The following is a 57578-nucleotide window of genomic DNA, read 5'->3' as shown; positions in this document are numbered from 1 at the left end:
GGTGGAGGTCCTGAGCGGGGTCAGGGGAGGGCGGACACTGGGAAGCCCGGTGGCGATGCTGGTCCGGAACGCGGAAAGCCGGAAATGGCTCAAGGGGATGTCCCCCTTCGGCGATGTCGAGGTCGAACCGCTCACCAGGCCCCGCCCGGGCCATGCCGATTTGGCGGGAGCGTTGAAGTACGATACCAGGGACATACGCGACATCTTAGAGCGCTCCTCGGCCAGGGAGACGGTGGGCAGGGTGTGCGCCGGCGCGCTGGCCAAGTCCCTTCTCTTCTGTCTTGACGTACACGTGCATTCCCACGTCCTCCAGGTGGGGGAGGTCAGGGTCCAGGAGAGGCGGGCCCTCCCGAGCAGGGAGGAGATGGCCGCCGCCGATGGAGATCCCCTGCGCTGCCTGGAGCCCGAGACGTCGCGGCGCATGCGTGAGGAGGTTGACCGCGCCCGCCGTGAGGGCGACAGCCTGGGGGGCGTATTCGAGGTGGTTGCCTATGGGGTCCCCGCCGGACTGGGGAGCCACGTGCACTGGGACCGCAGGCTCGATTCACGGCTGGCGGCGGCGGTGATGTCCATACAGGGCATCAAAGGGGTGGAGATCGGGGACGGTTTCCGGCTGGCGGGCCTGCGGGGCTCGCAAGCGGCCGACCCCATCCGCCACTCTCGAAGGAGGGGATTCTTCAGGCCTACGAATCGCGCCGGGGGTCTCGAGGGCGGGATGACCAATGGGGAACCTGTGGTGGTCAGAGCGGCCATGAAGCCTATCCCCACCCTGGCCTCACCCCTGGAGAGCGTGGACCTCATGACCAAGGAGAAGGTAAACGCCGCGGTTGAGAGGTCCGACGTTTGCGCCGTCCCCGCGGCGGCGGTCATCGCCGAGGCGATGGTGGCTTTCGTCATCGCGGATGCCATGCTGGAGAAGCTCGGCGGCGACAGCCTGGGGGAGATAAGCGAACGCCATAGGGATCTCGTGAGGCGCCAGAGGTCCTTTTAAGGTGCACGTCGGCAAGATTATGGATAGAAGGTGGCGACTGCGGAGTTTCCGATTCGGAGATGCCGGGAGGGTTCCCGGACGCACAGCGTTCGCAGGTTCGTCTCCCTGGATGAGGGATCGCTATCCGGAGCGAAGGCCGGGACCGCCTGAAGGCCCCGCCTAGGGCCTCCGGGTGGCCTCCGCACAAGGGGCGGACGGGATGTGGGAAAAGAGGAAAAAGCCTGAAAAGAGAAAGAACATTGCCCTGATCGGCTTCATGGGGGCCGGGAAGAGCACCATCGGGACCCTCTTAGCCCGGAGGTTGGGAATGCGGTTCGTGGACCTCGACGAAGACATCTCCCGGGAGGCGGGCATGAGCATCCCGGAGATATTCCAACGCGAGGGCGAGGAGGGATTCCGGGACCGGGAGAGCCGTGCCCTGCGCGAAAAGCTGCACGGAGAAGGAAAGGTGCTGGCCTGTGGGGGCGGCATCATCCTCCGCCCGGAGAACGTGGACCTCCTGCGGGAGAGGTGTACCGTGATATATCTCCAGGCGGGAAGGGAGACCATCCTGCAGCGCGTGGGCGGGGGAGAGGGGCGTCCTCTCCTAGCGGCGGGGGACGTCGCGGAAAGGGTCGAGGAATTGATGGCTCGCAGGGAGGAGGCTTACCGGCGGGCGGCCCACGTGGTAGTGACCACCGACGAACGTACTCCCGAAGAGGTGGTGGAGGAGATAGAGAGAAGATGCCTGGGGAGCTGATGGTGCGCGCCGGGGGGAAGGAGTATCCCATCCTTGTGGGTAGTGGGAGCTACAAAGAGGCGTTGCCGGAGATCCTGCGCCGCCTGGGGCCGGATAAGGTGGCGGTGGTGAGCCATCCTCCCCTGCGGGAGATGCACGGAAAGGATCTGGAAGAAGCCCTGAGGGACGAGCTGCCCCGGCATGGGCGCGTCATCTGGTTCACCTTCCCTGAGGGCGAGGAGAACAAGACCCTGGGCACGGTGACGGAGGGCTACCGGTTTCTGCTCCGGGAAAGCCTCACCCGCGAGGACATGATCCTGGCCTTCGGGGGAGGAGTGGTTGGGGACCTGGCCGGTTTCCTGGCCGCCACCTATATGCGGGGGGTACGCTACCTGCAGCTCCCCACCACCCTGATGTCCATGGTGGATTCGAGCATCGGGGGCAAGACGGGAGTGGACCTGCCGGAGGGGAAGAACATCGTAGGGTGCTTTTACCACCCGGAGGCGGTGATCGCCGATGTCTCGGTGCTCCGCACCCTTCCGGAAAGGGAGGTCCTGAGCGGGATGGCCGAGGTGGCCAAATACGGGTTCCTCTACGATCCCGAGATCCTCCGGGAGATGGAGGGCTGGCCGGAGGGAAGGCCTCCGGAGGGATACGACTTCGCCCCTCTGGTACGCCGTTGCGCCGCACACAAGGCGAGGGTGGTGGGGGAGGACGAGATGGACCTCAAGGGCATCCGCGCCTTTCTCAATTACGGGCACACCTTCGGCCACGCCCTGGAGGCGGCCGCCGGATACCGGATGCTGCGCCACGGCGAGGCCGTGGCCCTGGGGATGATCATGGCCTCCCGGATGGCGGAATGGAGCGGAAGGGCGCGGGTGCCTCTGGTCGAAAGACACCTCCGGGTGCTCCTTCCGCTGTTGCGGGATATCCCCCGGCCCCTGGAGGTCTCCGCCCGGGATGTCCTGGGGTTCATGGAGGCGGACAAGAAGCGGGGCCGGAGCCTGCGTTTCGTCCTCCTCAGGGAATGGCAGTCCCCGGAGCTGGTGGAATCGCCGCCGCCAGATCTGGTGTGGGAAACGGTGGAAAGGACATTGAAGGATTTGCACGCCGCACGGTGATATGCACCCTTTTCACTGCCGTAGAGGTGGAGCACGGGATGGGGGCCAGAAGCACGAGGTATGGGACGGGAGGTATCACCAAAGGGCCGCCGGTTTGCGGGGGATGACGCCGTAGGGGATAGGGAGGACCGGACATGGGGATAAGGATAGCGGGAGGTCCATTGCCGCCTAGAGCCTGGTCGCCGGATAAGCGGAAGGAGGTAAGACGGAGATGCCGCTGATCGCCGTGGTCAACGGTCCCAACCTGAACCTCTTGGGGGAGCGGGACCAGGACATGTACGGGAAAGCATCCTGGGAGGAAGTCAGGGAGGAGCTCCGGGAGAAGGCCGCCGAACTGGACGTAGAGCTGGAGTTCTACCAGAGCAATCATGAAGGGGCCATCGTCGATTACCTGCAGGGACTGCGGGGACGCGCCGCCGGCCTGGTGATCAACCCCGGCGCCTTGACCCATTACGGCTACTCCCTGCGAGATGCGCTGGCGGACCTGGGCGTGCCGGTGGTGGAGGTGCACATAAGCAACATCTTCGCCCGGGAGGAATGGAGGTCCCGTTCGGTGATCTCGCCCGTGGCCAAGGGAGTGATAAGCGGGTTGGGGACGAGAGGTTATCAGCTGGCGCTCCAATGGCTGGTAGCGGAGCTCGGAAGGGGATGAATCCCAAGGGATGAGGCACTACGAAGGGCCGCCGTGGAGTAGCGAAATTGGAGGCGTTTTCCCAGCTAGAAAGGGCTCGTAACATTTTCGTAACACGAGTAACAGACATTTTACCACCGGGAGACGGCGTGTGTATTAAGCTTTGAGGCGTGAGGTTCGAAACAGAATTAAGGATGTGAGGATCAGAAGAGGAATGTCGAAAAGAGGGCTTTTCTCATGTCCAGGCACGGCGAAATAGGAGTCGGCACGGAAGATGGGAAGATTTGAAAAACTGAAGAAGGAAGCGGGTTTCACCATTGTGGAGCTGGCCGCAGTGGTCATCATCCTGGGGATAATCCTTCTTACTGCGACCGTCAGTTACGCCAATTCGCGTAAGGGGCTTGCCCTGCGCAGTGCGGTGCAGGAGGTGGAGAGGGCCATAAACCGGGCCCGGAGCATCGCGGGAGAGGAGGGCGTGGACGTCTACCTGCAGTTCTGGGACTCGTCAGGAGCACATCCCAATCAGTACACCATCTACCGCGTGTACCCAGGCGGGGTAAACGAGCGGGATGAGGATACACCGACGGAGACGCCCTTTCCGGGATCTTCCTACCTGACCGACGGCAACGGCCACTACTGGTTCAAACTAGCGGAGGGGGCGGTGCAGGTGCAATCCGGAGTCACCCTACTCTTCCGGAGGGAAGGTAGCGTGGTGAGGGTGAGTACGGTGCCCGCCGGAGGGTCTCTTCAGGTCACCCTGGTGAAGGGAGATCTGACGGCAACGGTGTCCTGCAACGAGCTCGGCGAGGTGATATGACGGGCGCCGTGAATCGATGCCCGATGTCCGGTTGGGGAGGAAGGGCCGGACTGGGGGATTGAATCGGGGAGACGGGCTGAGGAGGGAGCGAAGAGATGCTTACCCGGATAATGAGAAAGGTTCTGATGGGGGAGGAAGGTTTCTCCATCGCCGAGGTGATGGTGGCCTTCCTCATCCTGGCCATCGCCGTCATCCCCATGGCGGGTATGTTCGACGCCGCCTTCAAGGTCTCCCGGGTGTCCTACGACCTGAACATGGCCCAGGAATGCCTGCGACTGTACACGGAGAAGGTGAAGAACATCCCCTTCTACTACGCGCACACCGAGGATGACCTCTCCACACCTATGGACGTTGACGATTTCTACTGGGGTAACCGCTCTCCCATATATAACAACACCTGGAACAACGCGCCGGAGATAGTCATGAAGAGCAGCTCCTCCGAACCCTATCCGGGTATGACGGTGACCATAAAGATGGCCTACGTGGACGAGGAGGAGGCCAGCGGGAAGACCCTGGCGGAAGCGGCGGAGGACACCGACCTCGCTGCCGACTGGCGGCCCATGACCCTTTACGGGTACGACCGGCCCAAGACCCCCACGGGCAAGGCCCTCAACCTCATCCTCTACGAGATAAAGGTCACTTTGGCCAACGGCCGGACCTTTTCGGACACCGAACTCTACGCCTCCCCCACCGACGTGGTGGCCAACGTGTACATCGACAAGGTGGTGAACATATCCGCGGACACCACCAAGCTGGGCACCCGCTACAACGCCTTCGGGGAGTGCGTGAGTGCCCCCCACCACAAGAGCTCCATCACCATCCGGGCCTACGGCGAGGGCTTCACCCAGTCCGACCTCAACGCCGGCCTTGTAGACCTCAAACTGGTGAGGGTGGACGACAACGACATCTCCCCGGCCAACCTCACCTACGGGGAGGAGGGAGGACGTAAGTACCTTGAGGGCACCATCAGCCTGGACTCCGGAGGAAAGTCCGGGCCCACTAACGTCTGGTATCCGCGGCGCAAGCCCGGGTACTGGCACGCCTGGCTGGTGGTCAACCACATCATCTCCGTACGCAGCGACATCTTCGTGGTCGAATACCCGGTTCCCGTCTATTACAGCCCGGGTTCCAGCTATTCCGACAGCGACGGGAACAAGTCCGGCAGGGAGAGCAGCACCGATGAGGTGCTCACCTTCACCAACGTGGCCTACGTCACCGACCTTCTGAGCTACAACTACCCCAACCCGGGGGTGGGGGCGGTGGTCCAGCTGGTGCACACCGAGACCCACCCGGACACCGGTGAACCCGTCGACGTCATCAACTGCACCAACATGAGCATCAGCCCGACCGCCAACAAGGGATACCAAGGCGGGCTCACTGTGACCGCCAGGTTCAACTTCAACGGCCATATCGGCGGGTACTACAAGGTGCGCATCATAAACTGCATAGAACGGGCCACCCCGGACATCAACGTCATGGGGAACACCTACTGCGAGCTCCCGGCGAGTGACAACTACTACCTGGAGGGGCCGCCGGGCATATTCGACGTCTACGTCAAGGGGTACGTGGAGCCGGGGGAGGTCTATGTGGAGAGCACCACTCCTCAGGTCAGGTCCTTCGGGTACGACGACCGCCCCTACATGTACTGGCTGCGCGTGGAGGGGGTGAACTTCGACAGCTTCGTCACCCTGAAGATGGGCATCGGTTCCTCAGCTCCTCCCACGGGGGACGTGGTCTTCGACGCCGTGAGGGTCAACTGGATAGACCAGCACACCCTGGAGGCGGTCTTCGACTTCGCTCCCTACGTAGGGCCGGGTCATTACGGGAAATACTGGCTCTATGCCCAGAACAGCAATGGTTTCGGCTATGCGCTGGCGCCCGCCTTCGAGATCCGGAGGCCGGCCCCCATCATCTACGATTACCAGGTGGAGACCTACGGCTTGTGGCAGAACTACTTCGATGTCCAGGTGAGCGTGGATGGCGAGTGCTTCGACCGCGACCCCCTCACGGGGACCGATTTCCAACTCCGCATTCAGGAGGTGGCCGACCCGGCCAACGACTGGCTGGCCACCGAGGCCATGGAGGACCCGGTACCCTCGCAGTACGGCCGCCATGTGGAGGCCAAGTTGAACCTGGTGGACTGCGACCTCGGGCAGTGGATGTTCTACGGCCTCTCCGTTCCCGCCGGGCTCACGGATTACGGGTTCACGGACACCCTGCGTCCAACTCCGGTAACCTACCTTACCAATCTCAACGTCACGCTGGGGGCTCCGGTACTGCGCACGGCCAGCGTCCCCACAGACCCGGCGCAGTATTCCCTGATCATCATGAGCCGCTACGATGCGGTGGTCGGCGGATCCTGGATGGGCTGGAGCAACTGGTTCCAAAGCATTGAGGGGACTTACGCCAACATCCCGCCCTGGGGAAACATATACAATGCCTGGGCCTGGGAGAACGATCCCGCCCACGGTACGGTGGAATACCGCACCAAGGGCGAGATGTACTTCCAGGAGATCCGGGGAATGGGCTTCAACAAGGGTAGTACCCTGAGCGTGCAGGTGATGAACAACGACGCGCCGCCGCACACGGGGATGAACTACACCTGGACCGGGCTCACGGTGCACATGGACCGTTCCCAGGCCAAGGTGTGGGTGGAGATGGACGAGACCATGAGGGCCACTACCGGCCCGGACGAGGGCGGGATGGGGAGGATGCGCCTGCGCAACGACGCCAGCGGTGTGTGGCAGGACTGGTACATCAACCGCATCGCTTTCCAAAGGGAGGGTTGAGCCATGGGCAAGCGGGCACGGTCGTTCGTGGCACGCCTTATCCTGTGGCACGGTCCGGGTAAGGGGGAGGAGGGCTTCTCCCTCCCGGAGCTCCTGGTGGCCGTGCTCATACTCTCCATGCTGGTCCTGGCCACCTTCCAGCTGCTGGACGCGCAGCTGGGCGAGAGCGGCGTGGTGATCGCGCGCTCGGACATCGCCGAGGACCTGCGCATGGCCATGGACACCATGGTGGACCAGCTGCGCACGGCCAGGACATTCCACAACGCCGGGGCCAACGACATGACCTTTACCGGGTACGTGCTGGGAAGCGCCACTCAGCAGACGGTGCGCTTCTTCTTGAGCGGGGACGCCCTGTACATGAACTGCCCCGCCCTCTTCAGCGGCGACAAGCTGGTGGTCGCCGGGGTGTCCGGGCTCATTTTCCGTTATTACAGCGCCGCGGGCACCCTTCTGACCAACCCCAACCAGAGCCTGGCCTCCATAGCCCTGGTGGAGATCGAGCTGACCATCTCCAGGACCAGCGGAAAGGTAAAGCAGGAGGAGACGGCCAAGACCCAGGTGAGGGTGAGGAGATGAGGGGCGGCGGGCATCGGATGAGAGTAACCGAAGATCGGGAGTGAGCGGCGATGAGGAGCGGAAGTGGACGCGAGACAGGCAGGTCCGGCGTTGCCGGAGCGCTTATAAGGCTCTTGCCGCGACGGGGCCATTTCGCAGGAGGGGCGAAGAGGACGGCGATGTGCGAGGGGGAGAACGGCTTCGCCATGCTCTTCGTCATCTTCGCCATCATGGTCATCGGTATCCTGGGAGCCCTTATTTTGCTCTACACCGCAGTGGCCCTTCGCAACTCGGTGGGCGTGACACCGGCCGCCCGGGCCCTGTCTGCGGCTGAAGCGGGACTGGACGTGGCCCATGCCATGCTGGCCTCGGAGGCCATCGAGGACACCATCTCCACCCCGGTGACCGGTTCCCTCTGGGGAGGTGCGGGCACCTACGAGGTCTACGTACAGAAGAACCCCGACTTCGGGGACGGCGACCCCTACGACTGGAAGATAACCTCCTACGGCGAGTACCGGGCCAGCGTGGAGGGCGTGGAGAGGACCTTCTACCGCACCATCGAGGAAGTGGTGACCTTCGCCGGCGGACGCTATTACAATGCCTTCGACTACGTGCTCTTCTCCAAGGAGGGGAACATAAACATCAACCTGGACGGGGATTTCTCCGCCTTCTCCATCGGCCAGTGCGAGGTGGACGGGCAGGTATACGCGGGGAAGAACATCACCCTGGCCGATTCCGCACAGCTCATCGGGGCCAACGATTTCGTCATCAACGGCAACGTGGTCACGGAGAGAGGGGACGTTCTGGTCCACAACCGCTCCATCGCCTTTGCCTCCTCGGACATCAACATCAACGGCAACATATACAGCGGGATCCTCACCAAGCCCGGGGACCTGGGGGGAGGAGTGAACCTGGAGACGGACAAGGGCATCCTGAGCGGGGGGACCATCAACGTTACCGGGGACATCAACGCACACGGCAGGCTGCGCGATTACGATTACGGGGTCCGTCTCTACAACCGCATCCGGGTGGGCGCGGGTTCGGACCTGCGCATCTCGGGGAACATAAGGTCCAACCGCAGCGTGTACCTGGAGAACCGGGCCCTGGCCTTCGCCTGGCCGACGGTTACCGTCAACGGCAACATCTTCAGCGGTCAGAACGTCACCGTTGTGGGGGACATCACCGTTGGGGCCGACGTGCGCTACAACATCAACGGAAGTATCTACGCCGGGGGCAACGTGAGCGTCACCGGAGATTCCAACGTGCTCACCGCTTTGTATCTGCGAGTGGGCGGCGACATCCAGGCCAAGGGGGACGTGAACGTGGACTTGGGTTACGGCGTGGGAGCGCTCACCCCCAGCGGCTACAGCGTGGCCGGTCATATCTACGGGAGGAACGTGAACCTGTCCGCCCGGCTAGGGGCCGGGGGGACGGTGGCCAACACGGTGGGCGGCAACATCTACTGCGACGGGGGCAACCTCAACCTGTACAACAAGACGGGCTCCTTCGGGACCTGCAGCACCACCATTTCCGGCAACATCTACGGTGAGTCCACGGTTACCGTTAGAAGCGAGGAGACCGGGGCCTTCAACTCGGCTCCCATCTACGTGGCCGGGGGGAGCGTCCCGGTGCCGGCCGGCCTTCCCGGGCAGGGGATCTTCTCCAACGGGGCCATGACCCTGGCCACCTCGGGGAGCAACGCCAACATAAGGGATTACCGGGACGCCCGGCGTTACGGAGGCACTCCGAGCATCTCCGGCAACGTCACCGTGGACGGGAGCATGGCCCAGCTGCCCACCACCTTCAACGTGCCCTCTGCCTCCGACCCCTTCGCCCCCACTCCCTTCAACGAGGTGCTCATGCCCCAGTGCGACTTCGACTACTACCGGGAGAAGGCCAAGGAGCAGGAGCTGGAGGACGGACAGCAGCATTACTACACCAGCAGCGTGCCCGACCTGGACATCGCCCCCGGCCAGATCTCATCCAGCCTTTACGTGGTGTTCGTGGAGGGCGACCTGGGCATCGGCACGGTGAACGTGCCGGTGAACTGCAAGGGCGTCTTCGTGGCCACGGGGAACGTGATCCTGAGGGAGGAGCTCCGCCGTCAGGGTGCCGGCGATGCCGAGTTCCAGATCATCGCCGGGAACAAGGTGACCTACGAGACCAACTTCAACATGGCCATCGACGACAACGACAAGATGTTCATCTACGCCGCACACAGGACATACAACCCCAACACCGACCCGGTGAGCGTGCAGTACGAGATGGGCTGGTTCCGGTCCATAGAGGGGCAGATCACCGCCCGCGGCGACATCGTCATCAACTCCAACAAGAACAAGTTCAAGATCGGCCTGTACAATCACGCCATCAGGTTCAAGAACCCTGCCGTCCTGGGCGAGGCCTTCCGCATCCCCTTCACTGTGAAGTCCTGGAAAGAACTCTGAGAACGAGAACCTTAGCGGTTGAGGCGGTCCCCGAAGCATCGGGGGCCGCTCCGTTTATAGGGTTATCCTGACTACGCGGCGTCACTTCTGCGGTGGGGGCTGAAGGGAGAACCGGCCCGGGGATTGAAGAATTGTACAGGAGAGAGCGCTGTTTGCGAAAAGCGCTGAAAGGGTAGAAGGCCGTGCGCTACGTGCGCGCAGGCCTTATGAGGGGGAGTGTAAAGGGAGACAGGTAGGCCAGGTGGGTTTGAGCTATGGCGGTAATCTCATGAGATGTGGAAAGGTCTGCCAATCCACAATGGTAGGTGCAGAAGGCGACCGGGAATCGGTGACGCTGTGACACCTCGAATGTGACAGCCTCCGGGCCATAGGGCCATAGCCTTTCACATGACTTAAGTGCACGAGGGGTGGATGAGGGAGTCAGGATGGTCCGGAACTGATGCCGGGAAGGGCAGGAAGAAAATACGGATCGGGGATGAAACCCATACCCTAGAGGAGAGGAACCCTTTGCGTAACGGTTGGAGGAAGGCTTGTCCAGACCTTTCGAGATGAAGGGTCCGAACCTTTTGAGATGAAGGGAGATGAGAGGTAGGATGGGTGCGGAAAAGCGCTTCTTTCGCTTTCTCATGATCGCCGGACTGCTGCTGGTGGTCTATTTCACCCTCACCTTGGTCATCAACATGGTCTATGGGGTGGACCTGGCCGGGAAAGGCGTACTCACGGTCATCAGGGAACCCCAATACCAGGACGGGGAGATGGTGGACCAGGGAGAGAGCGTGGTCCTGCATGGTGTGTCCGGTTGGGTGGCGGCCTTCTCCCCCTGGCTTGCGGTGAACGGCAACCTCCTAGCCCTGGGGTTAGTCCTCTTCGGCATCGGGTTCGCCCTCACCCAGCGCCGGGAGGGCAGGCTGGCGGTGACGGCCTTCAAGCTGCACGTCCTGGCCTGGTATCTCATGGGCGTGGTGCTGCTCATGCTGGTACTCGGTGTGGATCGCGTGTATTTCCTGCCCCATGCGGCGAAGAGCGGGGTGCTGGCCTGGATAGACTGGTATATATTCGAGTTCCTGGCCCACCTCATCTGGGCCGCGGTGGTCGCCTGCCTGGCCGTCTTCTTCCTGCGCTACGGCGGGAAGGAGCATGATGCAGGGGAGCAAGCCTGAGCCGCCGATATGGAGCATCGCCAGGCAGTATTTGCGGGAGCGGTGAAGCAAGCACATCGGTGGCCCGGCTGCGATCCGGGATGAAATGGAATCTGGGATTTGGCTCTCGACATATCGGAAATCGAGGATAGCGGTGTCGGAGCAGGGTCAAGGATCACGGACATCCATACGTAGGCGTCGACTCGCTCGTGTTGGCCATGCCGTGGCCTGCCTGCCTCCAGCTCCACCGCATCGTATGCCGATGCCCTTACGGTACCTTAGGGCTCATAATTTTAGCCATTTCCCAGACCTTGTTCTCCCGGAGGATCTGGTCATGCCATACGGGATCTTGGATGACATGGTTGACGCCTGTCCCGGTTCCTTGCCGGGACCCGCGCGGGTGAATTGAAAAACGTTGCCCCTAAGCAGGGGACGATATTCGCTTGCGAAATTTTCGGCGCCATGGCCTGTTTCCCGTGCTGGTTCCACGCCTGGTCTCCTGTGTCCGGATTGAAATAGAGGAGCGGCCATACCGCTCACACAGGAACGCTCTTGACGCCTGTACGGCGCCGTCGATCCGGGCCCTGAGGATCACTTGGGCACTGAGGTGGGGTAAGAATCCTTCGCCGTGGAATCCCTTGTACCGGAGCTGCCCATGTCGAGAAGGGCCGAGGTCGGTACGGATAGGAGGGCCAAGGCCGGTGCGGATGTGTCTTACAATGACTAGCGAACGGCTGACGATCCCGCCGGCGGGATTTGACGCCGCGGCGCCAGGCGGAATATCCTGGCCGGAGGAATCACGTCGGGAGGTATTCTTATGGAAGAAGTTGGCAGAAAGGGCGCTTTTGAGCCGGAGGAATACGCGCGCCGGCGGAGGATTTTTCGAGAAGCGATGCGGGAACAGGGGCTGGACGGTTTGCTTGTGACCGGGCTGCCTGACCTGCGTTACCTGTGCGGTTTCAGCGGGTCCAGCGGACTGGCTCTCCTCCTACCACGTTCAGGTTGGTTCCTTACCGATTTCCGTTACCGGGAACAATCCCGGGAAGAGGTTTTCGGCCTGCGTACGGTGATCTACGAGGAGGATATCGGAAGGGCTTTGCGGGACATTCTCCTCCGGACCGGAGTGGGCCCGGAGGCCGGTGCGGAAGCGCGGGGAAGGGACGGGGGGGAGAAAGCCGAGGGGCCCGCTTACGGTGATGACCGCGCGTGGGACAGGCTTCCGCGAGTCGGGTACGACCCCCATGCCCTCACCTGCGCAGAGCTTTCCCTATACCGGCGGAGGCTGCGAGGGCTGGTTTCCCTTGCGCCCCTCAGAGCGGGCCTTACGCGGCTGCGGTCGCGCAAGAGCTCCGCGGAGCTGGAGCTCATGAGAAGAGGCATAAGGGTGGCTGAAGAAGCCTTCCGGGAGGCATTGCGCGATCTGGAAGGAACTTCCACGGAGAGGGAACTGGCTCTGGGGCTGGACTACGCGGCACGCCGCCGGGGAGCGGAGGCCATGGCCTTCGAGACCATCGTGGCCGGGGGCAAGAGGAGCGCGCTTGTACATGCCAGGCCCTCCCAAGCCGGGCTCACCGGGGCCGTGGTGGTGGACTGGGGCGTCGTCCTCGGCGGTTACAGCAGCGACTGCACGCGTACCCTGGCCCTGGGGCGCGTGCCCGGAGAATTGAGGAGGGCACACCGCCTGATTCTCGAGGCCCAGCAGAGGGCCTTGGAAGCGGTGAGGCCCGGCGTTAGGGCGAGCGTCGTGGACCGTGCCGCTAGGGAAATCCTGGAAAAGGCGGGGTACGGGAAGGCATTCGGGCACGGGCTGGGGCACGGCGTGGGCCTGGAGGTCCACGAAGCCCCGAACCTCTCCCCCCGCAGCCGCGACATCCTGGAGGAAGGCATGGTGGTCACCGTGGAACCAGGGGTGTACCTCCCGGGAGTGGGAGGCGTGAGGGTGGAGGACATGGTGATGGTGACCAGGGGAGGAGCGGAGGTGCTCACCACGCTTTCAAGGTCTCTCGACCCCTCCGATTACTGAGCTCGGCGTGTGTTAAAATGGGACGCGAAAGTCGAGTCGGGAAGGAAGAGAGGGAGCATGATAACCACGGCCGATTTCCGTAACGGTATAACCCTGGATCTTGACGGCACGCTGTACACGCTCGTCTACTTCCAGCACGTAAAGCCCGGCAAGGGTGGGGCATTCGTGCGCACGCGCCTGAAGAACCTCAAGACCGGGGCGGTCATCGAGAAGACCTTCCGCGCCGGGGAGAGGGTGGAGCTGGCCATCCTGGACAAGCGGCGCATGCAGTACCTATACCGGGACGGCACCAACTACCTGTTCATGGACCTGGACACCTACGAGCAGTTGCCCATCTCGGAGGAGGAGGTAGGCGAGACCGCCAAATACCTGGTCGAGGGCGTGACCGTGGAAGTCCCCCTCTACGAGGGGAAGCCCGTGGGGGTCGAGCCTCCGGTGTTCGTGGACATGGAGGTGGTGGAGACCGCCCCGGGGGTCAAGGGCGACACGGCCAGCGGAGGGAGCAAGCCGGCCACTCTGGAGACGGGGCTGGTGATCAACGTGCCCTTCTTCATCGAGGTGGGCAATCGGGTCAGGGTGGATACCCGCAGCGGCGAGTATGTGGAGCGAGTGGAGTGAGAGGGTAGCCCATATGTTGGAAGCAGGGGAATACAAGCTGCGCCAGGGGGTACTGGAGCTCATAGCGGGGATAGCCCTGAACTCCGTGGAGGGAGCGTCGGGAGTGGGATTGCGCGGCGAACCGGCGGAGGAGGGACGCAAGAGGAGGAACCTCGCCAAGGGGATCAAGGCCTCACCATCGGAGGACGGGATGACCCTGGACCTCGAGGTGAACATGGATTACGGCGTGGATTTCCATGCCGTGGGCGCCGAGGTGCAGCGCCGCGTTAAGGAGGCCGTGGAATCGATGACCGGCTGGCCGGTGGCGGCGGTGAACGTGGATGTGGTGGGGGTGAACGCCGTCTAGGTGAGCAGTTCCCAGCTCTTCAGCCGGCGCACCCTGGCCAGGAAACTGGCCTGCGACGTCCTTTACCGGATGGACCTCACCGGGGAAAGCCTTGAGGAGGCCGCCGATTCCTTCCGCAGCATGCTCAAGGAGGGCGTGGAGGAGCATCCCCAGCCGCCCGACGGCATACCGGACATCTCCCTGGAGCGGGTGCGCCTCCTGCTGGGGGAGGAGGCGGTGATAGAGGAGCTCTACTCCTTCGGTTCCAGCACCCTCGTCTATCCGGCAGATCTGCCAGGTTTCTCCATCGACCTGCTTCGCGCTTACCTGGAGCACGGAGAGGAGATCGACCGGCTCATCGATTCCTACGCCGACCGCTGGTCCCTCCAGCGCATGCCCCTGGTGGACCGCAACCTCCTGAGACTGGCCATCGCGGAGCTCCTCTACCTCCCGGAGGTACCCCCCGGGGTTACGGTGAACGAATATGTCGAGCTGGCCAAGGTGTTCTCCACCGAGGACTCCGGGAAGTTCGTCAACGGGATACTGGGCCGGGTGCTCCGGGAGCGGGCGGGGAAGGGTGAGGGGCACGCCCATCGGGAAGAGAGAGAAGGGGGCTCAGGCGAGCGGCAGTGATCTCCGGGCCGGGGATCAGGGAAGAATCCATGCACGGCTCCCTTTCCGGTTGTGGAGGTTGAGCGGCAGTGGGAGCGAGGAGAGATCGAGGGCCGGGTGCTCGTGCAGGGGACGGAGAAAATGAAATCCGCCGTTTGGGGCAGAGGGAAAAGGTTCCGTGGGGTAGAAGTATTTTACGGCCGCCTTTTGAGGGTATGTTCTTCCCAGCGAAGGAAAAAAACTCTTTTCGCGGGGCCCGGCGAATGACGGCCAGGAACATCATGCGGGGCTGACGCTCGGCCCCGTTGTCCGCCCCCATAGGCGGTGTTATGATAGATAATACCTTTAAATCCAGTCCCGTGAGGCTGGCAAGGGAACGAACGGTGATCGACGGTAGCCCTCCTGCGCCGGCCGCAGGGGGGCTTTTTTGGGGCCGGTAAGAGGGATGGCGGGTTCGTGATCGAAGGTCCGGGAGAGAAGTGAGGACGGCGAGCGCCAGGGCAGTGCGCCGTGCGGGCGGCGGGGATACAGAAAATGGCCCGCAGGTGAGCCCCGCGGGGTAGGGAGAGCGCGGGAGGGACGGGGATGGGTTTCCGGGTGAAAGCCAAGGTGATGGAGGAGGACGACATACGCCGGGCGGTGCGACGCATCGCCCACGAGATAGTGGAGCGCAACCGGGGCGCCTCGGACCTGGTGCTTGTGGGGATAAGGACTCGCGGCGTGCCCCTCTCCTCGCGTATCGCCGAGGCGGTGGCTTCCATAGAGGGGGTGGAAGTCCCGGTGGGGAGGCTGGACATCACCCTCTACCGCGACGACCTGCATACCCTGGAGCAACCGGTGGTAAGGGAGACCTACCTCCCGCCCGATCTGGAGGGGAAGCACGTGGTCATCGTGGATGATGTCCTGTACACCGGGCGCAGCGTGCGCGCCGCCATGGACGCCATCATAGACTTCGGCCGCCCGGCCACCATCCAGCTTGCCGTTCTGGTGGACCGCGGCCACCGCGAGCTCCCCATCAGGGCCGATTACGTGGGGAAGAACCTCCCCACATCCAGGGAGGAAGAGGTCAAGGTGGCCCTCAAGGAGGTGGATGGGGAGGATGCCGTGTACATCGGCTACCCGGATTGAGGTTTTGTTCCCGGAGCGTTCCCGCATACCCCGTGGACCTCATGGTCGCGAGAGCGGGAGAAGGGAGGTCCGATGACGGTTGACGCCGCGGAGAGGAGACATCTCCTGGACGTGGACGACCTGACCCGCGAGGACATGGAGCGCATCCTGGAGACGGCGCGTTCCTTCTCCGAGGTCATGCGCCGCCCCATCAAGAAGGTGCCCTCGCTGCGAGGAAAGACGGTGGTCAACCTCTTTTACGAGCCCTCCACCCGGACCCGGCTCTCCTTTGAGGTGGCAGCCAAGCGGCTCAGCGCCGACGTGTTGAACTTCGCCGCCTCCACCTCCAGTGTGGAGAAGGGCGAGAGCCTCAAGGACACCGCCCTCACCCTGCGCGCCATGGGGGTGGACGCCGTGGTCATCCGGCATCCGGTGTCAGGGGCTCCATGGCTCCTCCGCCGCTGGCTGGACGTCACGGTGCTCAACGCCGGGGACGGCATGCACGCCCATCCCACCCAGGCCCTGCTGGACCTCTTCACCATGCGGGAGAGGCTTGGAGACTTGGAGGGAAGGACCATCGCCTATGTGGGCGATATCCTCCACTCCCGGGTGGCACGGTCCGGTTTCAAGGCCTGCTTGGCCATGGGGATGAAGGTGGTGGCCGTGGCGCCTCCCACCCTCCTGCCGCCGCTCCTGCCGGAAGGGGTCGAGGTGTCCTATGACCTCGACGAGGTGATTCCCCACTGCGACGTCCTCTACATGCTGCGGGTACAGAAAGAGAGGCTCCTGGAGGGCAGATTCCCGTCCCCGCAAGAATATGCCAGATATTACCAATTAAACAACGAGCGCCTGAGGGCCGCCGGTCCGGGAGTGGTGGTGATGCACCCCGGTCCCATGAACAGGGGGATGGAGATCTCCTCCGAGGTGGCCGACGCACCACATGCCGCCATAACCGCCCAGGTGGCAGCGGGGGTAGCGGTGCGTATGGCCGTGCTCTTCCTCCTGCTGGGGCCGGGAGAGAGGGGTGATTGAATTGGCGGAGCTGCTGATTCGCGGGGCGCGGGTGATAGACCCCTTCCAGAACCTGGACGGAGTGCTTGACGTGGCCATATCCCGGGGTCGGGTATCCGAGGTGGGGAGGGGGCTTTCCACGGAGAGCCGGGAGGTCCTGGAGGCGGAGGGGCTGGTGCTCGCCCCCGGGTTTCTGGACATGCACGTGCACCTCAGGGACCCGGGGAGGGAGGACGAGGAGACCCTGGAGAGCGGGCTGAAGGCCGCGGTGCGCGGCGGGTTCACCGCGGTTTGCTGCATGCCCAACACCGACCCCCCTTTGGACAATGCCGCTCTGGTGGAGGACCTGGTACTGCGGTCTCGTGGGCTGGGGCTGGCGGACCTCTTCCCCGTGGGCTGCCTCACCCGGGGTAGGGAGGGGAAAGAGCTGGCGGAGATGGGGCTCATGTACGCCAGCGCGGCCCGGGTGAGGGCTTTCTCCGACGACGGGGACGCCGTGGCCGACTCCGGCCTCATGAGGCGTGCCCTGCAGTACGTCCGCAAGTTCGGAGGGGTCGTCATCTCCCACCCGGAGGATGTCGACCTCTCCCGGGGAGGCCAGGTCAACGAGGGCCGGGTCTCCTTCACGCTGGGGCTGCGGGGCATCCCGGCTCTCGCCGAGGAGGTCATGGTGGCCCGTGATATCCTGCTCGCCGAGGAGACGGGGGCGCGCCTACACCTCACCCACCTGAGCACCGCCGGGTCGGTGCGCCTGCTCCGGGAGGCCAAGGAGCGGGGGGTGAGGGTGACCGCAGATGCTACCCCCCATCATCTGGTACTCAGCGAGAGGGACATCCGCGATTACGACACGGTGTACAAGGTCAATCCCCCCCTGCGTACGCCGGAGGACGTCAGCGAGCTGCGCCGAGCCCTGGCCGACGGTACCCTGGACGCGGTGGCCACGGACCACGCCCCCCATTCCCCGGAGGAGAAGGAGAGGGAGTTCGACTACGCTCCCTTCGGTATGGTGGGGATGGAGAGCGCCTTCCCGGTGCTGTACACGGAGCTGGTGGAGAAGGGGGAGCTGGAGCTGCCGGTGCTCATCGAGAGGCTGACCCTGGGCCCGGCAAGGGCCGTGGGGCTGGAACCTCCGGATTACGGTGAGGGGATACGCGCTGGGGCCAGGGCGGACCTCGTGCTATTGGATACGGCGAGGGAATGGGTCATCGATGCCCATGCCTTCGCCTCGCGGGGAAGGAACTGCCCTTTCCACGGCTGGAGGGTGAGGGGAAGGGTGCTCATGACCATCAAAGGGGGAAAGGTCGTCCACTACGCAACGGAGTGGGGACGAGCGCACCCCCGGGGCGAGAAGGTGAGCGAAAAGGCTTGAGATCTCCCGGTGTGGGCTGAGAGACGAGGGGGTAAGGGGTTGAAAGAGGGGGTTAGCGGAAAGGTGCTGGCCGTGGGTCCCGGAGCGCTTACCCTGGACCAGGGAAGTGGGTTTCAATACCTCGCGGCGAGGATATGCCGCTGCCTGCGCAGGAGGGGCTTACGGGTCGCGGTCCTGGAAGACAACCCGGCCACCCTCATGGATGCGGCAGGCGGCGAGGGGGAGCTTTTCCTGGAGCCGCCTCTACCCGAGGTGGTGGCCGTGGTGGCTGAGGTATGCGGTGCTTCATCCCTGTGGTTGGGCACGGCGGGACGCAGGGGCTGGACCCTGGCCAGGGAGCTGGCGGCGGAGGGATACTTAGACCGGACGGGGCTGGAGATCGCCGATGTCCGGGACCGGGTGCTCTGGGCCTGCGGGGACCGCTCCCTTCTGCGGGAGATATTGGAGGAAGGCGGGATGAACAACCCTGCCTTCCGGACGGCGTCAAGTCTGCGGGAGGCTCAGGAGGCCGCATCACAGCTCGGTTTTCCGCTGGTTGTGCGCCCCCATTTCTCCAGCGGCGGGTGGGGAGCCGGCGTGGCCTTCAATCGGGAGGAGCTGCCCTCCCTTTTCATGGAGGCCAGCCGGGAGAGCCCGGGGAACGAGGTGTTGCTGGAGGAATACCTGGGGGGATGGAAGAAGTACGTTGTCTGCGCCTTGAGGGACGCTCGTGGAGGGTCGGTGGCCGCGGGGATCGTCGAGCAACTGGAGCCCCTGCCCCTCCACGAGGAGGATGCGGTGATCGCCGTGCCGCCGCTTCCCTGTGGGGAGCTCCTCTATGCCCTGGGGGAGATTTCCAGGAAAGTGGCGGGACTTCTCGGCGTGGTCGGGCTGGCGGAAGTGAAGGTGGCGGTCAACCCGGAGACTGTGGACGCCTACGTCCTGGACGTGAACGCCGGGCCGAGGAGAGCGACCCCCCTCCTCGAGTTGGCCATGGGCATCGACCTGGTGAGCGCGCACGTCGATCTGCTCTGCGGCGGAAAGGTGGAGGACATCGCCATTGAACGGGAGGCCCGGGAGACTTTCCTCTACCTGCCGCGCTTTTTCTATCCCGAGGAAGAGGGAGGGCAGGGCCACCTTTCCCTGGGTTGCCGCTCGGTGGGGAGGACCGTGCTGTGGGGAAGAGACGTCGCAGGGGCGGCCCGCCGTGCCCTGCGCCTAATGGAGGAGGACGCGGGTTTCCGGGGCAGCACCCGCGAGGCTCTCGAGGAGCTGGCGAAGCAAGCGGATGGGCGGCGGGCGGTTAAGAGGACAGCGGCGCGCTCGGGGGCCGGGGGGAAAGCCGATCCGCAAAGGGAAGGGGAGGAGGAAGTCGCCCTGTGTCTCAATGTCTCGGGAGAGGACACAGGGCAGAGGCGCATGGTCTTCCTCGCCGCGGGGAGTACGCGCCCGGGAAGCGGCCAAGAGCTGCACTTCAACCTCTACCGGGCGCTGCTCGCCTGGAGGTCCCGGGGAGGAAGCGCGGCAGCCTACGTGGGCGACCCGGGTCTCGGCCTCTTTCTGGCCGGGGAAGCGGATGCGGTCTTCCTGGGTCCTCCCACCCCGCATGGTTTGAGGGAGGCGTTGCGGAGGGCAAGTACCCGGAAACTGTGCCCCCATTTCGGGGGAGGGGAGGCCATGGAGCTGGCGCGGCGTACGGCGCTGGATGGCGGGGACGTGGAGGTGGTCGGGGGGTGGCCGGAAGGGGGGGACCTACCCATGATCCTCAGGCGGTTGCGTTCCTCCGGGCTGCCCCTACCGGGCTTCGCCTGCGGGCGTGAGGAGGCGGAGGATTTCCTGCGCACCTGCAGGTTTCCCGTCCACCTGACCCTCTTGGCGGGAATGGAGGAGACGGCCAAGAGGGTCTGCTACGCGGCAGGGGAGGCCGCGGAGTACCTGGCCGCGCACAGGCAGGCCTACCCGGTCCTGAGGGAGTTGAGGGAGGATTCCCTTGAGGTGCTGGTGGAAGCGGTGGCACGGGAGGGAAGGTTGACCTGCATGCTGGCCTGGCAGAGCTTGCAGGGTCCCGGCGGCGATGCTGGGGAAGGGCCGTCCGTGTACCCGCCGCTCCACCTGACCTCCCAGCAGTATGCGAGGTTGCGGGAGGTCGTGGAGGAAACGTTGCGGACGACCGGTTGGAGCGGCGGCGTCTCCCTCCGCCTGGAGGTGGAGGGAGGGGAGATGAGGGTCTGGGACCTATCGCCGGGCACGTCCGAGCTGGTGCCCTTTCTGACCAGGGCCTCCTCCCTGGACCTTGCGGAGCTCGCCCTGGGAGCCCTTCTCGGGGAAGAAGCGCCCGCCGCGGAGCTCGCGGGAAAGGGGAGCGCAGTACGCTATCCCATCTCACCCCTTGGACTGATAGCCGGGGAGGACCTCCTCCTCAACACCTGCCGCAGGCGTACCGGCGAGGTCATGGGAGTGGGCGAGAACCCGGGGGATGCCCTGGCCAAGATCCTCAGCGGCTTGGGGATGCGCCCCTCCCCCGGTGGACGCGTCCTTCTGAGCGTGGCCAACCGGGAGAAGAGGAGGGCGGTCCTTCTGGGTAGGGAACTGGTGGAGGCCGGTTACCGGCTGGCAGCCACCCGCGGAACGGCTCGGGCCCTCCGTGCGGCGGGAATGGAGGTGGAGGAGGTCAACAAGCTCCGCGAGGGGCGGCCCAACGTGCTCGACCTTTTGCGCAACGGGGAGATACAGTTGGTGGTCAACGTCCCTCGCGGAAGGCATCCGCATTCGGACGGCTTTTACATACGGGAGGACGCCGCCCGCCACGGTATCCCCTGTCTTACGGACATGGAGGTGGCCCTGGCCCTGGTGAGGGGAATGCGTGTCGCAGGGACCGGGGGCTGGCCCTTGCGGCCGGAAGGCATCCCGGTATTGGGTTTCGCGGCGGCGAGGGGAGGGTGAGATTTGCCCCCGCTGGCCTTCCGGTCGACGGTGCTGGAGAGGCGGGATTACGGCTGCGCCTCCGAGGTGGTCTTCCGAGTCGGAGACGGTTTCTCGCCCCTTCCGGGCCAGTTCGTCCACCTCCTCTGTGGCGGAGGGGGGAGGATAATCCGCCGCCCCTTCAGTGTCTTCCGCCATGAGGGAGGGATTGCCTCCGTGCTGGTGAGGGAGGTGGGAGGAGGAACGGCCTGGTTGCGCCGGAGGAGACGAGGAGACGAGCTGGACATCCTGGGGCCTCTGGGAAGGGGTTTCGACCTCACCGGAGGGGGAGAACACGTGCTGCTCGCCGGGGGGATCGGTGTTGCGCCACTGGCCTACCTCGGGCGCCGGCTGACGGAGAGGGGAGGGAAGGTGACCCTCCTCTGGGGAATGGAGAAGGGGACGGAATACGGTAGCCTTCCCGAGTCGCTGGGTGAGGAGTTCGACCTCCACATCGCCACCGCGGATGGTTCGAGGGGTAAGGAGGGAACGGTGCTCGAGCTCCTCTCCCCGGAGATGACCCCCGGGACCCACCTTTTCTATGCCTGCGGGCCGCGGTCCATGCTTGTGGCCCTTACGGAGCGTCTTTCCGCTGCAGGCCTCCCTTCCCTCCAGGTGAGCGTGGAGGAGAGGATGGCCTGCGGCCTCGGTGCCTGCCGGGGATGTGCGGTGCCCGCCGTGGAGCCTCCGGGGGGCTACCTGGCGGCCTGCCGGGACGGGCCCGTCTTTAGAGCGGAGGAACTGGATTGGAAGCGGATGATGGAATCGATCTGAGGGTGGAACTGGCAGGGATCTCCCTCAAGAACCCCTTCCTGGTCTGCTCGGGGACCTTCGGCAACGGGAGGGAGATGTCCGAGCTGGTGGACCTCAACGCCCTGGGAGGACTGATGACCAAGGCGGTGACCCTCGAGCCCTGCCCGGGGAACCCTCCTCCCCGGCTCTGGGAGACCCCCTCGGGTATGTTGAACTCCATTGGGCTGGAGAACAAGGGCCTGGAGAGGTTCCTGGCCGAGGACCTGCCCTGGCTCTCCCGCTTCGACGTCCCGGTGTGGGTGAACGTGGCCGGCTTCAGCGCCCGGGAGTATGTGGAGGTGGCGGAAGCGGTCTCCCGCTCCGGTCTGGCTGCCGCGGTGGAGCTCAACATCTCCTGTCCCAACGTGGAGAAAGGAGGAGCTTATTTCTCTCGCCGACCCCGTGAGGCGGCCGAGCTGGTGGCTCGCGTGCGGGAGGTCGTGGACATCCCGCTTTTCGTGAAACTCCCCCCGCTGCCGGGTGCCATGCGGGAGACGGCCCTGGCCGTGGCGGAGGCCGGAGCCGACGGGTTAAGCCTCATCAACACCCTACCCGCCATGGCCGTGGACGTGGAGAGGTGTCGCCCTCGCCTGGGGAACGTCACCGGCGGGCTTTCCGGCCCCGCCATCCATCCCGTGGCCGTGCACGCGGTCTGGGAGGCCTCGGGCGCGGTGGACCTGCCGGTCATCGGCATGGGGGGGATATGGTCCTGCAGCGACGCCGTGGAGATGCTCATGGCCGGGGCCGCGGCGGTGGCCGTGGGCACCCTGAACCTCGTCGATCCCCGTGCCGTGCCGCGCCTGGCGGAGGAACTGGCGGGTTTCATGCGGTGGAAGGGTTACCGAAGGGTCCCGGACATGGTGGGCTTGCTGCGCAGGAGGGGTTGGGGATGACGGCCGCGCGCCGCGTTGGGGATCCGCTCATCCTGGCCCTGGACGTCTCGGAATGGGAAAGACTGGAAGCGCTTGCCGAGATGGTCCGGGGGGAGGTGGAAACGGTGAAGGTGGGCCTGGAGGCCTACACGCGCTTCGGCCCGGTTCTGTTCCGGGAGATGAGGGAGAGGGGTTTTCGGGTCTTTGCCGACCTCAAGCTCCATGACATACCCAACACGGTGAGCGGGGCGGTGAGGGCGCTGGCCCGCTGGAGGGTGGACATGCTCACCGTCCACCTCTGCGGTGGGAGGAAGATGCTGGAAGCCGCGGTACGCGCCGCCCACGAGAACGGGGGAAGGGCGGGAGGGACCCCGCTGCTTATCGGGGTCACCGTGCTCACCAGCCTGGAGGACGGGGACCTCGAGGAGATGGGCTGGAGAGGCGGTGTGTCGGAGATCGTGCTCCGGCTTGCCAGGATGGGCGTCTCCTGCGGGCTTGACGGGTTGGTCTGCTCGCCGGCTGAGGTGGCGGAGCTCCGGCGGGAGTTGGGAGAGGGCCCCCTGCTGGTCACGCCGGGAATCCGGCTGCAAGGTGCCGAAACTCATGACCAGGCCAGGACGGCCACTCCGGGCGCGGCCCTCCGGGCGGGAGCGGATTACCTGGTCGTGGGAAGGGCGGTCACCGGACAACCCCGACCCCTGGAGGCGCTTCGGGCCCTGCGGAGGGAGATTGGTTTATCATAGGGATGAATAGGGATGAGGGCGGCGGAAGCCCGGAGCGGGATGTGAAGCGGAGAGGCCTCACCTAGGCGCACCGGTAGCACTTGTCACGAGGAGCGGCCTGAAACCTTTGAATGTGCCGATAAACATTGGAGGCCTGGTACCGAGAAGGCCGGGACCGTGAGACTCCACGCCTCTGCAATGCGTTTGGGGCATGGATCTCAAGGAGCGGCGGAGGACCGTTGAACAGGAGGGTGGGAAATGAACCAGTGGGAGGTGCTGGAGATCCTGGAGAGGGAGAGGGCGGTGCAGAAGGGCCATTTCCTGCTCTCCTCGGGGTTGCACAGCGACACCTATGTGCAATGCGCTCGCGTCCTGCAGCATCCTCATCTGGCGGAGAGCCTGGCCGACGAGCTGGCCCGGGGTTTCGCGGGGCTACCGGTGGACGTGGTGGTCAGCCCCGCACTTGGCGGCATCATCATCGGCTACATGGTGGCCATGGCCATGCGCCGGAGGATGGTCTTCGCCGAGAGGGAGAACGGACGCTTGGCGCTGCGCCGGGGACAGACCCTGCAGAGAGGGGAGAGGGCCCTCATCGTCGAGGACGTCATCACCACCGGGAGCTCGGTACGGGAGCTGATGGAGCTCGTGGAGTCCAAAGGAGGCGTTACTGCCGGCCTGGGGGCGATTATCGAGAGGGGGGAGGACCGCGATTTCGGGGTCCCCAAGAAGGTATTGTTGCGCCTGGAGGCGCCGGTGTGGGAGCCCGATGCGTGTCCCCTCTGCCGGGAAGGCCTGGAGCTGGAGGCTCCCGGAAGCAGGCACCTGACGTGAGGCGTTACCGCTGTTGTGGGGCCGGAGGAGGGGGTTTATACTTATCTGGACATCGGCGTAGGGAGGATGTGACCTGAGGAGGGATATGATGGCCAACCAGAAGCTCCCGGAATTGACGGCGGAACAGCGGAAGGTAGCCCTGGAGAAGGCGGCGAAGGTCAGGAAGGAGAGGGCGGAAATCAAGAAGTCGCTCAAGGAAGGCAAACTGAAGGTCAGCGAGGTCCTGGCCAAGGCCGATGACGATACCTACGGGAAGATGACCGTGAGATCGGTCATCGAGTCCCTCCCCGGCGTGGGGAAGGCGCGCGCCGCGAAGATCATGGAGGAGATAGGCATCAGCGAGACACGCCGCGTAAAGGGTCTGGGTCCCAAGCAGGTCCAGGCCTTGAAGGAAAGATTTTCCTGACAGGCGACATCGCAAGGCCTGTCGCGGCGGGAACCGGGTTCCACGCCGTCAAGTCCAATTCGACAGGAGATATAATGCGACGCGGACGCCTTTTCGTCGTCGCCGGACCTTCCGGCGCGGGGAAAGGTACCCTTGTCGCCGAGCTCCTTAAGCGCTATCCACGGGCTCGCCTGTCCGTTTCCGCCACCACTCGCGATCCCCGTCCCGGGGAAAGAGAAGGAGTGGAATACCATTTCCTGGACCGCGAGGAGTTCCTCAGAAGGGCCGGCGAGGGCGAGTTCCTGGAGTGGGCGGAGGTACACGGCAACCTCTACGGTACCCCCCGCCGCGACGTGGAGGAGTGGCTGGATAGAGGATATGACGTCATCCTAGAGATAGACGTGCAGGGAGCCCGGCAGGTAAGGGAGAGGGTGCCCGATGCGGTGACCGTCTTCGTGGAGCCCCCTTCCCTGGAGGCACTTGAGGAGAGGCTTCGCCGCCGGGGGACGGAGAGCGAGGAAGAGATACGCCGGAGGCTGCGCAACGCGGTACGGGAGAGCGGTGAGAAGGACGGTTTCCGGCACGTGGTGGTGAATGACGAGTTGCAGCGCGCCGTGGAGGAGCTTTGTGCTATATATGAGAGTGAGTCTTCCTCAACGGAAACATAAAAAAGAAGACGGGAGGTAAGCGTTGTGGCACTGATGAAGACCAAGATCGACGACCTTTTAAGGGCGATGAACAATTCCCGGTTCGGATTGACCATCGCCGCCGCCAAGCGGGCGCGGCAGATAAACAATTACTTCCGCCACCTGGGAGACGGGCTGGGGAGGGAGGCAGGCCCCCAAGTGGCCTCGGCTTCCAACAAGGCACTGACCCTGGCCCTGGAGGAGATCGCCCAGGAGAAGCTGGAGTTCGAGGTGCCGGACGACGGGACCAAGTAAGGGTACCGCACAGGGGGATCGTTCGATCTCATGACCTGCGTCGTTTTCGGGGTGACCGGTGGCATCGCCGCTTACAAGGCGGTGGAGGTGGTGCGCCGCCTGGCGGAGAGGGGGTTGGACGTGCGCGTGATAATGACCGAGCACGCCACCCGGTTGGTGGGGCCGGACACCTTTCGCGCCGTTTCCGGTAATCCCGTCTCCGTGCGCCTTTTCGACGCTCCGGGACCGGCCATGGAGCACATCTCCCTGGCCAGGGCGGCCGATTTGGTGGTGGTGGCGCCGGCCACGGCCAACATCCTGGCCAAGATGGCGCACGGCCTGGCGGACGACCTGCTGTCCACCACCCTCCTGGCCACACGGGCTCCGGTCCTGGTGGCTCCGGCCATGAACCGGGAGATGTACCGCCATCCCGCCACTCAGGACAACCTGAGGAAACTGCGGGAGAGAGGAGTTCACGTGGTGGGCCCGGAGAGCGGCGCCCTAGCCTGCGGGGAGGAGGGGGAGGGTCGCATGGCGGAGCCTCCGGCCATAGTGGAGGCCGCCCTGCACATCCTGGGACTTAGAGGAGACCTCTCGGGGCACCGCGTCCTGGTGACTGCGGGAGGGACGCGCGAGCCTCTGGACCCCGTCCGTTTCATCGGTAACCGTTCCAGCGGCAAGATGGGGCATGCGCTGGCCGAGACGGCACGGGAGCTGGGGGCCGAGGTCGTGCTGGTAAGCGGTCCCACCTCTCTCCCGGCCCCGCCGGGGGTGGAGAGGGTCATGGTGGAGACGGCGGAGGAGATGCGCCGGGAGGTCCTCTCCCGTTTCGCGGGCTGTTCGGCAGTGGTGATGGCCGCCGCGGTGGCCGATTTCACCCCCGCCCGTAAAAGTGAGGAGAAGATAAAACGTGGTGGAAGGGAAGGTCTGACCGTGGAACTGGTACCCACACCGGACATCCTGGGCGAACTATGTGCCCGGAGGTCACCAGGGCAGGTACTCGTGGGTTTTGCCGCCGAGACGGGGGATTTACTTGAGAAGGCCAGGAAGAAATTGGATGACAAGGGCGTGGATATCCTGGTGGCCAACGACGTGTCCAGGCCGGGTTTGGGCTTCGATTCCGACCTCAACCAAGCGGTTATCCTCTTCCGGGATGGCAGGGAGGAGGAGCTGGACGTCATGCCCAAGAGAGAACTGGCATTGCGGATATGGAAGGCGGTGTCCGACTTACTGGGTAGCGTTGGAGGTCAAGTCCCTGCCCAGACATGACGATAAAAAACCGTTCCCTTTGGTTACGAGCGGGCGTTGGAGGAGATGAGGTGGCAAAGCTGGTGAAGAGGGGGATAGTACTCAATGTCTCCACCTATCCGCTTCCTACCCTGCTTCCCCGCAAGGCCAACCGCCGCTCCAAGACCCTGACCTTTGATATAAACTTCGACCTGGTGGAGGAGGACGGGAAGACCACCAAGGTCTGGTTCTACCGCGGTTTCCGTTTCCCTCCCCCTCTCGATGACGGGGACCGCGTGGAGGTGGTGGGGAAATACGGGCGCATCTCGAAAGACATATTTTATGCCTCCAGGATTGTGGACCCCAGGAGAAATAGGATATATACTGGTTTTCGGAACCGGAGGATAAAGGCGGAGGAGGTAGCGGAAAAAAGACCTCCTTCCGAGGAGCGTGGCTTTTAGGTCGGAGTGGCGGAATCGGTAGACGCGCTAGGTTGAGGGCCTAGTGAGGAGCTTCCTCATGGGGGTTCAAGTCCCCCCTCCGACACCAGGTTAAGACCCCGGCAAGCGCCGGGGTATCGATTTTAAGGAAGGTGGACCCTAAAAAGGATAGGCAAGGGGTGCCGTCCGGGGGAGGGGGGTTAGTACGCCGTCCGTGGTCAAGCATGTCCCTGGGGAAGCGTTAGGTCAGGCGCTTGCAGGGGCATGAGACCGGCCTTCCAGCCTGGCCCACGTTTTTCCGGGCCTCCCTCGCATACGGGAGCCTCCCTTCCCTGGGCTCCTTCCACTCTCTCCGGGAAAAGGCCGGGAGGCGGGTTAGTGCCCCTCTCCCGCTTCCGGCGAAGGCGACCCGTCTTAATGGTAGTCGGACAGGAATTCCAGGATCAGGGAGTTGACCTCCTCGGGCCTCTCCTGCTGCACCCAGTGGCTGCACCGGGGAATGTATTTTATGGTCAGGGGACCCTCCACTTCTTCCTGGAAGTCGTAGGTGAGCTCCTTCCCCAGGGCCCGGTCCTCCTCGCCCCATATGACCAGGGTGGGGCAGCGGACCTTGGCCCGGGTGGAAGATGCGGCGCGCGGAGCGCGCAGGAACTGGCGGAACGCGGCCCGGTAGTAGTTGATGCCCCCCGTGAGGGCCCCCGGCTTGGCCGCCGCCTCCTTGAACATGGCGATGTCCCGCTCGGTCAGGGCATCCTTGTCCAGCAGCCAGCCGCGGAAGGCCTTCTCCACCAGGCGGTAGTCGAAGGCGCGGAGCGCCAGCTCTGGTAGGATGGGGATCTGGAACAGGAACATGTAGTAGGAACGCCGGAGCTGCGCGCGGTTGGTCATGAGGTGGCGTATGAGCACCGACGGCGGGGGGCAGTTGAGGATAATAAGGCGGTCCACCATCTCCGGGTAACGGGCGGCGAACGGCCAGGCCACTCCACCTCCCCAGTCGTGGGCCACCAGCACCGCGCTTATCTCCCCCAGGTGGCGGATGAGCCCGCGTACGTCCTCCATGAGGGCGGAGAGGCGGTAGTGCATCACGCCCACGGGTTTCTCGGTCTGGTTGTAGCCCCGCATGTCCGGGGCCACGACCCGGAACCTCTCCGCCAGCGCCGGTATCTGGTGCCTCCACGAGTACCAGAACTCCGGAAAACCGTGCAGGAGGAGTACCAGCGGCCCCTCACCGGCGGTCACGTAATGCATGCGCAGGTTGTTGACGTGAGCATAACGGTGCTCCCATGACTCCTCGCCCATCGCTACCTCCTTGGTTCCCGAACTCCCCCTGACCGTAATCCCGAGCTCCCCGACCGTAAGGCAGAAACGCACACGGGCGTCGAACGCCTTTCCGCGGTACCCTTCCTGTGGCCAGGGTTTGCGTCGTCACGTCCCATTCATTTTATCAACCCGCCTGAGGAGCGGCGTATTCTCGCGGCGGTGTCGCCGGGAGCCGTGCCCGCCGGACCGAAATTCCGTCAGCGCATTTAAGAGGGGCCGAAAGTTACCTATCCATAGCGGGGGGAGAACCGCCGTTCCACTAATTCTGAGGAGCGGCGTATTCTCGCGGCGGTGTCGCCGGGAGCCGTGCCCGCCGGAACGGAATTCCATCGGCGTATCGAAGCCGGACCGGGGAAGGCCCTCCATAACGGGAAGAGAACCGCCGTTTCTGCCTCTGAGGTACAGTCCGGACCGTAGCCTCCTGGTCGGATGTGTTACCGCGGAATGTAAAATAGGTTAAACCGGCATGCCGGAAAGGGCGTGCGGGAGAGACTTAAGGGGCGCGATCGGAGCTATGGGGAAGGACATGGTCACTTCTGCTGGAGGGAGCGGGGAGGCGGGTGGGGCACTGGCCTCCTTCCGCCACCGCGATTTCCGGCTTCTCTGGTCCGGGGCTTTCGTCTCTAACGTGGGGACCTGGATCCATAACACCGCTCTTTTATGGTTCGTCAAGGAGACCACGGGGACCAACACCTGGGTAGGGGCGGTGAACATGGCCAGCTTCCTGCCGCTCTTTTTACTGGTCCTGTGGTCGGGTTCTTTGGCCGACCGCCTGGACCGCCGCAAGATGATAATCGCCACCCAGTCGGCCATGATGTTGGGGGCGTTGGGGATGGGGCTTTGCCTGCGCGCCGGCCTCTCCTCCATGGGTGCCATCATCCCTTTGACCGCGGCCATGGGGCTGGCCTTCGTCTTCAACTTCCCCGCCTGGCGGTCCATCATCCCCGACCTGGTGCCTCCCCGGGACATGCTGAACGGGATCGCCCTGGATGCCGCCCAGTTCAATCTGGCGCGGTGCGTGGGCCCGCTGCTGGGGGCCCTGGTGCTGAACCTATGGGGCGCCGAGACCGCCTTCTACGTCAACGCCGCCAGCTTTCTGGCCGTATTGGCCGCCCTTCTCCTCCTGCGCACCAAGACCCCGCCGGTGGGGAAGGCGGGGGCTACCGGTTCGCACATCCTGGAGGTCCTGAGGCTGGCCGCCGGTGAGGGGTGGGCCCGCAATCAGCTCCTGCTTCTGGGGGTGATGTCCTTCTTCGGGCTCTCCTTCCTGGTGCTCCTCCCCGGTTTGTCCAGGGACGTGCTCATGCGCGGCTCGGGGGGATACGGCGCGCTGCTGAGCGCCATAGGAGCGGGAGCGGCGGTCGGGGCTCCTCTGGTCACCCTCCTGAGGCGCCGCCTGCCGGAGAGGGCGATCATCAAGGCCTCCGCCGTCGTGGTGGGACTCGCCCTTCTGGGCGTGGCGGTATGCCGCGTATTCTGGCTGTGCGTGGTCCTGTCGGTGATACTGGGGACCTCCTCGCTCATGATGAGCGCGGCCATCAACACCGTGTTACAGGCCCGGGTGGGGAGAGAGATGCGGGGGAGGATCATGAGCCTCTACATCCTGGTCTTCCAGGGCCTCTATCCCCTTGGCGGGATGTTCCTGGGCTTCATGTCCGACCGGATAACCATACCCTGGACCCTGGTCCTTGGCGGTTCGGTTTGCACTGCTGCCGGACTCACGGTGGTCCTGTTCCCTTCTCTCTTGAGGCATGCCGTCACCTCGGCGAGGGATACCCAGGGGGCTTGATACAGGTCTCACGTGCCCGACCGCCTTGTGAGCCGGTCCGGACGGTCCGTCCTGCGCCCTGCGGATTTGAGTTGGGGGCGGGCGATGGGGTGCGGAGAGAAGCCTGGGCCTCCGGGGCGGTGAGACGCGATCTTCCCCGCCCCGATCCCGCCGGATGGGCCGGACGAAGCGGAGAGGAAAGCCCTCGTAACATGGGGGACCGTGGTGCTGTGCCGGGGCAATGCAGCGGGTGTTATCATATACACGAGCCGCGTGCCGCGAGCATGGGGAGGTGGAGTTGAAAGCAGCGTCCAAGCTCATTTACATGATCTTCGCCTACCTGCTGGGGACGGTGAACCTCTCCTATATCCTGGCCAGGAAGGAATTGGGCCTGGACCTGCGGCGCAGCGGGAGCGGGAACCTGGGGGCCTCCAACCTGGCCGTGCACCTGGGAAAAGGAAAGGCGGCGATGGCCTTTTTCGCCGATTGCGCGGAGGAGGCGGCAGCTCTCCTGGTGGCCAGGGCCCTGGGATGGAGCGAGGCATGGCAGGCCGCCGCTGGGCTGGCGGTCATCGCCGGGCACAACTGGCCCTTCTATCTCCGTTTCCAGGGCGGGAGGGGGATGGCCATGGCCTTGACCGGCACTCTCATCCTCCTCCCCTACGAAGGGCTGGTGCTGGTGGGTTTCCTCACCCTAGGGGTCTTCAGCCGCCACACGGCGGAGATGAACCTCTTGGCCCTCTTCCTGGTCCCCGTGTTGGCCTGGCGGTGGGGAAGGCCGGCGGCATTTATCGCCTTTACCCTGGGAGTGCTCGCCTTTGCGCTCCTGCGGCGCGCGCAGGGGAGCCCTGAGGTGGGAAAGAAAAAATTGAGGGAGGACCCCCGGAAGGTACTCTGGAGCCGGATCATCTATGACCGGGAGGCGGATTGACGCGCGCAGTGGAGGAGGCACTTCCGGAGGGCGTCCGGTTGACGTGCGGGGTGGCGGATGCCTCGTCGTTCAGTGAATGAGGTGGGCGTGGAGGCAGGCGGGAGAGGGGAAGCCCATCCGCCGGGGGCCAGAGAGCTCGCCGGCGGTGTGCTGGAGGACCTGCGGGCGCTGTGGGCCAACCGGGATTTCCGCCGCCTGTGGGTAGGACAGTCGGTATCCTCCATCGGGGACTGGCTGGCCACCTTCGCCCTCATGGCCCTGGTCTGGAACCGTAGCCGATCCGCGGCGGCGGTGGCCGGGCTTTTGGTCCTCCGCGTCGTCCCCTCGGCCTTCTCCGGTGCCGTGGCCACCTGGATAAGCGACCGCTGGGACCGCAAGAGGATCCTCATCTACTGCGACGTCCTGCGGGGGTTACTCATCATGTGGGTGGCGGTCCTGGATTCGCTGGCCTACCTGTACGTCCTCATCTTCGGCATGGAATTCATAACCATCATCTACCTGGCCGCCCGGGACGCCAGCCTCCCAAACCTGGTGGAAGGGGATAACCGCCTCACCATGGCCAACTCCATGACCCTGGGTAGCGCCTACGGGTCCATACCCCTGGCCGCTGCCGTCTTCGCCCTGCTCACGGTGGGGAGCTCACCCCTCTTTCGGGGACTGGAGGGGATGGTCTTCTTCTCCGACCACCCCTACGCCTTTTCGCTCCTTGCGGATGCCCTGACCTTCTTCTTCTCCGCTCTTATGATAAAACGTATCTCCAGGCCCCTGATCCTCGCCCGGGAGGAAAGGGAGGCCCAGGAGAGGGCGGAGAGGGTGGACTTCCGCTCCGTGCTCACCTTCGCCTTTCGCAACCGCTTCATGCGCACCCTGACCGCGGCTCTGGCCACCGGCACCCTGGGCGGCGGCGCGCTCTTCGCCGTGGGAGTGGTCTATGTGCACGAGGTGCTGAGAGGGAACGACACCCAGTTCGGCTTCCTCATGGCCCTTTTCGGGCTGGGCATGCTGGCGGGCATCGTGGGCCTGCAGTTCCTGGCCCGGGTGCGGGCCAAGTGGTTCATCTTCAAGCTGGGGTTGCTCTGCGCCGGAGGGACGCTGATATGGATGTCCCTGCTCACGGTGATGTTCATGGCCTACCTGGCGGCGCTGGTGTTCGGGGCCGCCTTCTCGGCCATCTTCCTCACCGGCATCACCATGGTCCAGGAGGTCATCGAGGACCGCAACCGAGGGAAAGCCTTCGCCGCCTTCCATTCCGTATCCCGCGTCTTCCTGCTGCTGGGGGCGGCGCTGGCCGCGGGCCTGGCGGGAGCGGTGGGCGATTTCCGCCTCCATCTTGGCGTTTTCCGCCTTCACGTCTGGGGGACCACCATCGCCATGTTCGCCGCAGGGGTACTCATAGCCTCGGTGGCCTTCCTCCCCCTACGGCAGAGGTTGGAGGAGAGCGAGGCCGGACTGCCGGTTACGGGAGAGGACCTGGAGGCTGGAGCGGGGCGGAGCCTTCCCCCGCCCAGCCACGCCTAGATGAAGGCCGCCCCCACCACCCCCGGTCCGGTATGGCACCCCATGACCGGGGTGAACTGGGAGACGATTATCTCCCCCCGCGTCTCCGTGCCCCCGCCGATCATCTCCGCCAGCTGCTCGGCCTCCTCAGGGGCGGAGGCGTGGAAGACGGCCACGCGGAGGGGTCCCCGCCGCTGGCCGAACTCCTTGACCCGGGCGGCTATGAAGCGGCGGGCCTTGGCCGCGGAACGTTTTCTGGAGGCCAGCGCGGCCTCCCCGTCTTTGAAGCGAAAGACCGGCTTGATGGAGAGGGCTTCGGCGGCCATGGCGGCAATGGCGTTGACCCTCCCGCTCTTGCGAAGGAACTCGAAGGTGGAGATGTAGGCGAAGAGCTCGGCCGAAGAGCAGAGCTCGCGTCCCAGGCGCAGGCATTCCTCCAGCGGCTCGCCCCGGCGGGCGGCGTCGGCGATCTCCAGGACGGCCAGGCCCTGCGCCATGGCCGCGGTACGGGAGTCCAGCACCTCCACCCTGGCCTCTCGGAAGGTGTCCGCGGCTAGGCGGGCGTTGTTGTAGGTGGCGCTCATGGTGGAGGAGATGGTCACCACGAGGATGGCCTCATACCTCTGGGAGAGCTCGGAGAAGGCCTCAAGGAAGGCGCCCGGAGTGATGGCGGAGGTGGTGGCGGGCTGGGAGAGGTGAGGTAGTCGCGCGTAGAACTCCTGGGGGGTGATGTCCACGCCGTCCCGGTAGAGCCTGCCGTCGAGTTGCAGGGTGTATGGCAGCACGACTATTCCCAGCTCCTCTGCCATGGAGGCCGGGATGCAGGCCTGGCTGTCGGTCACGACGGCTACCTTCATGTCCTGCCCTCTTTCCCCGGGAAACAGTCCGGTGCACGGTCGATACTACCTTAACAGACCGGCGGTGGATGCGGAAGGGCAAAGTGGCTGGGCTTATGCCACGGAAAAGGCGATGGGAGCCGGGGCGCCGATCCATCAGGCTGGAAAATCCAGGCATGAATGAAGAGCGGGAGGTGTGCCCCGGCCATCGCGCCATGCGGCATTCCTTAATATTTTGGCCGCGGCGCAGATGGGAGGGGAAGGATATGCTCGTGCGGATGGCCATGCGGTGGTCCTTACGGAGGGAATGGAGGCGCATCGAAAACGGGGATATCCGGGCCGGGCGCCTTGCGCTGGGGAGACTCCTGGGGAGGGAACAGCCCGCATTTTTGAGGCATCCAGCCCCATTCTTGGCAATTATTACTATTAGAGGGCTATTAGAGGAGAGCTCCCCAACCCGGGAGGCCCTCGTCGGCCCCGATGCCGATGCGGAAGGCGCATGCGAAGCACCGCTCCACCACGGTCGTGAAAAGCGAGGCGGGGAAAGCGCAGAAGGCGGAGCCGGGATACGGCATGCGCACGATGAGGATTAAAGGCCGGGAGTGAGGTGCCGATTTAGTTTATGAACGCGAGGCACGGATCGGAGAAGGGGCCTACCAGGACAAGGGCGAAAATTTGCACGGCATCTGAAGGGTACGATCTTCTTGCGACATTTTCTCCTTTTAGGAGGCTGGTTGGAGTCCATGAGGACCTGAAAATCCTTTCGGCAGGATCGCCGTTATCGGACTTACGGGGAAAGGGAGGTAAGGCGATGAGGCGGTGCGCTGGCTGCGGGGTCCCCACCCTGGTGGGAAAGGAGTTGACCTGGCGGGAAAACGGGGTCATCGTCCAGACCAGGGATCCCGATCACCGCATGATCTTCTACGAATCGGAGAACCTGGACCAGCTCTTCCGGGGGATAGAGGAGATCATCGGGGTGCCCATAGGGCACATCGTCATCGAGAGTAAGCGCCGTGAGACGAAGGAATACGTGGAGAACCTCATGCCGGCGCCGGTGAGAAAGGTGGCCCGTTACGTGGGCCTCAAGCCCATGATCAGGCGCCTCAGCGTCAACGGCATGGCCTACGGCTTCGGGCACGTGCGCCTTGCGCAAAAGAGGGTGCACTTCCGGGACGACGATTACGTGTGACCATGCTGGTGAGCAACCCCCATTCCCTATACTTCCTATGCGGGGAGATCCTGGGGGCCTGGGAGGCCATCGACGGGCGCGAGTGCTGGGTGCGCTATGAGGAAGTGGCGCCTAACTCTTACGAGGTGACCACCTCCGTCGGCTCTCATCCCCTGGAGCTCGCGGAGAGGCTGCAACCTCCGCGTTACGCCTATCGGCCGGGAAAGTTGGAGCTCGACAAGTGCCGGGCCTGCGGTGTACCCGCGGCAGTGGCCTCCTGTCGCTGGGACGAGGCCTTGGGGACGATCACCGATCCCTCCACGGGGCGGAGGATGGCCATCTTCGGCCCTTCCGGACTGGAGGCGGTATTTGAGGACCTGGAATCCGAGCTGGGTGAGACCATCCCGGAGACCATCATCGAGGCCCAGCGGAGGTATACCGTGCGCACCCTGCGCCGAGAGGAGCTGGAAGGCGGCACGGAGGGCATCGGAAAGATGCTGGCCGTACGCGGGCTGGGGCTGCTGGAGGACATCCGCTTGGGCAGGGAGGGCCTGGACCTCGCCCTCCACAACGCCTGCGTCCCGCTGGTCCTGGCGGGGCTTTTCCAGGGCGCCTACGAGGTGGTGGTCGGGAAGGAAGGTAGCCGGGTCACCTGGGAGATGTCCCGGGACGGGTATCTCGAGGTTCACGTAAGCCCCGCCTGAATTCCGGGATGCGAGCCTTACGGGACAGCCCTTGCCCCCACTGCGGCGCTTCCGAATATATATCAAGCTATCAAACGCAGGGAAGCCTTAGTGCGAGCAAGAGGCCACGTCGTCGGGCAGCCGCTTGTACCGGCATCCGATGCGGGAGCTTGAGCCGGGTCCTGCCGCGAGGGCGTTCCGGCGCACGGGGAGGAGGTCGGGCCCGGTGATGCCTGGCGTTTGAGGTCTGCTTCCCAAAAAGAGAGCGGGTCTCTTTGCAGAAGTTTGTCCACGGGGAAGGTGGCCCAGGCGATTCGGACGTGCCGGGCATGCGGACCATAGCGCCGGCTGCATCAAAGCGGTACGATGGGTAAGCGGACCACGGATGCCCTTCAAACGGATCCCATGGAGGGCTTTGGCCGCTGGACGGAATGACGGGGGGTGTGCTTTCCACATGAGCGAGCATGAGGACCGGTCACCGCTGTTGCTGAAGGTCATCCTCCGCCAGGAGCTGGCGCGGTTGCGGGAGGAGGATTCCTCTCTGGCCCAGATGGAGGCCTTGGCCCTCAACCTGGGTTGGGAAGAGGTATCCGCCGGGTTGGAAGAGGCCAGGAGGGGCCTGAACGAGGCCCGGAAGGGCCTCCAGGAAGCCGTGGAGGCCGCCGTACGCCTACAGTCGGCATCGGCTCATTCCCATCCTCATACTCACATCCATGAGCACGAGCACCTCCATCCCCACGGCCACCAGCACCCGGAGGCGGTGGAGGGAGAGCATGGGCACCCGCACGAGCACACCCACGAGCACCCTCACGAACACCCCCATCACTGAAGGCCACGATGACCGCATGGATCACGATAGTGATCTCCCGCGCTGATGCCGGGGCCATATTCCGAGTTTCAGAGGGCAACCCGCATGGATGACCACGGTCAATCCTGTGATCCGAGATGGGTCTCGGATACCGGATTGGGTGGGGGCATTGGCGAAAGGCGCCTTTCCTGCCGCTTGAGGAGCCGAACGGCCGTCCGACACGGTGCTTTTTGGGGAGGGCGGCCCCCTTTTTACGGCTCACGGGACCGATTCTGGAATCCCGTGGGCTCCAGACGGCCTTCGCCCCTGCGCATGGATGAGAGCATGGATGAGAGTGTCCTTTGATGATTCCCTTGGCCGTCACCCCCTCGCCGGGAGCGCGGTCAACCGGCGGAGGACCCGCCGCCCCCGAAGCCGCCCCCGGCGGACCCGCCTCCGAAACCCCCACCAGATCCTCCGGAGGAGGGCCTTGAAGAAAAAGTGCGCGAGAGGCTTCCGTGCATTGATTCCAGGCTTTTAGCCAACGCCACGGGCCCCCTTACGGGATCGGCGGCGGAGTACCAGCCGGGTGGTTTGTCGTAGAGGCCCTCGAACCTCCTCGCCCATTTTTCGGCCACGCCCAGTACGAGCGCGTAGGGGAGGTTACTCTCGAAGTCCTCCGGCTCCATGTGCTCCATTTCCGTCTTCTCCGCGATAGCCAGATATTCCCTGAAGCCCATGGCCTCCCCGTAGGCGCGGGAACCGGCACGCGAGCGCCGGGGCATGACCCATCCCACCGCCCAGACGACGAGCCCCGCCGGTGCCGGGGCCAACACGGGCACCAACAGCCAGCCGAGGTCGAACCAGCGCGAGAGGAGGAGGAACAGGGCGGCAGAAAGGCCGATGAGCCCATGTCCGATGTACAGGTAGGTGCGCCGCACCTTGGCCGGGTCGCGCGAGAACAGCCCGCGGGACACGGCCTCTTTCCTTATGTCTTCCCTGAGGGGCTGCAGGTGAGCATGGAACTTGTCCTGGAGGTCCTCCTCCGTGACCCTCTCTCCGGACTCGAAGAGGTGGCGGAGCAAGCTCTCCTCGTAAGGCAATAGCCCGGAGGGCTCCTTCTTCAGGCGCTGGAACCCGAAGACGCGCCGCCTGATGATACCCCTTCTCTCCTCCTCGAAGATCCTCAGGTGGCCGCGCACGGCCAGGTCCACGATGGTGGCGGTGATATCCACGACCTCGGGCCTCTGTCGCACCAGCATGCCCACCACGGCGGGAGGCAAGCCCTCCGGCGGGTCGTAGCGCACTGCATGGCCTCTGCGGCCTCCCGCATCCCTTCCCTTCCTCCACCAGAGGGCGAGCATGAAAGCCAGGGTCCCCAGAAGGATGGCGGAACCGGAGGCTATCCCCACCATGCCCGCCACGCTCCGGTAGGTCCAGGGGACCGATACCAGGCCTTTGGGAAAGGCGGCATCGATGGTGAAAGTGGTATAGGGCGGGACACCCATGGCTTCCCACCACAGGAGGCCGTCATCCCTGCCGGAGCGGTATTCCCGTGGCGGCGTAAAGGGGTCCACATACAGCGCGGTCGCCACCTCCTCCGGATCCGCGCCCTCGGGCAGCCGCACCGTAACCCTGGAGGAATGGATATCCGCTTCCCTGGCACGGGAGACGGCGTTCCAGTAGAGGCGGTCGTACTGAGGGGCGAATATGAGGGCACCGCTCACGCGGTATTCAATGGTCCATCCCAGGGTCTCGTCGGTGGCCTGGAAGGAGATGCGCACCCTCTTACCGCCCTCCACGTCCTCCACCTTCCATGTGGCAGGGTCCAGGGGGTTTCCCCCCAGGTCATAGACGGCGAAGTCGTAAAGGCGGACCTTGCCGTAGGTCCTTCCCTCCTCGAATACCGCCGCATGGGTGGGTATGTCACGGGTAAGGTAGGTGAAACTTCCCCGGAAGCGCACCACCTGGGTCTCGCGCACGGTGAAGGTGGCGTCGGGGTGCACGGTGATGTCCACGTCGAAGCGTTCGAACCCCCAGCTCTTCGAGGGACCGGGAGACTCCTCCTCCGGGGCAGCAGGTCCCGTGGAGGCGAAGCCGGCACCGGTGAGGTCCATGATGCGCACCGGCCAGGAGGCGGTGAACTCGAAGGAGGCCCGCGCTTCCAGCTTCTCCAGCTCGGCGATGGCGATCCGGTCGCCCACCACGCGCTTTTGCACGTGCCCCTTATACCCCGTGGTCTTGACCTGCATCAGCAGCTCGCCGTGGGCGACGGCCGCGGGAAGCTCCACGGAGACGGATGATTCCATGACCGGCGAGGAGCGCTCCACGGGCACTCCCGTCCAGCGCAATACCGCCCGTTCTCCCTCCACCTCGAGGGCCCCGGAAACGGTGTACTCGTAGATCACGGTGGACGATGCACCGGACGACGAGGAGTTGAACCACAGGACGGCCCCCTTTTCGTCCTGCTCCAGGTCCCAGAGGTCCTCGGGGAGCGGTTCGCCACCGCCGTCCAGGACCCGCGCCTCGACCACCCTGCCCAGTTCGACGGGCACCGTGATCCCCACCCATCCCGAGGGGTCCTGGAAGAGATAGGTAACGCGGTGCCGCACGGTAACCATCCCGTCCGCGTGCACCAGAAAGGAGGAATGGAAGGCCTCGTAGGTATAGGTAGGCTGGGCATGGGCGGCGGGGGAGAAGAGAGCCGTCGCGAAGGCCAGGAGAAACAAGGTGGCCATCAATGTCGACGGGCGGGATTGCGACAACCGGTGAAGGAGGGCAAATCGGTGTATGGTCCCTTTGCCTCGGCGCACTTCAGGTTCATGCGAGCGGCTGCGGAGAGGAAAAGCCTTTCCGCTTCCCGTACGTCGGTGTAAGATGCGGTCGTCCATGCCATCGACTCCGGGGTTACGGGCACCTTCAGGTTATTTAAACATAAAAAGAAGGGCTCTTTCACCCCGCTTCGGATAGCTATCCAAGCCGCCCTCCCCCACAAGCTTGTGGCATGGCGAGTTCCCTCGAAATCGATCACTTGCCGCCTGCCGACCGGAAAAGGCTCCTCGGGGGCATTGGTCCCGAGGGCAGGGCGCGTTTCCGAGGCGATGGGATATCCTGAGAGGTTGCGGCCTCTCGCTTCTGCCGGCTTTTTCCTTTTTACGGGTAAGGAACTTTACGTCGCTCTCCGCCATCAGGCGCGTAGGCCTTGTAACGGTTGCTTCCCACATACGCCACTCGAAGGCCACGGCGTGGTTCCCGGGCCGACGAGACATCTCGCTTACCGGCGGCCAGAGGTTTCATGGTCCCGCTTCAAGGGGAGGCGGCGGGTGGGCGAAGGTGTGGGGGAACGGCGGTAAAGGCAGTTAGACGATGATAAAATGCATGTGCCGGAGAACGTCCAGCCATGCGGATGGCCGGGGTTGGCGGGAGGCTGGGGGAGATGCCCGGGCCTATGTCGGTAAAGGCGGGGCAAGGAGAGGTCGTGGAGGCAATGCCTCATGGCCATCTCTCCAGGAGCGAACGTTACGGGCGGGAGCCCTCCTTTCGGAAAGGTTCGAGAGGACGATTCAAAGGCGCTCAAGCGTGCCGATGCATGCGTCTGAGGACGGGGGAGGGGTGGTCTGCAGTCTTATCACGGCACGGAGAAGAAAGGGGCGGACATGCGGGCAATGAGGATATGGGTGCTCTCCGACAACACGGCGGCTCCGCCGGTGTTCGAGGCGGAGCACGGGCTATCCCTCCTCCTGGAGGTGGAGGGGAAGAGGTTCCTCCTCGATACGGGGCAGGGGGAGGTGGCGCGTCGCAATGCGGACCGGCTGGGTCTGGACCTGCGCTCGGTGGAGGCGGTGGTCCTCTCCCACGGGCACTACGACCACACGGCGGGGCTGCCTTTCCTGCTGCAGCGCACGGGCCCGAAGAGGGTCATATGCCACCCCAATGCTTTTGATTCCAAATATTACCAGAGAGGAGATATTTGGCGGTTCATCGGCATGCCCTGGCGGAGGGAATTCCTGGAAAGCGCGGGCGCACTCGTCGAGGAGAACACCGGGCCGCTGGAGCTGGCGGACGGGGTATGGGTGACCGGGGAGATACCCCGGCGCACGGAGTTTGAGCCCGGCGACCCCGATTTGAAGTGCGAAAGGGACGGCGAATTGGTGGCGGATCCCTTCCTCGACGACCAGGGGATAGTGGTGGATGCCGGAGAGGGACTGGTGGTCTTGTTGGGGTGTGCCCATGCGGGAGCGGTGAATACCTGCCTTTACGCCCGCAAGGTCGCCGGGAAGGAGAGGATACTGGCCGTGGTGGGGGGATCGCACCTGGCCTTCCTGGGAGAGGAGCAGCTCACGGCAACCATATCCGCTTTCCGGGACATGGACCCCCTGCGACTGGCCTTCTCCCACTGCACAGGGCAGGAAGCGGCCTGCCGGCTGGCCGCCGCCTTCGGAAAACGCTTCATCTTCACCCAGGCCGGAAACTGCTTGGAGCTGGGGGATCATCCTTCTGAGGGCACCCGCCCGCCTCCAGCTTTGGTCGGCCCGGTGGGCTTTCCTCACTACCCGTGAACGCCGGAGCAGGAGCGATGACCGCGTCCCGAAGGATTATACTATTACGGTCGGGATAGGAACGGGAGCGACATGCCCGGGACGGGATGCGGGCTCGGCGGCCGTTGCCGCGAGGGGCGGCGACGGTGGGAAGTCCGTCTCCTGGGAGGGTAACGGAAGGAGGTAGGTCGGGTTGTACAGGGAGAAGTTTTCGCTGCAGGACAAAGTGGCCATCATCACCGGCGGGAGCCGCGGCATAGGGAAGGCCATCGCCGAGGGTTTCGCCGAGATGGGGGCTAAGGTGGTCCTGGCCAGCCGCAAGGCCGAGGCCCTGGAGGAGGTACGCAGGGGCATCCAGGAAAGGGGAGGGGAAGCCCACGTCATCCCCACTCACATGGGGGACCTCGAGGGCATCGAGAGGCTGGTCCAGGGGACCCTGGACAGGTACGGGACCATAGACATCCTGGTGAACAACGCCGCCACCAACCCCGTCTTCTGCAGCACGGCGGAGATCGAGGAAGCGGCCTGGAACAAGATCATGGACGTCAACGTGAAGGGGGTCTTCTTCCTGACCCAGAAGGTGGGGAAGGTGTTGTGCGACAAGGGTTCGGGCTCGGTGATCAACATCTCCTCCGAGGCCGGTTTCTGCCCCACCCCCTTCCTGGGAGTTTATTCCATATCCAAGGCGGCGGTGAACATGCTCACCAAGGTCTTCGCCCAGGAGTGGGGGCCCAAAGGGGTGAGGGTGAACGCCATAGCCCCCGGGCTGGTGCGCACCCATTTCAGCCAGGCCCTGTGGGGCAACGAGGCCATCCTCCAGACTGCCCTGGCCTCCATCCCTCTGGGCAGGATAGCGGAGCCGGAGGAGATCGTGGGCCTGGCCATCTATCTGGCGTCCGAGGCCTCGAGTTACGTGACGGGGCAGGTCTTCCTCGTGGACGGGGGCCGCGAGGTCTTCGCCTGATGCTTCCCTCCCCGGTGGCGGGCGCAGGGCGACGAGCGGGAGAGGACCGACGAAGGCGGGAATTGGGGAGATAATGGCATGGGAAGCGATAAGGGAAAGGCGAAGCCCTCCCTCTGGGAGCCCGTGCGCCTCGGTGGGCTCCTGCTCCGCAACCGCACGGTGATGCCTGCCATGGGAACCGGATACGCCTCCGTGGGGGGCGAGGTCACCCCCAGGCTAACCGCCTACCTGCGGACGCGGGCCGAGGGAGGGGTGGGGCTCATCATCACCGAGGTGATGGCCGTGCATCCCCTGGGAAAGGGCTTCGCCTCCGAATTGGGCATCTACGACGATTCCTTTCTGCCCGGGCTTTCGGAACTGGCCCGGGCGGTAAAGGGGGCGGGAGCCGCGGTGGCGGCGCAACTCCACCATGCCGGGCGGGAGACCTTTCCCCAGGTGATAGGGGATCAGCCCGTCGCCCCCTCGCCCATCCCCAGCAGGGCCATGGGGCAGATGCCTCGAGCCCTCACCAGAGAGGAGATAGGGGAACTGGTATCCCGCTACGCGGATGCGGGCAGGAGGGCGAGGGAAGCCGGTTTCGACGCCGTGGAGATACACGGGGCGCACGGTTACCTGGTCAACCAGTTCCTCTCCCCCTATTCCAACCGTCGTGACGACGAGTACGGCGGCGACGCGCCCGGGCGCTTCCGCTTCGCGCGGGAGGTGGTCAGGGCGGTGAAGGAGGGGGCGGGTCGCGATTTTCCGGTCATCTTCCGCTTCTCGGCCTCCGAGGACGTGAAGGGAGGCTACGACCTGGATTACCTCCTGCCCCTCCTGCCCTTGCTGGTGCAGGACGGCGTGGACGCCTTCCACGTCTCCCGGGGAGTGTACGATTCGCCCGGCAACCCAACCTGTCCCGGGCTTCATCACCCGGAAGGGATAAACGTGGAGTACGCGGCTCGAGCAAAGGAGGCGGTGGGCGTCCCGGTCATCGTGGTGGGGAAGCTCCATGACACCCGCCTGGCGGAGGAGGTGGTGGCCTCGGGGCACGCCGACATGGTGGCCTTCGGTCGCCAGCACCTGGCCGACCCCCACTTCCTGGCCAAGGCCATGGAGGGGAGACATGAGGACATCCGGCCCTGCCTGTCCTGCAACCAGGGGTGCATCGAGCGCCTGATGTTCGAGTTCCGTTCCGTGACCTGCACCGTGAACCCGGATTGCGGCAACGAATGGCGCCTAGTTCGCGGCACACGGGGACGCAAGGGCCCCTTCCTGGTGTTGGGGGCCGGGCCGGCGGGCCTCCAGGCGGCCATCACCCTCCGGGAAGGGGGAGCTGAGGTCCGGGTGGTGGAAAGGGAGGACGAACCCGGAGGGCAGTTGCGGTCAGCCTCCCGGCCTCCCCACAAGGAGCCTTACCGGAGATGGGTCGACTGGGCGGTCCGCCGCCTGGAGGGACTGGGGGTAAGAGTGGAGGCGGGGCGGTCCTCTTGGCGGGAGGCGCTCCCGGAGGAAGATTGGGAGGGAGTGGTGGCCGCCTGCGGTTCGGAACCCGTCATACCTTCCCTGCCGGGTGTGGAGCTCTCCCACAACCTGGAGGCCAGGGAGGTCCTCCTGGAGCATGTGAGGCCCGGAAAGCGGGTGCTGGTGGTGGGAGCGGGTCTCGTGGGCATGGAGACCGCCGATTACCTCCTCGCTCGTGGCCATGAGGTCACCGTGGTGGAGGAGGCGGAGACGCCGCCTGTCTCCCCGCTCACCTCCCACGGGTATTACCTCCACCGCCGCCTGCGTGACGAAGCGCGCCTCCTCCTGGGGGCCAGGGTGATTAAGGTGACCGCCTCGGGTGCGGTTATCCGTCGAGTGGGGGGTGTGGAGGAGGAGGTGGAGGCGGACAGCGTGGTGTGGGCGGTGGGTTCCGTCCCGCGGAGGGAGCCGCTGCAGGCCGCCGCCGAGTTGGGCCTTAAGACGGAGTCGGCCGGGGATGCGGTGGAGCCGCGTCGCCTCCTGGAGGCCGTGCACGAGGGAGCCGCGGCGGCCAGGGCTCTCCTCTATCCCGAGGAAGCGGAGGAAGAAGGAAGGGGTTAAAGGAGGGACGAGAAGGTCTGCGGCCGGATGCTCCCCGAACCTCCCCGTCAAGCGTCATAAGCAAGTGCCGGGAAGCCCGAAGGTTCAAAGAAAGGCCTGAATGGTTGGAAAAACCTGGGAGCGCCACTGCAGAGAGGTCATGAGACGAGAGACGAATGGAAGGGGGTGTTCGCGGTGAAGGAATACATGGACGGAAGGGTGGTCATCACCAAGGGAGACATCACCACCTTCGAAGTGGACGCCATCGTCAACGCCGCCAACAGGTCCCTTTTAGGAGGAGGTGGGGTGGACGGGGCCATTCACCGGGCGGCAGGGCCCCAGCTCCTGGAGGAGTGCCGAACCCTGGGCGGCTGCGAGACCGGACAGGCGAAGATCACCAAGGGTTACCGGCTTCCCGCCCGTCACGTAATCCACACCGTGGGCCCGGTATGGCACGGGGGGGACCGTAACGAGGACTCCCTCCTGGCCGATTGCTATCGCAACAGCCTGGCCCTGGCCCTGCAGCATGGACTGGAGACGGTGGCCTTCCCCTCCATCTCCACCGGGGCCTACGGGTTCCCCATCCACCGTGCCGCGCCCATCGCCATGCGCACGGTTAAAGAGGTGCTGGAGGCCAACCCCGCCCTGAAGAAGGTCTATTTCGTCTGCTTCAGCGAGGGGGACCTCCAGGTCTACCTGGAAAAGGTCGAGGAGATATTCGGCGGTTGAGGGCCGGGCACGACTCCGAGGATGCATGGAGCCCGGCCCGCCGATGTTGTCCACACCCGTGGCCGGCCGGCATAGGCGGAGGTCCGCCGACGCGGAGGGAGTCGAAGCGCCAGAAAAAAAGCCGCTGTGGAACTCGGGCCGGCGTGATGGTGGCATTTTCACGCAGGGCAGAGAAGAAAGGGTCTTGGTAACCGGAGAGAGGGACGGGGGAGGACGTTTGGAGATCCTCTTCGTTTGTACGGGAAACGTCTGCCGCAGCGTCATGGCCGAGGCCTTCCTGCGGGAGGTCCTGGATTCCGGACCCGCTGCGGCGGAGGTGAAGGTGGGTTCGGCGGGGCTGGACGCGCGAGAGGGGCAGCCTCCGCCGCGGGAGGTCCTCGAGGTGATGTCCGAATGGGGGCTGGACGTCTCCGCGCATCGCTCCCGGTCCCTGGGGGAGGAGGACGTGGAGAGGGCGGACCTCATACTGACCATGGCCATGCACAACAGCCAGCGTCTTCTCACCAGGCACCAGGAGACGGTGGGCAAGGTCTTCACCCTCAAGGAGTTCGTCATCCAGGGCCGGGAGAAGGGGCACCGTTTGCGGTCCCGGAGCCCCGAGGAACGCCTCCAGGAACTGAAGGCGTGGATAAGGCACATAGAAGGCCTGGAGAGCGGGCCGGGAGAGGGAGGCCTGAACGAAAAACTCCAGCTCTTCTTCCTCCATTACTTTCACCTCTACGACCACCGCTTCACCATCGACGACCCTCTGGGCCAGTCCATGGATTTCATGCGCCGCACCGCGGAGGAGATACGCGGGTGCGTGCGGGAGCTCGCTGGCCCCGACCTCCTGCGGCTCTCCACCGTTTGAGCTGGGAAGGGCGGTTGCGGCGGGTCTCATATATGGATATGGAATATGATTCCGGCCATGCGGCGAAGAGGACGGTAAAGGAGAAAGAGAACGCAGGACAAGGAGGTGAACATGGATGAGGTGCTCTTCCGGCGCGAGGGGGCCGTGGAGGTGGTGACCCTCAACCGCCCGGAGGTCCTGAACGCCTTCAATTTCAACATGCTCCTAGCCCTGACCAGGAGGTTCGAGGAACTGGAGCAGGACGACGAGGTCAGGGCAGTGGTGGTCACCGGGGAGGGGCGGGGCTTCTGTACCGGCGCCGACCTCACCGGCGGAGGAGCGAGGAGCGACGGGCATACCCCGATGGGTATGCGGCTCTCGGCGGGCCTCTACTCGCGCCTCATCAGGACCATGGCGGAGATGGAGAAACCGGTCGTGGGGGCGGTGAACGGCGATGCCGCCGGTGCGGGATGCAATTTCGCCCTGGCCTGCGACCTTTTGGTGGCCTGGGAGAGGGCGCGCTTCATCCAGGTCTTCGTGAGGCGCGGCCTGGTGGCCGACGCCGGGGGGACCTTCTTTCTGCCCCGCCTGGTTGGCCTGGCGCGGGCCAAAGAGTTGATGTTCTTCGGGGAGCCCGTGGATGCCCGGCGGGCCTACGAGCTGGGCCTGGTGAACCGGGTGGTGCCCCACGAGAGGCTCATGGAGGAGGCCATGGAGCTGGCCGGGAAGCTGGCCGAGGGGCCTACCCGGGCCATAGGGATGATGAAGCGCATGCTCAACCGTTCCTTCGAGTCCGACCTCTCGACCTGCCTGGACTTCGAGGCCACCTTCCAGGGCATCGCCGTGTCCACCGCCGATGTGGTGGAGGGGATAACCTCCTTCCTCCAGAAGCGGAAGCCGGAGTTCAAAGGGCGCTGACCCCGTGTTATAATGGTTAAAGCGTCGGCTTCGGGTTTTTGCGGGAGGAGGGGAGGGGCATGAAAGCTTTGGTATTCGAGTACAACATACCGAAATACCTGCTCACCGGAGCCCTGGCCCGGAGGTGGCCGCAGGTCCTGACCACTGGGCTGGCTCCGGCGGGGGTGAGGGAGATCGAAGATCCCCGGCTGCCCGGGCCGGAATGGGTGAAGGTGCGGCCACGGCTCTCCGGGTTCTGCGGAAGCGACCTGAGCATCGTCCTCTGCCGCGAGAGCCTCACCCTGGCTCCCTTCTCCTCCTTCCCCTTCGTCATCGGCCATGAGGTGTGTGGGGAGATCGCCGAGGTTGGAGAGGCCGTGGAGGGCTTCGAGCCGGGCGACCGGGTCACCGTGATGCCCGTCCTCGGGTGCCGCCAGCGCGGGATTGACCCGCCCTGCCCCATGTGCGCCCGGGGTAGGTACCAGCTGTGCGAGAACTTCACCGAGGGGAGCCTCCCGGCGGGGATGTTAGAGGGCAACACGGCGGAGGTCCATGGATACATAAGCGAGATGGGCCTGGCCCACGTCTCCCAGATCTACAAGGTACCCGCGGGAGTCAGCGACGAGAACGCCGTGCTCACCGAGCCCTTCGCCACCACCCTGCACATGGTCTTGGCCAACCGCCCACAGCCGGGAGAGACGGTGCTGGTCTTCGGATGCGGGGTAATGGGCCTGTGCACCATCGCCGCCCTACGCGCCCTGTGTGCGGATGTGAAGGTGCTGGCCGCGGAGGTGGATCCCTTCCATTCCCAGGTGGCCCGGGAGATGGGTGCGGAGGAGGTACTGCGCCCGGGAGGCAAGGATTTCTACCGCCGGGTGGCCGAGCTCACTGGAGCCAAGATGCACACCCCGCTACTGGTCAAACCCCTTCTCGTGGGCGGGGTGGACAGGGTCTTCGACGCCGTAGGGAACACGGAAACCGTGCACACCTCCCTGCGCATCCTGAAGAGCGGCGGCTGGTACAACATGTTGGGCATAGGGGAACCCAAACACATAGACTGGACCCCGGTCTGGCTGAAGGAGCTGACCCTGCGCGGCATCTACGCCTATCAGGAGGAGGAATGGGAGGGGGAGAGGGTACACACCTTCGCCCTCGCCCTGCGCCTCTTCGAGGAGGGCAAGGTGGACCTCTCGCGCCTGGTCACCCACCGCTTCAGGCTGGAGGATTATCCCAGGGCCCTCGAGGTGGCCCTGAACAAAGGGAAGCACCAGGCGATCAAGGTGGTCTTCACGCCATGACGGCGAGAGCCGGTTACTGGAGGGCGCGGGGAGAAGAGACGGTGAAATAATAGGTGGCCGGTACGGCTTGCCCTATCTGCCCGTAGCGTCCGAATGTGGCCGTACGGGACGCGCGAGCGGCGCGATGCGGAAGTTTGCAAAGGGGGCGTGCATATGAATTGTCGGCCAAGCTGCGGGATACGGCGTTGGTAATGTCAGGAAAATTATGGCACTCTTTCCGGGAGCTGTTGGTATAAGTGAAGGTTTGAAAAGAAAAGAATAGATGAGATTGGAAAACAATGGAGAATAAACCTATAGCTTTCTTCGACCTGGACCACACCCTGCTCGACGGGGCCAACGGAAACCTGGTGGTGGCCTACATGGTCAGGAAAGGTCTCCTGGGATGGGAAGCCGTATGGAAGGCCCTGAAGTTCACCGTCCTCTACCGCCTCAACCGCCTGCCGCGGGAGGAGGTCTACCGCTGGACTTTCCGGGAATGCGGAAAATACCCCATCGCCGAGCTCATCCGTATGCTCGACGAGGCCTACGAGGCTTGCATCATGCCCCGCCTCTTCCGGGAGGGAGAAGAATGCATCGCCGAACACCGGGCGCGTGGTCACCTCACGGTTATCGCCACCGCGGCCGGTGAGTACATATGTGAGAAGGTCAGGGTGCAGCTGGGCGCGGACGACAAGATAGCCGCCGTGGCCCCGGTGCGCAACGGCTACCTGACCGACGAGCTGGAGCGGCCCCTCCCTTACAGGGAGGGCAAGGAACAGCTGGCGCGCTCCTACGCCGCGGCGCGGGGAGTGGATCTGCGGGACTGCTGGTTCTACTCCGACAGCCTGGCCGACTTGCCCCTCCTGGAGGCCGTGGGCCACCCGGTGGCGGTGAACCCGCAGGGGAGATTGCGCCGTCTGGCGGAGGAGAGAGGCTGGCCGGTGCTCCGCTGGAGCACGCCGGCAGGTTACACGCAGCCCAGCCGCGCCGTGCGGCTGACCTTCGACCCCTTCGAGGAGCCCTCGACCGCTGAGGAGAGCGGCTAGACCCCGAAACTCCAGAGGTCAAGCCCGCGTGGGCCAACCCGACACCGGGCGAAAACCGCAACATCTCACTATCCAGGCCGTGGATTCATAGCTCATAGGTGCGGACGGGGCCGGGTGCAACGGAGCAGCAGCGACCTTGCTCCCCCCGAAATTGGCGCCCCCATGCGCCGGGCTACATTTCACATCGAGGCACCTCATACCCGCCTGCGTATTTCAGGATACGTGGGCACGGAACGGAGACGAGGGCGCGAGAACGGAGGTGCCCTGTCTCCCTTGACGCCCCGAGGTTGACGCCCCAATGCGCAGGGCTATAATCGAAAAGGATGCCGCCTTCGAATGGAGGCGGAAGAGACGGCGATGAAGCTCGCCCTTTGCCCCGGTGGGGGCTGATAGCTTCTACCGCGTAGGTAGGAGCTTTTCTTATTAGGCAGGTGAGACAGGATGAATTCGTACAAGGAGATCCGCGAATCCCTCATAGCCATCGTCCAGGATCTGGAAACGGGTACCACTTACCCCGTTTCCGGGACGCTCCGCGAGGGACTGGGAGAGGTGAGGCGGAAGCTGGAGGCGGAGAACTTCCACGTTGTGGTCATGGGGCAGTTCAAGCGGGGCAAGACCACTTTCATCAACAGTCTCCTGGGGGCGGAGGTCCTCCCCAGTTCGGTGGTGCCCCTCACCTCCATCAACACCGTTATTCGCTATGGGGAAAAGCTGGGGGCAACGGTTCACTTTCTGGACGGGGGAGTGAAGGAAATAGCGGCTGAGGCCCTTCCGGATTTCGTGACCGAGAAGGGAAACCCGGAGAACCGCCTGAGGGTGAGATACGTAGAGGTCCACTACCCCTCACCTTTCCTGAGGGACGGGGTATCTCTGGTGGACACACCGGGAACCGGTTCCACCTATCTCCACAACGACGAAACGGCGTATTCCTTCCTGGAGCACGCGGACGCGGTCATCTTCATGCTCTCGGCGGACCCGCCGGTGAGTCGCTCGGAACTGGAGTTCCTCCACCGCATACGGAGCAGCGTCCGCAAGGTCTTCTTCGTCCAGAACAAGGTCGACTATCTGGGGAGCGAGGACCTCGATGAGTCCCTGGCCTTCAACCACAGGGTCATCTCGGAGGCCGTGGACCTCGAGGAGGTGGTGATCCACCCCCTTTCGGCAAAGACGGCCCTCAAGGCGGCCGTGGCGGGGGACGCGGCACTGCTTGAAAGGAGTGGCCTTCCGGGATTCACGGCCGTGCTGGAGGAGTTCCTGATGAGGGAAAAGGGGAGGTTGCTGCTGGAATCCTGCGCCAGGAAGCTCAGGAGGCTGCTGGAGGATGAATACGCCTCTCTGGAGCTGGAGTTCGCGCTCCTCAAACATCCCTTTGAGGAGCTGGAGGGGAAGGTGAAATCCTTCCGGGAGCAGATGGGGTCGATAAGCAGGGAACGTGAGGAGGTCCGTTTTCTCATCCGTGGGGATCACGAACGCCTGATCAAGGAGTCGCTGGACGAGGAGGTGGAGCGCTTCAAGAGGGAGCAGACGGAGCCTCTGCTGGAGCGCTTCGACGCCTTCCTGGAGAGGAACGCAGCGCTCTCCGGCTCCGCCCTGAACGCGGCCCTCTCCGACTTCATCCGTACGGAGATAATGGAGACCTTCATCTCCTGGAGGCACACGCAGGAGGAACGCCTCTCCCAGGCCTTCCGGTCCATGGCCAGCCTGTACATGGAGAAGGCCAATGCCATCGCCAACCGCATCCTGGAGATAGCCGGTGAGCATTTCGGCCTCACGCTTCCCCGCCTGGAGGCGGAGATCGTCCTGAGCGACGAGGGAGAGTTCTGGTTCAAGATGGAGGACCCCCTGACGGACCTGGAGGTGTTCATAGGGGCCTTGACCAACATGCTGCCCAGGGGCCTTTCCCGGCGCCTGATAAGGAAGAGGCGGAGGGAGGAGCTGCTGACCCTCTTCGACCGCCATTGCGGCAGGGTGCGCTACGATTTCTTCCTCCGTCTCCAGAAGAGCATGGGAGCCCTCTCCTACCGGGTGGACGAGGTGATACAAGGGACGCTTGAAGCCATCGAGAGGGGGATAGAGAAAGCCCTGGGCGAAATCCGTGAAGGGGCGGAGGCGCTCCAGGCGGTGCAGGATGAGCTGGCGGAGAAGCGGAGAGCCTTGACGGAGGCAAGGAACAGGCTGGAAAAGGTGATGGGGCAGATCGCCTCGGAGCCCCGCGCATCCTGACCCGAGCCGGGTTGTGCGGCGGGGGATAAAGGCTTAAACTTCCCTTGGACGCCTACCCACATGAAGGCGCGCCCTGGGAGGGGTACCGGGGATTCGGGAGGTAAGCAATGGAACCAGGTTCCGTGACCCGCGGGCGCGCTGCACTCCTGGCCATCACTCTGGCCGCTGGCCTCGTTGTAGGGTTCGTGCTGGCCTTCAGGCTGGACGAGGAGGCCCGCCGCAGATTGCGTAAAACCATCTTCGAGCTCCGCGAGTTACCTTTCCGGGTGTTCCTCTAGGGGGTGGCGGGCATGTCCGATAGGTACGACGTCATCGTGGTGGGCGCCGGGGTGAGCGGGCTGACCGCGGCGTCTCTGCTCTCCAAGCACGGGCTGCGCGTGGCGGTACTGGAGCGCCTGGAAAGGCTAGGTGGTTGCTGTTCCAATTACGACGTCAACGGGTTCCGCCCCGAGGTGGGAGCCATCTTCGTCATCGGGCACGAGTTCTATTACAAGCTCTTCGAGCTCCTGGACCTGCGCCTGGAGGATTACCTGGACTGGAAGGTCATAGACCCGGTCTATCACGTGTACTTCGAGGACGGGAGCGCTTACCCGCTCCCCAGGGACATCGACGCCATGGCCGAGGTGGTGCGGAGTATCTCGCCGGGCGACGTGGACGGTTATTACCGCTACTGCCGGGAGATGGGCAAACTCTTCGATGCCTACCTGGCCTTCGTGCGCCGCCCCCTCCCCGCGCTGCAGGACCTGACAAAGATTACCAGTCTAGCCCGCCTGGCCGCCAACCGGGAGCTCCTCTACGCCCTGCCCGTGAACCTGAAGCTCCTTTTCAGGAACATGGACCGCTGCGTGCGCGACTATTTCCGCCACCCGCGCCTCCAGCTCATGTTCGGTTGGGAGAACCTCTACGCCGGGCTCCCCGCCCACCGCTGCACCGGGCTCTTCACCATGATGGCCCACATGGGGCGCATGGGTTATTACTACCCCCGCGGGGGCATGATAGCCATACCCACGGCCCTGGCCCGCATCGCCGAGGGGTTCGGGGCGGAGGTGCGCCTGGGAGCCGAGGTGGAAAGCCTGATCATCAAGGGGGGCGAGGCGCGGGGGGTGAGGCTTACCGACGGCACCGCCCTCACCTCCAGGGCGGTAGTGTCCACGGCACATTCCAGGGTGACCTATCTCAAACTGGTAGGCGAGGAGAACCTCCCCTCCTGGGCGGCGCGGACCGTGCGCAGGCAGCCCTGTTCCATACCCGCGCCCCTCATCCACATGGGGCTCTCCAGGAAGCTCGAGGGCATCCGCGCGCACATGTCCCTGGTGGCCAACCCCAGGGAGCAGGTGGACAACATCTGGGTGGATTACTACGACCGCGGCCTCCTCTACCGACCGGCGGACGGCGCCTACCTGCTGGTGTGCCCCACCTTCGACGATCCCGGCCTGGCGCCCGAGGGGAAGGACGTCCTCTCCGTCTTCTACATCGCCCCCTACCGGCTCCGCTACCACGACTGGGACCGCATCGCCGAGGAGTGGGCCTGGGAGGTGGTGCGCTTCCTGGACGGGCGGTGCCTGCCGGGCCTGGCGGATGCCGTGGAGTGGCTGGATTCCGTGCCCCCCACGGAGCTCGAGAGGCGGCTTAATGTGGCCGAGGGAGCCTTTTTCGGCATCGAGATGAGCCTCACCAACCTGGGGCCTTTCCGGCCCAATTACCGATCCCGGCTGGTGCCCCGACTCTACTTGGCAGGCCAGTGCACCAACCCCGGGCTGGGGGTGCCGGGGGCCATGATATCCGGTGTCGCCGACGCGGCCGTAATCCTCAACGACTGGAACCGGCGGCTGCGTTGATGTCCCTTGGCGGGGAAGCGGGCGGTAGCCCGGTTGACTTGAGAGGCGGCTCCGGATAAAGTAATGACATGTCAGTTCCAAAAAGAAGGATGAAGGCTTCCGAACGCCGTGAGCATATCCTGCGCAGCGCCGCCAAGGTGTTCTCCAGAAAGGGGTACCGCCTTTCCTCGGTCTCGGACATCGTGGAGGAATCCTCCATCGGACGCGGGACCTTCTACCTCTATTTCGAATCCAAGCGGGACATCTTCAGAGAGCTCATCGAGGCCTATTTCCAGGGCTACGCGGAGGTGCTGGAGGAGAATCACCGGCGGCTGGTGGAGGCCCTCTCCGGGAAGGGAAGGGTCCTGCGCACCTGGAGGGACAACATGGCCCGCGTCCTGCGCTATCACAGCGAGAACCCCGACCTCACCAGCATCGTCTACCGCGAGGCGCTGGGGAGGGACGAGGATTTCTCGGAGCGCGTGGAGGAGCTCTCCCTCCTGGCCAGGCAATGGCTCCGGGAGGAGTTCCGGTTGATGTCCCAGAAGGGGATGATGCGGGATTGCGACATAGAGGTGGTGACCTCCATAGTCATGGGGTCCACCGTCTACCTCATAATGGAGCACCTGCTCAAGGGCAACGGGATGGACGTCGACGAGTTGGCGGACACCATCGTGGAATACCACATCAGAGCCCTCATTCCGGCGGAAGGGGACGTGGGGCGCGCCTTGCGCAGCGCCCTGAGACCGTGATGAGGCCCTTCCTAAAGAGCGCGTTTTAAGGTAAGGTCGTCGAAAAGCCATAGGTTTCTCCGAGAGGAGGTGGAGAGAGGAAAGGAAGGCGGACGAGAGTGCGACCGGGAAAGGCCGGTGGTGGCGGACACGTTCGGCCTTTTCCGCAGCCGGGACGAGTCAGTTGTGGCAGCCGGAAAGAAGTAAGGGGTGAAGCGTATGGTTTCGTTCGAGTTGGACGACGAACAGAAGTTGGTCCAGGAAACCGTATCCTCCTTCGCCGCCGACCTCATGCAGCCGGCCATGCGGGAAAGCGACGAGTCTGGGGAGATTCCCCAGGAGGTCATCGCCAAGGGTTGGGAGCTGGGCCTTCTGGGGGGCTGCATCCCCGAGGAATACGAAGGATTCGGGGAGGAGCTCTCCGCCCTCACGGGGGTCATCGCCCTGGAGGAGCTGGGGTGGGGAGACCTGTCCATGGCCATGCATCTCATGGCCCCCTCCGTACTGGCCATCTCCGTACTCGACCAGGGGACCGAGGAGCAGAAGAAGCAGTATCTCCCGGCCTTCTGCGGTGAGGAGTACAAGGCGGCCTCCAGCGCTCTGGTGGAGCCTTACTACAACTTCTGCCCCTCGGCTATGCGGGCGGTGGCGGAGAGGGACGGTGACGAGTACGTCATCAACGGCAAGAAGTGCCTGGTCCCCCTGGCCAAGGAATCGGACCACATGTTGGTCTTCGCCGCCACCAGCCCGGGGATGGGCTTCTCCGGGGTGGACGCCTTCATCGTTCCCGTGGGGACCAAGGGCGTGGAGATCGGGGACCGGGAGAAGAACATGGGCATCAAGGCCCTGGCCACCTACCCGGTGAACTTCAAGGATTGCCGGGTACCCCTGGTATGCCGGTTGGGGGAGGAAGACGGGTGCGATTTCCTGCGCCTGCTCTCCCGTTCCCGCCTGGCCCTTGCCGCGCTGGCGGTGGGCATGAGCCGCAGGGCCCTCGAGCATTCGCGGGACTACGCCACCCAGAGGATCGCCTTCGGGGAGCCCATAGGGTCCCGCCAGGCCATCGCTTTCATGATCGCCGAGATGGCCATCGAGGTGGACGCCACGCGCCTCCTGGTGTGGGAGGCCGCCTGGCGCTGCGACAAGGACATGGACTTCGAGAAGGAGGCCGCCCTGGCCAAGAACTACGCGGCGGACATGGCCATGATGGTCTGTGACCGCGGGGTACAGATCATGGGCGGGCACGGCTACATCCGCGACAATCCCGTGGAGCTGTGGTTCCGCAATGCGCGCGGTTTCGCCACCTTCGAGGGCATGGTCATGGTTTAAGGAGGTGGGGAAGATGACCATAGATTTCGAGCTCTCGCCGCGCATCAAGGCCACCAAGAACATGATCCACATGTTCGCCGAGTCGGCCATAAGGCCCATCGCCCGCCACTACGACGAGAACGAGCACGAGAAGCCCTGGGACCTCCTGAACATGGTCCAGAAGTTCATGGGCGGAGGCATGGCCGGGGCCTTCGGTACGGGAGGCAAGGAAGAGAAGGCCGAGGGTGCGGAGCCCAAGGAGAAAAAGCCCCGGGAGACCAACCTGGCCGGAGCGGTGACCATCGAGGAGATCTTCTGGGGGGACGCGGGCATAGCCCTCTCCTTCCCCGGCCCGGGGCTGGGAGGGGCGGCGGTGCAGGCCAGCGGGACCCCGGAGCAGAAGGAGAAGTTCCTGGCCCGTTTCTCGGGGGACAAGCCCGTGTGGGGGGCCATGGCCATCACCGAGCCGGAAGCGGGTTCGGACACCGCCAACATAAAGACCACCGCGGTGCTGGACGGTGACGAGTGGGTGCTCAACGGGGAGAAGATCTTCGTGACCTCGGGCAAGAGCGCCCTGGAGGACTCGGAGGGTTTCGTGGTGGTCTGGGCCACCGTGGACCGCTCCGCGGGAAGGGCGGGCATCAAGCCCTTCGTCGTAGAGCATGGCACCCCGGGTATGCAGATCACCAAGATCGAGGATAAGCTGGGCATCCGCTGCTCCGACACCGTTTCCATCTCCTTCATGGACTGCCGCATCCCCAAGGAGAACATCTTGGGCAGCCCGGAGGTGGTGGACAAGACCAAGACCGAGGGGTTCAAGAAGGTCATGGCCACCTTCGACGCCACCCGGCCCCTGGTGGCGGCCATGGCCATCGGGGTGGGGCGCGCCGCCCTGGACTTCATCAAGGAGACCCTCAAGGAGGAGGGTGTGGAGCTGCGCTACGGGATCAACCCCAACCGCATGACCTCCCTGGAGAGGGACATCATGCAGATGGAGGCGGACCTCAAGGCGGCCCGGCTGCTCACCTGGCGGGCGGTATGGATGCTGGACAACGGCCTGCGCAACGACCTCCAGGCCTCCATGGCCAAGGCCAAGGCCGGGCTGGCGGTGACCCGTATCACCCAGAAGGCCGTCGAGCTCATGGGGCCCCTCGGGTATTCCCGCGAGTACCTCCTGGAGAAGTGGATGCGCGACTCCAAGATCAACGACATCTTCGAGGGCACGGGCCAGATACAGCTCCTGGTTACCGCCCGGCGCATCCTGGGCTTCTCCCGCGAGCAGCTCAAGTAAAGGCGAGCCCGAGTGCGGGGGCGGTGCTCCCCGCAGGGTGGGGACATGGCGCGAAAGGAAGGGAGGGGGCGATACGCCCCCTCCCCTTTGCGTACCTCGGCGCGGATGGGCGGAAAAGGTGTGCGGCGTGACGCGGGTTGTACGAGGATGGGAAAATGACCTCGTTTGAAGGATACGGTGGAACGGGGAGCCGGATGCCCGGACCCGTGCCGTGTGGGGGCAAGTGCGGGGAACGGTGGCGGGTGCGCCTTTTCCAGCCGCGCTTCAGTCCCCGCCGCCGGGTGACGATGCATATTGAGGGGCGTGTTAGAATTAGTGCGACCTGGATTGACGAGTCCGGCGGGTGTAGTTCGCGGGACGGTTAGGGGCGTTGGACGGCCGTCGCGGCGCTCTTTGGAAAACGGCTGAAGCGGGCGCTTACGGAGAAAGGCCCGTCCGGCGCCCGGGAGAGGCGGAATCTCAAGTCATGGACAACGCGAGGAGCGCGCCCGGGCAGAGGAAGGGCCCTTTTCTGGATCAGGGCACATCCCGTCCGAACGGGATGTGGGCTCGCTCCCGTGGCCTCTCCCTGAAGCGCCCCATTCTACGCCTCTGCCCGGACTGCGGGGTCCCCCTTTCCATCTCCCGCAATCACTCCTGGAGCGACGACGGGCGTATCCTGAGCCGCGATTCCTCCCAGAGGCTGGTGATAATGGAACGCAGGGTGGTGGAGGGCATCCTGCGGCGAGCAACGGAAATGTTGGGTGGGGAGACGGGGGATATCCTCACCCGCTGCAAGGCGTTGGACGCCTTTCTTTACGTCCGTTCCCTGATGACCGGGTGGAAAAAGATGGTAGGAAAATTCCCCTTTGGGGGAAGGCGTTTCTATGATTTCCTCTGTGAACAGGCGCGCATCCTGGGGCTGGCGGATGCCCGTGTGATCTCCTACCGGAAACGCCGCGAGCTCCTGGTGGGGTGCACTCAATGCTACAGCGAGGCCTTGTTCGCCGGCGACGTGCTGGGAGCGGTGCAGGCGGGTGAGGGGAGGGAGGCCGAGGTGAGCTTCTGGGAGGAGAAAGGGGAGAAGAGATTCGGGGTCACCGTGGGGAGGAAAGAAGCTCATGCAGCGGACATAACCGGACTCGAGGAGGATTCCCTCCCCGGAAACATCGTCTACCGGAGGTGCGGGTACTGCGAGGCTCCCTTCCCGGTGAGCTTCTTCTCCTGGGACACCGCCCGGGGGTTGATCCTGGATACCCACAACGGGGAGACGGTGGCCATGCTGGACACGGCGGGGATAAACGCCGCCTGTCTGGAGATAAAGAGCAGCCACCTCCCCGAGCTCGACGACCTTCTGGCGCGGGAGATAAAGGAGATCGTGAGCCGCCTTCTTCCCGGGCTGGAGTGGAAGAGGCGCGGACCGGAGGAGAGGGTGCGCGATCTCTTCTTCCTGGCCTACCGGGGGATGGGAAACCCCGTTTTCACCCGCGGCGCTGCCGGGGTCCTGGAGGCCTGTGTGG

At 64.5% G+C, this 57578-nt stretch carries 50 protein-coding genes, 1 tRNA gene and 1 riboswitch (1 of these 52 running past the window's edge); of the genes, 48 read left to right on the top strand and 3 right to left on the bottom strand.

The features are described from left to right. The 27 genes from aroC to H7007_RS10380 all read left to right on the top strand — a co-directional run. Window positions 1–991: chorismate synthase (gene aroC / locus H7007_RS10510; protein ID WP_287155212.1), on the top strand; the 991-nt coding region annotated here is incomplete at its 5' end. A gap of 199 nt (window positions 992–1190) precedes the next feature. Next, window positions 1191–1730: a shikimate kinase gene (locus tag H7007_RS10505; RefSeq protein ID WP_287155211.1), complete on the top strand. Its 540-nt coding sequence runs from the start codon at window positions 1191–1193 to the stop codon at window positions 1728–1730. Continuing rightward, on the top strand, window positions 1715–2830 hold the full coding sequence (gene aroB / locus H7007_RS10500; protein WP_287155210.1) for a 3-dehydroquinate synthase: 1116 nt from the start codon (window positions 1715–1717) through the stop codon (window positions 2828–2830). The genes H7007_RS10505 and aroB overlap by 16 nt, the downstream gene beginning before the upstream one ends. Window positions 2831–3041: 211 nt before the next feature. Beyond that, entirely contained in the window at window positions 3042–3482 is a 441-nt protein-coding gene (aroQ, locus tag H7007_RS10495) for a type II 3-dehydroquinate dehydratase (protein WP_287155209.1), read from the top strand. A gap of 253 nt (window positions 3483–3735) precedes the next feature. After that, entirely contained in the window at window positions 3736–4278 is a 543-nt protein-coding gene (locus tag H7007_RS10490; RefSeq protein WP_287155208.1) for a pilus assembly FimT family protein, read from the top strand. 110 nt (window positions 4279–4388) lie between these two features. After that, on the top strand, window positions 4389–7067 hold the full coding sequence (locus H7007_RS10485) for a type IV pilus modification PilV family protein (RefSeq protein WP_287155206.1): 2679 nt from the start codon (window positions 4389–4391) through the stop codon (window positions 7065–7067). Window positions 7068–7070: 3 nt separating this feature from the next. Next, window positions 7071–7643: a PulJ/GspJ family protein gene (locus H7007_RS10480; RefSeq protein WP_287155205.1), complete on the top strand. Its 573-nt coding sequence runs from the start codon at window positions 7071–7073 to the stop codon at window positions 7641–7643. Between the two features lie 158 nt (window positions 7644–7801). Next, window positions 7802–10066 (top strand): autotransporter outer membrane beta-barrel domain-containing protein, encoded by a 2265-nt coding sequence (locus tag H7007_RS10475; protein WP_287155204.1) that lies wholly within the window; start codon window positions 7802–7804, stop codon window positions 10064–10066. 581 nt (window positions 10067–10647) lie between these two features. Further along, window positions 10648–11226 carry a hypothetical protein gene (locus H7007_RS10470; protein WP_287155203.1) on the top strand — a complete coding sequence of 193 codons (579 nt, stop codon included), beginning with the start codon at window positions 10648–10650 and terminating at the stop codon, window positions 11224–11226. Between the two features lie 796 nt (window positions 11227–12022). Further along, complete coding sequence (locus H7007_RS10465) at window positions 12023–13228, top strand: M24 family metallopeptidase (RefSeq protein ID WP_287155202.1); 1206 nt, start codon at window positions 12023–12025, stop codon at window positions 13226–13228. A gap of 57 nt (window positions 13229–13285) precedes the next feature. Next, window positions 13286–13846 carry an elongation factor P gene (gene efp, locus H7007_RS10460; protein WP_287155201.1) on the top strand — a complete coding sequence of 187 codons (561 nt, stop codon included), beginning with the start codon at window positions 13286–13288 and terminating at the stop codon, window positions 13844–13846. 13 nt (window positions 13847–13859) lie between these two features. Continuing rightward, complete coding sequence (locus tag H7007_RS10455; RefSeq protein WP_287155200.1) at window positions 13860–14192, top strand: Asp23/Gls24 family envelope stress response protein; 333 nt, start codon at window positions 13860–13862, stop codon at window positions 14190–14192. Further along, a complete protein-coding gene (nusB, locus tag H7007_RS10450; RefSeq protein WP_287155199.1) occupies window positions 14193–14804 on the top strand; it encodes a transcription antitermination factor NusB in 612 nt (203 codons plus the stop codon). Between the two features lie 564 nt (window positions 14805–15368). Then, window positions 15369–15911, top strand: coding sequence for a bifunctional pyr operon transcriptional regulator/uracil phosphoribosyltransferase PyrR (gene pyrR, locus H7007_RS10445; protein WP_287155198.1), 543 nt, complete (start codon window positions 15369–15371; stop codon window positions 15909–15911). Window positions 15912–15983: 72 nt separating this feature from the next. Further along, on the top strand, window positions 15984–16922 hold the full coding sequence (locus H7007_RS10440; RefSeq protein ID WP_287155197.1) for an aspartate carbamoyltransferase catalytic subunit: 939 nt from the start codon (window positions 15984–15986) through the stop codon (window positions 16920–16922). Between the two features lies 1 nt (window position 16923). Further along, the gene (locus tag H7007_RS10435; RefSeq protein WP_287155195.1) at window positions 16924–18270 is read left to right on the top strand and encodes a dihydroorotase; all 1347 of its coding nucleotides are present in this window, start codon (window positions 16924–16926) and stop codon (window positions 18268–18270) included. A gap of 39 nt (window positions 18271–18309) precedes the next feature. Then, window positions 18310–21192: an ATP-binding protein gene (locus tag H7007_RS10430; protein ID WP_287155194.1), complete on the top strand. Its 2883-nt coding sequence runs from the start codon at window positions 18310–18312 to the stop codon at window positions 21190–21192. A 3-nt stretch (window positions 21193–21195) separates the two neighbouring features. Then, entirely contained in the window at window positions 21196–21984 is a 789-nt protein-coding gene (locus H7007_RS10425) for a dihydroorotate dehydrogenase electron transfer subunit (protein ID WP_287155193.1), read from the top strand. Next, the gene (locus tag H7007_RS10420) at window positions 21957–22895 is read left to right on the top strand and encodes a dihydroorotate dehydrogenase (RefSeq protein WP_287155192.1); all 939 of its coding nucleotides are present in this window, start codon (window positions 21957–21959) and stop codon (window positions 22893–22895) included. The genes H7007_RS10425 and H7007_RS10420 overlap by 28 nt, the downstream gene beginning before the upstream one ends. Next, window positions 22892–23617: an orotidine-5'-phosphate decarboxylase gene (gene pyrF / locus H7007_RS10415; protein ID WP_287155191.1), complete on the top strand. Its 726-nt coding sequence runs from the start codon at window positions 22892–22894 to the stop codon at window positions 23615–23617. Before H7007_RS10420 ends, pyrF begins: the two co-directional genes overlap by 4 nt. Window positions 23618–23854: 237 nt before the next feature. Further along, a complete protein-coding gene (gene pyrE / locus H7007_RS10410) occupies window positions 23855–24427 on the top strand; it encodes an orotate phosphoribosyltransferase (RefSeq protein ID WP_287155190.1) in 573 nt (190 codons plus the stop codon). 88 nt (window positions 24428–24515) lie between these two features. Then, a complete protein-coding gene (mihF, locus tag H7007_RS10405; RefSeq protein WP_287155188.1) occupies window positions 24516–24833 on the top strand; it encodes an integration host factor, actinobacterial type in 318 nt (105 codons plus the stop codon). A 74-nt stretch (window positions 24834–24907) separates the two neighbouring features. Further along, entirely contained in the window at window positions 24908–25480 is a 573-nt protein-coding gene (gene gmk, locus H7007_RS10400; protein WP_287155187.1) for a guanylate kinase, read from the top strand. A 33-nt stretch (window positions 25481–25513) separates the two neighbouring features. After that, the gene (gene rpoZ / locus H7007_RS10395) at window positions 25514–25753 is read left to right on the top strand and encodes a DNA-directed RNA polymerase subunit omega (protein ID WP_287155218.1); all 240 of its coding nucleotides are present in this window, start codon (window positions 25514–25516) and stop codon (window positions 25751–25753) included. A 30-nt stretch (window positions 25754–25783) separates the two neighbouring features. Then, window positions 25784–27001 carry a bifunctional phosphopantothenoylcysteine decarboxylase/phosphopantothenate--cysteine ligase CoaBC gene (gene coaBC / locus H7007_RS10390; protein ID WP_287155186.1) on the top strand — a complete coding sequence of 406 codons (1218 nt, stop codon included), beginning with the start codon at window positions 25784–25786 and terminating at the stop codon, window positions 26999–27001. A 50-nt stretch (window positions 27002–27051) separates the two neighbouring features. After that, window positions 27052–27420, top strand: coding sequence for a hypothetical protein (locus tag H7007_RS10385; RefSeq protein WP_287155185.1), 369 nt, complete (start codon window positions 27052–27054; stop codon window positions 27418–27420). Continuing rightward, window positions 27421–27508, top strand: a tRNA-Leu gene (locus H7007_RS10380). It begins immediately after the preceding gene. Between the two features lie 305 nt (window positions 27509–27813). On the opposite strand, the gene H7007_RS10375 is transcribed toward H7007_RS10380, so the two are convergent. Continuing rightward, entirely contained in the window at window positions 27814–28698 is an 885-nt protein-coding gene (locus tag H7007_RS10375) for an alpha/beta fold hydrolase (RefSeq protein ID WP_287155184.1), read from the bottom strand. A gap of 547 nt (window positions 28699–29245) precedes the next feature. Between H7007_RS10375 and H7007_RS10370 the strand changes: the two genes are divergently transcribed. From H7007_RS10370 to H7007_RS10360, 3 genes are all read left to right on the top strand, one after another. Further along, a complete protein-coding gene (locus tag H7007_RS10370; RefSeq protein WP_287155183.1) occupies window positions 29246–30508 on the top strand; it encodes an MFS transporter in 1263 nt (420 codons plus the stop codon). A gap of 277 nt (window positions 30509–30785) precedes the next feature. After that, entirely contained in the window at window positions 30786–31418 is a 633-nt protein-coding gene (locus tag H7007_RS10365) for a glycerol-3-phosphate acyltransferase (RefSeq protein ID WP_287155182.1), read from the top strand. Between the two features lie 57 nt (window positions 31419–31475). Further along, on the top strand, window positions 31476–32936 hold the full coding sequence (locus H7007_RS10360) for an MFS transporter (RefSeq protein ID WP_287155180.1): 1461 nt from the start codon (window positions 31476–31478) through the stop codon (window positions 32934–32936). Here the strand turns inward: H7007_RS10360 and H7007_RS10355 are convergent. After that, entirely contained in the window at window positions 32933–33772 is an 840-nt protein-coding gene (locus tag H7007_RS10355; RefSeq protein ID WP_287155179.1) for a DegV family protein, read from the bottom strand. The two genes, H7007_RS10360 and H7007_RS10355, sit on opposite strands and share 4 nt — an antisense overlap. A 790-nt stretch (window positions 33773–34562) precedes the next feature. Here H7007_RS10355 and H7007_RS10350 point away from each other — a divergent pair. The 3 genes from H7007_RS10350 to H7007_RS10340 all read left to right on the top strand — a co-directional run bounded on the left by H7007_RS10350 (window position 34563) and on the right by H7007_RS10340 (window position 36431). Continuing rightward, on the top strand, window positions 34563–34940 hold the full coding sequence (locus H7007_RS10350; RefSeq protein WP_287155178.1) for a hypothetical protein: 378 nt from the start codon (window positions 34563–34565) through the stop codon (window positions 34938–34940). Then, complete coding sequence (locus H7007_RS10345; protein WP_287155177.1) at window positions 34937–35623, top strand: hypothetical protein; 687 nt, start codon at window positions 34937–34939, stop codon at window positions 35621–35623. Before H7007_RS10350 ends, H7007_RS10345 begins: the two co-directional genes overlap by 4 nt. A gap of 433 nt (window positions 35624–36056) precedes the next feature. Then, window positions 36057–36431 carry a hypothetical protein gene (locus H7007_RS10340; protein ID WP_287155176.1) on the top strand — a complete coding sequence of 125 codons (375 nt, stop codon included), beginning with the start codon at window positions 36057–36059 and terminating at the stop codon, window positions 36429–36431. Between the two features lie 362 nt (window positions 36432–36793). Here the strand turns inward: H7007_RS10340 and H7007_RS10335 are convergent, their stop codons facing one another. Next, window positions 36794–39127 (bottom strand): DUF2207 domain-containing protein, encoded by a 2334-nt coding sequence (locus tag H7007_RS10335; RefSeq protein ID WP_287155175.1) that lies wholly within the window; start codon window positions 39125–39127, stop codon window positions 36794–36796. Window positions 39128–40045: 918 nt separating this feature from the next. On the opposite strand from H7007_RS10335, the gene H7007_RS10330 reads away from it, so the two are divergent. The 15 genes from H7007_RS10330 to H7007_RS10260 form a co-directional block, all read left to right on the top strand. Further along, complete coding sequence (locus tag H7007_RS10330; RefSeq protein WP_287155174.1) at window positions 40046–40948, top strand: MBL fold metallo-hydrolase; 903 nt, start codon at window positions 40046–40048, stop codon at window positions 40946–40948. A 172-nt stretch (window positions 40949–41120) separates the two neighbouring features. Next, entirely contained in the window at window positions 41121–41891 is a 771-nt protein-coding gene (locus H7007_RS10325) for an SDR family NAD(P)-dependent oxidoreductase (protein WP_287155172.1), read from the top strand. 78 nt (window positions 41892–41969) lie between these two features. Continuing rightward, window positions 41970–43952, top strand: a complete 1983-nt coding sequence (locus tag H7007_RS10320; RefSeq protein WP_287155171.1) for an NAD(P)/FAD-dependent oxidoreductase — start codon at window positions 41970–41972, stop codon at window positions 43950–43952. Between the two features lie 186 nt (window positions 43953–44138). Continuing rightward, window positions 44139–44660 carry an O-acetyl-ADP-ribose deacetylase gene (locus H7007_RS10315; protein WP_303646200.1) on the top strand — a complete coding sequence of 174 codons (522 nt, stop codon included), beginning with the start codon at window positions 44139–44141 and terminating at the stop codon, window positions 44658–44660. A 184-nt stretch (window positions 44661–44844) separates the two neighbouring features. After that, window positions 44845–45510 carry an arsenate reductase/protein-tyrosine-phosphatase family protein gene (locus H7007_RS10310; protein WP_287155169.1) on the top strand — a complete coding sequence of 222 codons (666 nt, stop codon included), beginning with the start codon at window positions 44845–44847 and terminating at the stop codon, window positions 45508–45510. 111 nt (window positions 45511–45621) lie between these two features. Next, window positions 45622–46407, top strand: a complete 786-nt coding sequence (locus tag H7007_RS10305; protein WP_287155217.1) for an enoyl-CoA hydratase/isomerase family protein — start codon at window positions 45622–45624, stop codon at window positions 46405–46407. Between the two features lie 59 nt (window positions 46408–46466). Next, on the top strand, window positions 46467–47684 hold the full coding sequence (locus H7007_RS10300) for a zinc-dependent alcohol dehydrogenase (protein ID WP_287155168.1): 1218 nt from the start codon (window positions 46467–46469) through the stop codon (window positions 47682–47684). Window positions 47685–47962: 278 nt separating this feature from the next. Continuing rightward, window positions 47963–48709, top strand: a complete 747-nt coding sequence (locus H7007_RS10295; protein ID WP_287155167.1) for an HAD family hydrolase — start codon at window positions 47963–47965, stop codon at window positions 48707–48709. A gap of 344 nt (window positions 48710–49053) precedes the next feature. Next, a riboswitch (Fluoride riboswitch) is annotated at window positions 49054–49115 on the top strand. A gap of 35 nt (window positions 49116–49150) precedes the next feature. Next, the gene (locus H7007_RS10290) at window positions 49151–50932 is read left to right on the top strand and encodes a dynamin family protein (RefSeq protein ID WP_287155166.1); all 1782 of its coding nucleotides are present in this window, start codon (window positions 49151–49153) and stop codon (window positions 50930–50932) included. Window positions 50933–51039: 107 nt separating this feature from the next. Further along, entirely contained in the window at window positions 51040–51210 is a 171-nt protein-coding gene (locus H7007_RS10285; protein ID WP_287155165.1) for a hypothetical protein, read from the top strand. Window positions 51211–51222: 12 nt separating this feature from the next. Further along, entirely contained in the window at window positions 51223–52770 is a 1548-nt protein-coding gene (locus tag H7007_RS10280; protein ID WP_287155163.1) for a phytoene desaturase family protein, read from the top strand. 89 nt (window positions 52771–52859) lie between these two features. Next, complete coding sequence (locus H7007_RS10275; protein ID WP_287155162.1) at window positions 52860–53501, top strand: TetR/AcrR family transcriptional regulator; 642 nt, start codon at window positions 52860–52862, stop codon at window positions 53499–53501. A gap of 198 nt (window positions 53502–53699) precedes the next feature. After that, window positions 53700–54809 (top strand): acyl-CoA dehydrogenase family protein, encoded by a 1110-nt coding sequence (locus tag H7007_RS10270; protein ID WP_287155216.1) that lies wholly within the window; start codon window positions 53700–53702, stop codon window positions 54807–54809. Between the two features lie 13 nt (window positions 54810–54822). Beyond that, window positions 54823–56079: an acyl-CoA dehydrogenase family protein gene (locus H7007_RS10265; protein ID WP_287155161.1), complete on the top strand. Its 1257-nt coding sequence runs from the start codon at window positions 54823–54825 to the stop codon at window positions 56077–56079. Between the two features lie 466 nt (window positions 56080–56545). Continuing rightward, window positions 56546–57578, top strand: the 5' portion of a protein-coding gene (locus H7007_RS10260; protein ID WP_287155160.1) for a hypothetical protein. It continues 128 nt past the right edge of the window; 1033 of the gene's 1161 nt are visible here — the first part of the coding sequence; it begins with the start codon at window positions 56546–56548; its stop codon lies off the right edge, out of view.

This window comes from Candidatus Solincola tengchongensis, assembly GCF_015711935.1.
Classification (GTDB): Bacteria; Actinomycetota; Geothermincolia; order Geothermincolales; family RBG-13-55-18; genus Solincola_A; species Solincola_A tengchongensis.
The sequence above is the reverse complement of the archived record's forward strand: the minus strand, read 5'-3'. Positions and strand labels throughout refer to the sequence as shown.

What these genes read in the sequence shown, in the direction of transcription:
- H7007_RS10280 (WP_287155163.1), top strand. Translation starts at nt 51,223, where the DNA reads ATGTCCGATAGGTACGACGTCATCGTGGTGGGCGCCGGGGTGAGCGGG.
- H7007_RS10465 (WP_287155202.1), top strand. Translation starts at nt 12,023, where the DNA reads ATGGAAGAAGTTGGCAGAAAGGGCGCTTTTGAGCCGGAGGAATACGCG.
- H7007_RS10305 (WP_287155217.1), top strand. Translation starts at nt 45,622, where the DNA reads ATGGATGAGGTGCTCTTCCGGCGCGAGGGGGCCGTGGAGGTGGTGACC.
- H7007_RS10275 (WP_287155162.1), top strand. Translation starts at nt 52,860, where the DNA reads ATGAAGGCTTCCGAACGCCGTGAGCATATCCTGCGCAGCGCCGCCAAG.
- H7007_RS10440 (WP_287155197.1), top strand. Translation starts at nt 15,984, where the DNA reads ATGACGGTTGACGCCGCGGAGAGGAGACATCTCCTGGACGTGGACGAC.
- H7007_RS10370 (WP_287155183.1), top strand. Translation starts at nt 29,246, where the DNA reads ATGGTCACTTCTGCTGGAGGGAGCGGGGAGGCGGGTGGGGCACTGGCC.
- mihF (WP_287155188.1), top strand. Translation starts at nt 24,516, where the DNA reads ATGGCCAACCAGAAGCTCCCGGAATTGACGGCGGAACAGCGGAAGGTA.
- aroB (WP_287155210.1), top strand. Translation starts at nt 1,715, where the DNA reads ATGCCTGGGGAGCTGATGGTGCGCGCCGGGGGGAAGGAGTATCCCATC.
- H7007_RS10485 (WP_287155206.1), top strand. Translation starts at nt 4,389, where the DNA reads ATGAGAAAGGTTCTGATGGGGGAGGAAGGTTTCTCCATCGCCGAGGTG.
- H7007_RS10295 (WP_287155167.1), top strand. Translation starts at nt 47,963, where the DNA reads ATGGAGAATAAACCTATAGCTTTCTTCGACCTGGACCACACCCTGCTC.
- H7007_RS10315 (WP_303646200.1), top strand. Translation starts at nt 44,139, where the DNA reads ATGGACGGAAGGGTGGTCATCACCAAGGGAGACATCACCACCTTCGAA.
- aroQ (WP_287155209.1), top strand. Translation starts at nt 3,042, where the DNA reads ATGCCGCTGATCGCCGTGGTCAACGGTCCCAACCTGAACCTCTTGGGG.
- H7007_RS10285 (WP_287155165.1), top strand. Translation starts at nt 51,040, where the DNA reads ATGGAACCAGGTTCCGTGACCCGCGGGCGCGCTGCACTCCTGGCCATC.
- H7007_RS10350 (WP_287155178.1), top strand. Translation starts at nt 34,563, where the DNA reads ATGAGGCGGTGCGCTGGCTGCGGGGTCCCCACCCTGGTGGGAAAGGAG.
- H7007_RS10300 (WP_287155168.1), top strand. Translation starts at nt 46,467, where the DNA reads ATGAAAGCTTTGGTATTCGAGTACAACATACCGAAATACCTGCTCACC.
- H7007_RS10505 (WP_287155211.1), top strand. Translation starts at nt 1,191, where the DNA reads ATGTGGGAAAAGAGGAAAAAGCCTGAAAAGAGAAAGAACATTGCCCTG.
- H7007_RS10455 (WP_287155200.1), top strand. Translation starts at nt 13,860, where the DNA reads ATGTTGGAAGCAGGGGAATACAAGCTGCGCCAGGGGGTACTGGAGCTC.
- efp (WP_287155201.1), top strand. Translation starts at nt 13,286, where the DNA reads ATGATAACCACGGCCGATTTCCGTAACGGTATAACCCTGGATCTTGAC.
- H7007_RS10335 (WP_287155175.1), bottom strand. Translation starts at nt 39,127, where the DNA reads ATGGCCACCTTGTTTCTCCTGGCCTTCGCGACGGCTCTCTTCTCCCCC.
- pyrF (WP_287155191.1), top strand. Translation starts at nt 22,892, where the DNA reads ATGACGGCCGCGCGCCGCGTTGGGGATCCGCTCATCCTGGCCCTGGAC.
- H7007_RS10340 (WP_287155176.1), top strand. Translation starts at nt 36,057, where the DNA reads ATGAGCGAGCATGAGGACCGGTCACCGCTGTTGCTGAAGGTCATCCTC.
- H7007_RS10330 (WP_287155174.1), top strand. Translation starts at nt 40,046, where the DNA reads ATGCGGGCAATGAGGATATGGGTGCTCTCCGACAACACGGCGGCTCCG.
- H7007_RS10290 (WP_287155166.1), top strand. Translation starts at nt 49,151, where the DNA reads ATGAATTCGTACAAGGAGATCCGCGAATCCCTCATAGCCATCGTCCAG.
- H7007_RS10320 (WP_287155171.1), top strand. Translation starts at nt 41,970, where the DNA reads ATGGGAAGCGATAAGGGAAAGGCGAAGCCCTCCCTCTGGGAGCCCGTG.
- H7007_RS10470 (WP_287155203.1), top strand. Translation starts at nt 10,648, where the DNA reads ATGAGAGGTAGGATGGGTGCGGAAAAGCGCTTCTTTCGCTTTCTCATG.
- H7007_RS10360 (WP_287155180.1), top strand. Translation starts at nt 31,476, where the DNA reads ATGCCTCGTCGTTCAGTGAATGAGGTGGGCGTGGAGGCAGGCGGGAGA.
- coaBC (WP_287155186.1), top strand. Translation starts at nt 25,784, where the DNA reads ATGACCTGCGTCGTTTTCGGGGTGACCGGTGGCATCGCCGCTTACAAG.
- gmk (WP_287155187.1), top strand. Translation starts at nt 24,908, where the DNA reads ATGCGACGCGGACGCCTTTTCGTCGTCGCCGGACCTTCCGGCGCGGGG.
- H7007_RS10270 (WP_287155216.1), top strand. Translation starts at nt 53,700, where the DNA reads ATGGTTTCGTTCGAGTTGGACGACGAACAGAAGTTGGTCCAGGAAACC.
- H7007_RS10265 (WP_287155161.1), top strand. Translation starts at nt 54,823, where the DNA reads ATGACCATAGATTTCGAGCTCTCGCCGCGCATCAAGGCCACCAAGAAC.
- H7007_RS10490 (WP_287155208.1), top strand. Translation starts at nt 3,736, where the DNA reads ATGGGAAGATTTGAAAAACTGAAGAAGGAAGCGGGTTTCACCATTGTG.
- H7007_RS10480 (WP_287155205.1), top strand. Translation starts at nt 7,071, where the DNA reads ATGGGCAAGCGGGCACGGTCGTTCGTGGCACGCCTTATCCTGTGGCAC.
- H7007_RS10475 (WP_287155204.1), top strand. Translation starts at nt 7,802, where the DNA reads ATGTGCGAGGGGGAGAACGGCTTCGCCATGCTCTTCGTCATCTTCGCC.
- rpoZ (WP_287155218.1), top strand. Translation starts at nt 25,514, where the DNA reads ATGAAGACCAAGATCGACGACCTTTTAAGGGCGATGAACAATTCCCGG.
- pyrR (WP_287155198.1), top strand. Translation starts at nt 15,369, where the DNA reads ATGGGTTTCCGGGTGAAAGCCAAGGTGATGGAGGAGGACGACATACGC.
- H7007_RS10375 (WP_287155184.1), bottom strand. Translation starts at nt 28,698, where the DNA reads ATGGGCGAGGAGTCATGGGAGCACCGTTATGCTCACGTCAACAACCTG.
- H7007_RS10355 (WP_287155179.1), bottom strand. Translation starts at nt 33,772, where the DNA reads ATGAAGGTAGCCGTCGTGACCGACAGCCAGGCCTGCATCCCGGCCTCC.
- pyrE (WP_287155190.1), top strand. Translation starts at nt 23,855, where the DNA reads ATGAACCAGTGGGAGGTGCTGGAGATCCTGGAGAGGGAGAGGGCGGTG.